General features: G+C 44.6%; 51 protein-coding genes (2 of these 51 cut by a window edge). 16 read left to right on the top strand and 35 right to left on the bottom strand.

Annotated elements, in window-relative coordinates; all coding sequences use genetic code 11:
- From D0C36_RS15605 to D0C36_RS15565, 9 genes are all read right to left on the bottom strand, one after another.
- Nucleotides 1-453, bottom strand: the 5' portion of a protein-coding gene (locus D0C36_RS15605; RefSeq protein ID WP_117392530.1) for an acyltransferase. The gene continues 294 nt to the left of window position 1, outside the view; 453 of the gene's 747 nt are visible here — the first part of the coding sequence; its start codon is at nt 451-453; its stop codon lies beyond the left edge, outside the window.
- On the bottom strand, nt 431-1567 hold the full coding sequence (locus D0C36_RS15600) for a glycosyltransferase family 4 protein (RefSeq protein WP_117392529.1): 1137 nt from the start codon (nt 1565-1567) through the stop codon (nt 431-433). Before D0C36_RS15600 ends, D0C36_RS15605 begins: the two co-directional genes overlap by 23 nt.
- Before the next feature lies 1 nt (nt 1568).
- Complete coding sequence (locus D0C36_RS15595) at nt 1569-2873, bottom strand: glycosyltransferase family 4 protein (RefSeq protein ID WP_117392528.1); 1305 nt, start codon at nt 2871-2873, stop codon at nt 1569-1571.
- Nucleotides 2870-3649, bottom strand: coding sequence for a glycosyltransferase family 2 protein (locus D0C36_RS15590; protein ID WP_117392527.1), 780 nt, complete (start codon nt 3647-3649; stop codon nt 2870-2872). Before D0C36_RS15590 ends, D0C36_RS15595 begins: the two co-directional genes overlap by 4 nt.
- Before the next feature lie 4 nt (nt 3650-3653).
- The gene (locus D0C36_RS15585; RefSeq protein ID WP_147322011.1) at nt 3654-4922 is read right to left on the bottom strand and encodes a hypothetical protein; all 1269 of its coding nucleotides are present in this window, start codon (nt 4920-4922) and stop codon (nt 3654-3656) included.
- A gap of 10 nt (nt 4923-4932) precedes the next feature.
- Nucleotides 4933-5568 (bottom strand): acyltransferase, encoded by a 636-nt coding sequence (locus tag D0C36_RS15580; RefSeq protein WP_117392525.1) that lies wholly within the window; start codon nt 5566-5568, stop codon nt 4933-4935.
- A 22-nt stretch (nt 5569-5590) separates the two neighbouring features.
- Nucleotides 5591-6952 carry a lipopolysaccharide biosynthesis protein gene (locus D0C36_RS15575; RefSeq protein WP_117392524.1) on the bottom strand — a complete coding sequence of 454 codons (1362 nt, stop codon included), beginning with the start codon at nt 6950-6952 and terminating at the stop codon, nt 5591-5593.
- A 9-nt stretch (nt 6953-6961) separates the two neighbouring features.
- Nucleotides 6962-9364, bottom strand: a complete 2403-nt coding sequence (locus D0C36_RS15570) for a GumC family protein (protein WP_158557123.1) — start codon at nt 9362-9364, stop codon at nt 6962-6964.
- A gap of 220 nt (nt 9365-9584) precedes the next feature.
- On the bottom strand, nt 9585-10145 hold the full coding sequence (locus tag D0C36_RS15565; protein WP_117392522.1) for a histidine phosphatase family protein: 561 nt from the start codon (nt 10143-10145) through the stop codon (nt 9585-9587).
- Between the two features lie 97 nt (nt 10146-10242).
- Between D0C36_RS15565 and D0C36_RS15560 the strand changes: the two genes are divergently transcribed.
- The gene (locus D0C36_RS15560) at nt 10243-11061 is read left to right on the top strand and encodes a hypothetical protein (protein ID WP_117392521.1); all 819 of its coding nucleotides are present in this window, start codon (nt 10243-10245) and stop codon (nt 11059-11061) included.
- Between the two features lie 29 nt (nt 11062-11090).
- Here the strand turns inward: D0C36_RS15560 and D0C36_RS15555 are convergent, their stop codons facing one another.
- The 3 genes from D0C36_RS15555 to D0C36_RS15545 form a co-directional block, all read right to left on the bottom strand.
- On the bottom strand, nt 11091-11366 hold the full coding sequence (locus D0C36_RS15555; RefSeq protein ID WP_147322009.1) for a hypothetical protein: 276 nt from the start codon (nt 11364-11366) through the stop codon (nt 11091-11093).
- 94 nt (nt 11367-11460) lie between these two features.
- Nucleotides 11461-12684, bottom strand: coding sequence for a PQQ-dependent sugar dehydrogenase (locus D0C36_RS15550; RefSeq protein WP_117392519.1), 1224 nt, complete (start codon nt 12682-12684; stop codon nt 11461-11463).
- Between the two features lie 123 nt (nt 12685-12807).
- Complete coding sequence (locus D0C36_RS15545; protein WP_117392518.1) at nt 12808-13653, bottom strand: menaquinone biosynthesis family protein; 846 nt, start codon at nt 13651-13653, stop codon at nt 12808-12810.
- Between the two features lie 110 nt (nt 13654-13763).
- Here D0C36_RS15545 and D0C36_RS15540 point away from each other — a divergent pair, with 110 nt between their 5' ends.
- Nucleotides 13764-14285 (top strand): hypothetical protein, encoded by a 522-nt coding sequence (locus D0C36_RS15540; RefSeq protein WP_147322008.1) that lies wholly within the window; start codon nt 13764-13766, stop codon nt 14283-14285.
- Between the two features lie 6 nt (nt 14286-14291).
- Here D0C36_RS15540 and D0C36_RS15535 read toward each other — a convergent pair whose 3' ends face one another.
- From D0C36_RS15535 to D0C36_RS15520, 4 genes are read right to left on the bottom strand one after another with little or no spacing between them, the layout of a single operon-like run.
- On the bottom strand, nt 14292-15059 hold the full coding sequence (locus tag D0C36_RS15535; protein ID WP_117392516.1) for an exodeoxyribonuclease III: 768 nt from the start codon (nt 15057-15059) through the stop codon (nt 14292-14294).
- Nucleotides 15060-15102: 43 nt separating this feature from the next.
- A complete protein-coding gene (locus tag D0C36_RS15530) occupies nt 15103-15558 on the bottom strand; it encodes a GNAT family N-acetyltransferase (protein WP_117392515.1) in 456 nt (151 codons plus the stop codon).
- Nucleotides 15555-16262, bottom strand: coding sequence for a peptidylprolyl isomerase (locus tag D0C36_RS15525; RefSeq protein WP_117392514.1), 708 nt, complete (start codon nt 16260-16262; stop codon nt 15555-15557). The genes D0C36_RS15530 and D0C36_RS15525 overlap by 4 nt, the downstream gene beginning before the upstream one ends.
- Before the next feature lie 14 nt (nt 16263-16276).
- Entirely contained in the window at nt 16277-16630 is a 354-nt protein-coding gene (locus D0C36_RS15520) for a hypothetical protein (protein WP_117392513.1), read from the bottom strand.
- A gap of 107 nt (nt 16631-16737) precedes the next feature.
- Here D0C36_RS15520 and D0C36_RS15515 point away from each other — a divergent pair, with 107 nt between their 5' ends.
- Both D0C36_RS15515 and D0C36_RS15510 read left to right on the top strand, forming a co-directional pair.
- A complete protein-coding gene (locus tag D0C36_RS15515) occupies nt 16738-17091 on the top strand; it encodes a hypothetical protein (protein ID WP_158557122.1) in 354 nt (117 codons plus the stop codon).
- A 74-nt stretch (nt 17092-17165) separates the two neighbouring features.
- On the top strand, nt 17166-19472 hold the full coding sequence (locus tag D0C36_RS15510) for a TonB-dependent receptor (protein WP_117392511.1): 2307 nt from the start codon (nt 17166-17168) through the stop codon (nt 19470-19472).
- A 66-nt stretch (nt 19473-19538) separates the two neighbouring features.
- Here the strand turns inward: D0C36_RS15510 and D0C36_RS15505 are convergent, their stop codons facing one another.
- From D0C36_RS15505 to thrA, 6 genes are all read right to left on the bottom strand, one after another.
- Complete coding sequence (locus tag D0C36_RS15505; RefSeq protein WP_199502036.1) at nt 19539-20144, bottom strand: HAD family hydrolase; 606 nt, start codon at nt 20142-20144, stop codon at nt 19539-19541.
- A complete protein-coding gene (locus tag D0C36_RS15500) occupies nt 20141-20491 on the bottom strand; it encodes a hypothetical protein (protein WP_147322006.1) in 351 nt (116 codons plus the stop codon). Before D0C36_RS15500 ends, D0C36_RS15505 begins: the two co-directional genes overlap by 4 nt.
- Before the next feature lie 120 nt (nt 20492-20611).
- A complete protein-coding gene (locus D0C36_RS15495) occupies nt 20612-21085 on the bottom strand; it encodes a GNAT family N-acetyltransferase (protein WP_117392508.1) in 474 nt (157 codons plus the stop codon).
- Nucleotides 21078-22388 carry a threonine synthase gene (gene thrC, locus D0C36_RS15490; RefSeq protein WP_117392507.1) on the bottom strand — a complete coding sequence of 437 codons (1311 nt, stop codon included), beginning with the start codon at nt 22386-22388 and terminating at the stop codon, nt 21078-21080. Before thrC ends, D0C36_RS15495 begins: the two co-directional genes overlap by 8 nt.
- Before the next feature lie 229 nt (nt 22389-22617).
- On the bottom strand, nt 22618-23604 hold the full coding sequence (locus tag D0C36_RS15485) for a homoserine kinase (RefSeq protein WP_117392506.1): 987 nt from the start codon (nt 23602-23604) through the stop codon (nt 22618-22620).
- Nucleotides 23605-23709: 105 nt separating this feature from the next.
- Complete coding sequence (gene thrA, locus D0C36_RS15480; RefSeq protein WP_117392505.1) at nt 23710-26160, bottom strand: bifunctional aspartate kinase/homoserine dehydrogenase I; 2451 nt, start codon at nt 26158-26160, stop codon at nt 23710-23712.
- Between the two features lie 248 nt (nt 26161-26408).
- Here thrA and rsgA point away from each other — a divergent pair, with 248 nt between their 5' ends.
- Entirely contained in the window at nt 26409-27326 is a 918-nt protein-coding gene (gene rsgA / locus D0C36_RS15475) for a ribosome small subunit-dependent GTPase A (RefSeq protein WP_117392504.1), read from the top strand.
- A gap of 69 nt (nt 27327-27395) precedes the next feature.
- On the opposite strand, the gene D0C36_RS15470 is transcribed toward rsgA, so the two are convergent.
- Nucleotides 27396-29801, bottom strand: a complete 2406-nt coding sequence (locus D0C36_RS15470) for a hypothetical protein (protein ID WP_117392503.1) — start codon at nt 29799-29801, stop codon at nt 27396-27398.
- Nucleotides 29764-30783 carry a hypothetical protein gene (locus D0C36_RS15465; RefSeq protein WP_199502035.1) on the bottom strand — a complete coding sequence of 340 codons (1020 nt, stop codon included), beginning with the start codon at nt 30781-30783 and terminating at the stop codon, nt 29764-29766. The genes D0C36_RS15470 and D0C36_RS15465 overlap by 38 nt, the downstream gene beginning before the upstream one ends.
- Nucleotides 30784-30813: 30 nt before the next feature.
- Between D0C36_RS15465 and dtd the strand changes: the two genes are divergently transcribed.
- Nucleotides 30814-31266 (top strand): D-aminoacyl-tRNA deacylase, encoded by a 453-nt coding sequence (gene dtd / locus D0C36_RS15460; protein WP_117392502.1) that lies wholly within the window; start codon nt 30814-30816, stop codon nt 31264-31266.
- Nucleotides 31267-31339: 73 nt separating this feature from the next.
- Here the strand turns inward: dtd and glmS are convergent, their stop codons facing one another.
- The 3 genes from glmS to D0C36_RS15445 all read right to left on the bottom strand — a co-directional run bounded on the left by glmS (nt 31340) and on the right by D0C36_RS15445 (nt 35554).
- Entirely contained in the window at nt 31340-33175 is a 1836-nt protein-coding gene (gene glmS, locus D0C36_RS15455; RefSeq protein ID WP_117392501.1) for a glutamine--fructose-6-phosphate transaminase (isomerizing), read from the bottom strand.
- Between the two features lie 141 nt (nt 33176-33316).
- Nucleotides 33317-34714 (bottom strand): DUF4270 domain-containing protein, encoded by a 1398-nt coding sequence (locus tag D0C36_RS15450; protein ID WP_117392500.1) that lies wholly within the window; start codon nt 34712-34714, stop codon nt 33317-33319.
- Nucleotides 34715-34729: 15 nt separating this feature from the next.
- Nucleotides 34730-35554 carry a glycogen/starch synthase gene (locus D0C36_RS15445; protein ID WP_117392499.1) on the bottom strand — a complete coding sequence of 275 codons (825 nt, stop codon included), beginning with the start codon at nt 35552-35554 and terminating at the stop codon, nt 34730-34732.
- 161 nt (nt 35555-35715) lie between these two features.
- Between D0C36_RS15445 and panC the strand changes: the two genes are divergently transcribed.
- The 6 genes from panC (at nt 35716) to D0C36_RS15415 (ending at nt 42591) form a co-directional block, all read left to right on the top strand.
- The gene (gene panC / locus D0C36_RS15440; RefSeq protein ID WP_117392498.1) at nt 35716-36546 is read left to right on the top strand and encodes a pantoate--beta-alanine ligase; all 831 of its coding nucleotides are present in this window, start codon (nt 35716-35718) and stop codon (nt 36544-36546) included.
- 175 nt (nt 36547-36721) lie between these two features.
- The gene (gene panD, locus D0C36_RS15435) at nt 36722-37072 is read left to right on the top strand and encodes an aspartate 1-decarboxylase (protein ID WP_117392497.1); all 351 of its coding nucleotides are present in this window, start codon (nt 36722-36724) and stop codon (nt 37070-37072) included.
- A gap of 26 nt (nt 37073-37098) precedes the next feature.
- Nucleotides 37099-38061: an energy transducer TonB gene (locus D0C36_RS15430; RefSeq protein ID WP_117392496.1), complete on the top strand. Its 963-nt coding sequence runs from the start codon at nt 37099-37101 to the stop codon at nt 38059-38061.
- Between the two features lie 67 nt (nt 38062-38128).
- Nucleotides 38129-38695: a hypothetical protein gene (locus D0C36_RS15425; protein ID WP_117392495.1), complete on the top strand. Its 567-nt coding sequence runs from the start codon at nt 38129-38131 to the stop codon at nt 38693-38695.
- 297 nt (nt 38696-38992) lie between these two features.
- A complete protein-coding gene (gene carB / locus D0C36_RS15420) occupies nt 38993-41809 on the top strand; it encodes a carbamoyl-phosphate synthase large subunit (RefSeq protein WP_117392494.1) in 2817 nt (938 codons plus the stop codon).
- A gap of 89 nt (nt 41810-41898) precedes the next feature.
- The gene (locus D0C36_RS15415; protein ID WP_147322004.1) at nt 41899-42591 is read left to right on the top strand and encodes a hypothetical protein; all 693 of its coding nucleotides are present in this window, start codon (nt 41899-41901) and stop codon (nt 42589-42591) included.
- Nucleotides 42592-42798: 207 nt separating this feature from the next.
- Here the strand turns inward: D0C36_RS15415 and D0C36_RS15410 are convergent, their stop codons facing one another.
- From D0C36_RS15410 to D0C36_RS15380, 7 genes are all read right to left on the bottom strand, one after another.
- Nucleotides 42799-44439: an ATP-dependent DNA ligase gene (locus tag D0C36_RS15410; RefSeq protein WP_117392492.1), complete on the bottom strand. Its 1641-nt coding sequence runs from the start codon at nt 44437-44439 to the stop codon at nt 42799-42801.
- Nucleotides 44436-45518 (bottom strand): ligase-associated DNA damage response exonuclease, encoded by a 1083-nt coding sequence (locus D0C36_RS15405; RefSeq protein WP_117392491.1) that lies wholly within the window; start codon nt 45516-45518, stop codon nt 44436-44438. Before D0C36_RS15405 ends, D0C36_RS15410 begins: the two co-directional genes overlap by 4 nt.
- A gap of 469 nt (nt 45519-45987) precedes the next feature.
- Entirely contained in the window at nt 45988-46362 is a 375-nt protein-coding gene (locus D0C36_RS15400) for a hypothetical protein (RefSeq protein ID WP_117392490.1), read from the bottom strand.
- Between the two features lie 201 nt (nt 46363-46563).
- A complete protein-coding gene (locus D0C36_RS15395) occupies nt 46564-48156 on the bottom strand; it encodes a M1 family metallopeptidase (RefSeq protein WP_117392489.1) in 1593 nt (530 codons plus the stop codon).
- On the bottom strand, nt 48156-48911 hold the full coding sequence (locus D0C36_RS15390) for an ABC transporter ATP-binding protein (protein ID WP_117392488.1): 756 nt from the start codon (nt 48909-48911) through the stop codon (nt 48156-48158). Before D0C36_RS15390 ends, D0C36_RS15395 begins: the two co-directional genes overlap by 1 nt.
- Nucleotides 48912-48913: 2 nt before the next feature.
- Nucleotides 48914-50389, bottom strand: coding sequence for a DUF5687 family protein (locus D0C36_RS15385; RefSeq protein WP_117392487.1), 1476 nt, complete (start codon nt 50387-50389; stop codon nt 48914-48916).
- 45 nt (nt 50390-50434) lie between these two features.
- Nucleotides 50435-51715 (bottom strand): replication-associated recombination protein A, encoded by a 1281-nt coding sequence (locus tag D0C36_RS15380; protein ID WP_117392486.1) that lies wholly within the window; start codon nt 51713-51715, stop codon nt 50435-50437.
- A gap of 383 nt (nt 51716-52098) precedes the next feature.
- Here D0C36_RS15380 and D0C36_RS15370 point away from each other — a divergent pair, with 383 nt between their 5' ends.
- The 3 genes from D0C36_RS15370 (at nt 52099) to D0C36_RS15360 (ending at nt 55907) form a co-directional block, all read left to right on the top strand.
- Nucleotides 52099-52737 carry a DNA-3-methyladenine glycosylase family protein gene (locus D0C36_RS15370; protein ID WP_117392484.1) on the top strand — a complete coding sequence of 213 codons (639 nt, stop codon included), beginning with the start codon at nt 52099-52101 and terminating at the stop codon, nt 52735-52737.
- A gap of 223 nt (nt 52738-52960) precedes the next feature.
- Nucleotides 52961-53587: a hypothetical protein gene (locus D0C36_RS15365; protein ID WP_147322003.1), complete on the top strand. Its 627-nt coding sequence runs from the start codon at nt 52961-52963 to the stop codon at nt 53585-53587.
- A gap of 190 nt (nt 53588-53777) precedes the next feature.
- On the top strand, nt 53778-55907 hold the full coding sequence (locus D0C36_RS15360) for a carboxy terminal-processing peptidase (protein WP_117392783.1): 2130 nt from the start codon (nt 53778-53780) through the stop codon (nt 55905-55907).
- 83 nt (nt 55908-55990) lie between these two features.
- On the opposite strand, the gene D0C36_RS15355 is transcribed toward D0C36_RS15360, so the two are convergent.
- Nucleotides 55991-56434, bottom strand: a complete 444-nt coding sequence (locus D0C36_RS15355; RefSeq protein WP_117392482.1) for a cupin domain-containing protein — start codon at nt 56432-56434, stop codon at nt 55991-55993.
- A gap of 179 nt (nt 56435-56613) precedes the next feature.
- On the opposite strand from D0C36_RS15355, the gene D0C36_RS15350 reads away from it, so the two are divergent.
- Nucleotides 56614-57671, top strand: partial view of a YifB family Mg chelatase-like AAA ATPase gene (locus D0C36_RS15350; RefSeq protein WP_117392481.1) — the 5' portion only. It continues 481 nt past the right edge of the window; only the first 1058 of its 1539 coding nucleotides appear in the window; the start codon lies at nt 56614-56616; its stop codon lies beyond the right edge, outside the window.

Here is a 57671-nt window from a genome sequence, read left to right as displayed (position 1 = left end):
GGGGCCAATAATTACATCGTTGCCGATTGTAACACCTCCCTGCCCGCCAATAAAAACGCCTGTATTAATGCCGCAGTTGTTGCCTATATTTACGCCGGTGCCTTTATGCGCTATAACACCTGTACAAAGTATAGTGCTATTGCGTGCAATGCTTACATTATCTTTTATCCTGATGCCGTTGGCTGATAAACCATTAAGATAAACGCCATCTTCAAGAATAAGATTTTTTCCTGCTGATATCAGATGCCCGTGTTTGATCTTTACACCGGTACCTACAAACATAAAACCATCTGAGCGTACAAAAAGCTTAACCAGCATACCACGCAGCATTTGCCTTGCCCTTCCCCATAGCACAATGGCCAGGTCGCGGGGGCTATGGTCGCTTTCCCATTTATAGTTGGGATTGCGCTTTATGGTTCGTATCAATTTTTCAACTAACACTGGTTTCTTCAATTATGGTTAAGATCTGCTGTGCCGATTTGGCCCATATAAAATTTGCGGCCCGTTCCAGCCCCCGCTTTACCTTGTCGTTATATAGTTCAGTATTATTCAATAACGCGTTTATTTTGCGGGCCATATCATGTGGGTTATCCGGGTCTATATACACGGCAGCATCGCCACAAACCTCGGGCATGGCAGTACGGTCTGATGTTACTACCGGCACACCACATTTCATGGCTTCAAGCGGCGGCAAACCAAAACCTTCGGCATAGGAAGGAAAACAGAAAATAGTAGCGCAGGCGTAGATCAACTGCAGGTCATTCTCGGGTACATGACCTATGATCAGGATCCTGTGCCCCAATTGCTCTTCGTTAATAAGTTTCTCCAGTTCGGCGTTCTGGTTATTCTTTTCGCCAACAATTAACAATGGGATGCTTTTATCATCAACGAAACTTATTGCTTTAACAAGGTTCAGCAAGTTCTTGCGGATATTAACCCGGCCAACAAATAGCAGGTATTTGGCAGGGAGTTGATACCTGTTTATAATAGCATAAACCTCATCCGCAGCATAGCTTCCAACCGGCTTAAAGCTGTCATTTATACCATGGTAAACCACGTTAATATCGGCGTTACCGGCAAAATCATTAGCTATTAAACGCTCTTTTTCTGAAGCTGATATAGCAATGATATTATTTGCTTTAGATGCCAGCCGTTTCATTTGCTTAAAGTAAAAACGCTCTGTTTTGGTATAGTACTCAGGGTAGTCCAGAAACAACACATCGTGGATGTAGGCTATTTTGTGAAGTTTGCCCGGCCAGGTGCTGGCGAAATTCTGGAACAGTACCGTTTTTAAATTATAACGCATAGCTGCCAATGGCACCAGCAACAAGTTGGATAGCATATTTGGAACAGCAGGCAGTTGGATCAGATTAACCCCTGCCGGAAAATACGCTGCTGCCTGCTTACTGTCTTTACTGTTAATGAGTAAATGCAGGTTAAAGCGATCTCGGTTATGCAGTATCATTTCATTAACCAGATTTTTCACCACCATGTTGCCGCTTGGTGGCCCGCTGAAAAACCACTTGGCATCAATCCCTACATTTATCTTTCCGGTTATGTTGCCCATATCAAACCATCGTTAAATGATTACCGCTCATGTACATGCTTCGCTGGTTGTGTGTAGCGATGGCCTCATCATAAATATTGTTCAACTTCTTAAGTCGCTTATCCCACTTATGCTCGTTAGCGCACAATAGGGTGCTTTGGTGCATATCAACCAATATTTTTGTATTGGTAAGCAGTATATTCAAAACTGAACTCATTCGTTGCAGCATATTCTCATAGCTATCAACCGGTACCTTAACGCCGCATTTACAGCATATCACATCGCCCATACCGCAATGATCTATAGTTAGCGTAGGTATACCATTACCCATGGCCTCAAAAATTACCGCAGGGTTATCTTCGCCTATACTGGTGATAATGTGCAGGTGTGCATCGGCCATAACTCGCAAAGCCTCTCTTCGTGGCAAATGGCCATGAAAGGTTACTTTATCTGCCAAACCTTTTTGGGCAGCGTAATGCTCCAATGTTTTTCGCAGCGGGCCATCACCCAATACATGCAGCTCCCAATTTTTCTTAGCCACTGCAGATAAGGCATCCAGGCACATTTTAAGATTTTTGCGTTCAATTAAGCTGCCGCTCCACACCAGGTGCACATCCTGCTGCTCTATATTGTTGTACCGGTTTACGCAGGGTAACACATTACCGCCTATTCCCTGCTCGGGCAGGTAAAAGCTATCGCGATCAAAATATTGTTTGATGGTTTGCTGGCCCAGGCGTGTGGCAGCTATCAGCACGTCAGCATTCTTAAACGCGGACTTTATACGGTGCGAGTGCCCCAACTGGTACCTGTTTATGAAATTCTTGATAGTAAATTTCATCCTCGCTTTAAAAGGCAGCAATGCAATAAACCGGCTGTCCATTATTTTCATTCCGCCTATCGGCCCCCATACTAATGGCTTGCCCAACCCTGCCAAAAAGCCCGGCTCGCGGAAGCCTATTGGGCCAAGTTGATGTACTACATCAATATCAACAGTTTTTACAATTTCCTGAGCTGCTCTTAACGCCCGCTTTTGCCACAAATAATATGCAAAATAGAAGAACCAGCCAAACCCCGCCTTATTTAGCAGGTTAATAGCTTTTGCCAGCCACCCTGCCCTTACTTCAACAAAATGCACATGACGCATGGGGTTATCTTCAATATAACCTTTCAAGGTTTGGGTATCGCCCATGTGGTTGTCAGACATACCGTAGAGTACCCATAGTTCATGCTCAGCAGCCAGGTGCGTAACCGTATTCCAGGCCGCAGCATATTCTGATCCTCTTGTTGGGGATATTGCATAGGCTGATATGAGGAGTTTTTTTTTCAAAATATGGCAGGCGTTTTTGCTATACGGAAAGGGTCTTTATACCACAAGCGCCAGCGTAATCGGTTTAACTGGTTAAACAGGCTGGCAAAAAAGAAACTGCTCCAGTGCAGGTTGCGTTTCATAACGGCAAGTTCCTCGGCATGCATTTTCTTAACATCGTTACTTACCCCAAAGGTGCGCATGCAGGCAATGTGCTCATCAATATGCTTTATGCGGTAATCGGCATGTTTTATCCGCAGGAACATATCAAAATCCATGGCTATTTTATAAGTAAGATCATAGCCCCCAACAGATTTATAAACAGTGGCTTTCACAAAACAGGTTGGATGCATAATATACATGCCGTAGTTAAGCCAGCCTATCTTACTTTTTTTGATACGCTTAAAACCGTTATCACCTATCAGCAGCAAATTGGCGCAGCATACATCATCATTAGCATAGGTGTTTATCATCATCAGCTCTACAGCATCTTGGGTGTACCAGTCGTCAGCATTTATCATTCCTATCCATTGGCCGGTAGCACGGGCAATGCCTTTGTTAAAACCATCGGCGATGCCTTTATCAGGTTCGCTCAATATAACCGCTATGTTATCGCGATACTTTTCAATAATCTCCAGCGTGCCATCGGTTGAGCCACCATCAATAATGATATACTCTATATTCCTGTACGTTTGATTAAGCACGCTAAGGATGGTTTGCTCTATGGTATCCACCGCGTTACGCACCGTTGTTATGATGCTTACTTTGGGGTTGGCTGTATAGTTTTGTGTATTCATAGGGCTAATAGGCAAATTGGTTTACAGATGGCTCAGCAGGCTCTCCGGCACTTTCATTAAGAGACAGCAGGTAGTTAAAGTTGAGATAGCTATATCCCAATGTTACCATCAGGATGCTCATCTCTACATTAAAAAAGGCTGTTATAATATAATTGGTAAGGAAAAGGCTAAAAATACAGCCAACGGTAAGCGCCGCAAACAACCGTATAGCCGGCGGATAATCTGCGCTGGCATACTTGCGCCAGTTGGTTACCGTAAGCCTTGCAAATACAAACAGATAGGCCACTATACCCATAACGCCTGTCTTTATCAGCAGATAGAGCCAGCCATTGTGCAGCACGGGGATAAATTCGTAGTCGGTATCCTCGCCCAGGCGCAGGAAGGTCTTCAGGTCAACCAACTTGCCCAGGCCACCGAAGATCCAGTCTTTGGTATCACCTTCCATATACTGGTTAAGTGCCATAAATGATTCGTAGCCCCGGTACTTGGTATTGATATCTTCTTCGGTACTGTAGTTACCAATACTGAGTTCGTTGAACGACCCCAATATTTTATCTATAAACGATGTTGATGATTGGTTGGGCCTAAAAATATCAAGCGGCAGTAACGAAATCAATACAATAACAATGAACGATACCGGCAACACCCATTGCCTTTTCAATTTATCGGCTACCAACAGCATCACAAAGCAAAGGGTGATAATGAGATAGGTACGAGATGCACACATATATATCCCGAAGGCATTTATGGCTACAAACAGGTTAAAATAGAACTTACTAAATAATTTGATATTGAATTTCCTGGTGAGCAGCAAAGCGGCCAACGCAATGGGTGGCCCCGGCGTACCAACAATACCAATGGCATAATGTGCAGAATACGGATCAGAGAGGGAACCCATGCCCATGTAATAAACGGAGATGGATGTAACCAACAATGAGGTAAGCACGCCGGCGTATATAAGCGTTTTCAGGAATACGCCTATCTCTAACCTGCAGGCAAGCAGAATGCCTGCCAGTATGAATATCACCGGCAGCAAAAAATAATAGAAATCTTTTAAAATAAGATAGTTGTTATTAGAGAAGCCGGCAAATAACCCCAACACCACCGGAATGATCAAGATGGCAAATAGCCTTATCAGCTTTAATGCTGCTACATGCCTTTTTAAAGGCATGGCAATAACAATGGCTGATACACCAATAACAATGGCCTGCATGTGGAAGAACGATGCAACAACCAGCACAAGTAGTAAAGTCGAAAAAAGCTTTTCTCTCATGGCTTTATTGTTAATTGTAGGTATTATCCTTTACATAGGCAGCGGGGTTGCCGGCCCAAACCTGCTCGTCGGGTATGTCTTTAAAAACTACCGAACCAGCCCCCACAATGGCATTTTTGCCAATGGTTACCCCCTTTAAAATAGTAGTGTGCCCACCAATGAAAGCGCCATCTTTGATGGTAACGGGTTTTGATCTTACCCCCTCAATACTCTCAGGTATCTGGTTACGGATGCGGGCATCAAGCGAGTGGAAATCGGTATCGTAAATAACTGTGTTAATGCCAATTTTTACGTTGTTGCCAATACTGATACGGTTATGGCAAATGATGGCTATAGATGTTACACCTACATTATCGCCTATGCATATTTCGGCACCCTTGGCTGCCACAAAATAGCATTGCTGCTGCCTGCCGCCCATAGCATGGTATTTACCGCTGTTGAACCAAAAGCGTTTGCCAATAGTAAACTTTCCCCCCATATTTATATCAAGGATAGGAATGCCAAACCCTACAAAATCACTACTGAACTGAACACCGTTAAGATGAAATTTGAAGGTGGTAACTGCATGCGAATAAACCCGCGCAGTTTGGTAGTAAACTACACGCATCCCTCTGTAAGCTTTCCGTATGTAGTGTATTATAGCCATTATTAACCCTTCTTTAGCGCCTTCACATATTGTATATCCCCGTAGCGGTGCCGTTTATAATTCTTTTTGTTTGTAATGAAAATGCTACCCCCATTATCAGAAAAATAATGGTGTTTGATGTAGTAACGCCAGCCAGCCCCCAATACCTACCCATCACAATTGACAATGGGATATTAATGAGCGCACAAAAAATGCTTAGGTACAATTGCAGGCGTATTTTGCTGATACCGTTAAGAAACTGCACATATATAGCCTGCCATATTAACGCAATAGTATACCCGCACATAGCCAATGACAGTGTGAACGGAACAACCATTTCCTCGCCCAGCCATAACCTGTAAATAATGGGCGAGCAAACCAACAGTAACACAGTACACATACTTAACCCCAGCCAAAGCTTATTCATTTTGTTGAGGGTTAGTTTTATCCAGTCGTAATCTCTTTTCACATAAGCCTCTGTAAATGCGCTCCAGAAGGGTGTAATGATCATCACAAAGAACATCAACACAACCGAGAACAGCTTGTACGCTATATTAAATGTGGTTACATCTTTAGGGCTAAATAGCTGCGTGATAACGATGTTATCGGTCTCGTAAAGTACCAGTGTGCCTATTTGGATAATAAAAAAAGCCCCGCCGGCAGAGATCAGCTGCCGGGCATATTTTGCGTTTACTGCTTTAAAGCCTGGCGCTATGGGCTTGTACACACCTTTATAAAACCAAATGCTGGCCACCAGCAAAACCATCAGCGGGATACCGGTAACCACATAAACCAAATAAGTTAAAGAGCTTGCCGTAAAGTTGATGAGGAACAGAACGCTTATAATGGTAAAGGCTTGCCCCAATACGCTTAGCAAGGCGGGCAAAGCCGGTTTTTGGTTAGCGGTAAGCACCGTATTTATCAGTTGGATAATGAATTGCAGGCAAAAGAAAATGAAGATGACCGCCACCAAATGGTTAAGGTTAGTCAGTTCATTTGCGGGCACGTTCAAAATGCTGTGCCAGTTAATGTAAGGGTTGATAAAACAAAACACCGTTAACAGGATAACTGAGATAAGCGTTAGGATAGCGTAGGTTGAACTGATGTGGGTTTTACCTTCATCAAGGTTATTGAGGGCAATATCTTCGGCCAGTTTATTTTTTAACCCGTTGCCCAACCCAAGATCAAACAAAGCGGCCCAACTAATGATAGAGCTAAGCGTAAGCCAAACACCATAATTGGTTGCCCCTACGTATTTAATAGTAAGCGGTATAAGCGCGAAAGAACAGAACACACCGCCGGTTTTTATCAGCAACGACTGAAAAATATTACGCTTGGCCCTAAGCGAGCGCTCGTGGCCTTTGGTAAAAAAGCTGCGGAAACCGGTTTGTATAGTCTGCAACATAGCTTATCTCTATTTTACACTTGGCCTGAATTTCCTCATCAAGGTAGATAGCTTGCTACCGTAAGTCTCCTCAATCTCCTGGTAATTATTATAGTTACCATAGCCGTAACCATAGCCTGTAATGCCATTGGTATTTAGCTCAATATCATTCACTACCAGGTACAGCTGTTTTACTTTACGATACTTCTGCAGGTCGTTCACAATGTTTAGTTGCGATTTGTAGGTATAATTTTGTCGCATTACATAGCAGGTAACATCGGCAAACTCTTCTATAACCAGCGCATCAGATACCTGGCCAACCGGGGCAGTATCAATAATCACGTAATCAAACTTCACCCTTAACTCTTCTATCAGCTCCTTTAAACGGGGGCTCATCAGCATCTCTGCAGGGTTAGGCGGTATGGTGCCCGATGAGATGAAATAAAAATTCTCGTTAAAATTTGAGGGGTGGATAAGGTCATCAATACAATCCCTATCCGGCGATATCACATAATCGGTAAAGCCGTAATTAGCCTGTGTACCCAGGTATTTCAACAATTTAGGTTTACGAAGATCCAACTCAAGCAACACCACTTTTTTGCCTGATAGCGCAATGGAGTTACCCAAATTAAGTGATATAAATGATTTGCCCTCGCCGCTCATGCTGGAAGTAAACATGATAACGTTTGATTTTCCGCCATCTGTTATATACTTAAGGTTGGTGCGCAGGGCGCGTATCTCTTCACTGATAACCGTTCTGGCTTCATTGTAGATCAGCATTTTTTGCTTGTGCGTATTCTTGCTTATCTGGCCCAAAACAGCAACGGTAGTATGTTTCTCAATATCATCTTTTTTGCTGATGCGGTTGTTCATTATCTGCTTTAGGCCAAGCCCTGCGGCTGGGGCAAACAAACCCAATAAAGACGCAATAGTGTAGATAAATGACTTTTTAGGCGCAAATGGGGCTTCATCACTTTCAGCATTATCCAGTATACGGCAGTTTGAGATGGTGGCTTTTTGCGAGATAGCAGTCTCTTCCCTTTTTTGAAGCAGGAACAGGTACAGATCTTGCTTAAGGCTCTGTTGCCTCGAGTAATCAAGATATACACGCTCTTTCACGGGGGCATCGGCAATTTTGCTGCCTATTGCAGCATTTTGCCTTACAATTGCCGATTGTGATATGTTTAAACTATGCCTGTAGCTCTTAAGGCTGGTTAATAACATTTTGCGGGCGGTCTCTATCTGTTGATCCAGGTTTTTGATCACCGAGCTCGATTCCTGTAAATTCAGTTGCAATTGCTCACGGCGCAGCAGCATTTCATTATAGGCATTAATGGCACTACCGAACGACATATCTTTGGTGATAAGCGAACTTGGTACCACCTGCGCGTTGCGCTCGTTGCTAACGTATTTATAAAGGTCGTTCACAACGGCCAACTGTACTTCGGTCTCGTTTAGTTTTTGCTGATAATCGCTGGCACCTTGTACAAGTGCTTTTGATTGGGCGTTAATGTCTGATATTTTATTGTTAACCTTATACGTTTCCAGGTTCTTTTCCACCTTTCCCAGCTCAGCACTTACCACGGTTAGGCGGCTATCTATAAACTTAATGGTACTATCAGCCATACGTACTTTGTTAGAGAGATTGTTTTTAAGGTACAACTCCATAAACTTTTGCAGTATCAACTCGCCGCGTTTCGAATTACCATAATTTAGCTGAACATCAATAACAGTTGATTGCTTATCGCTTAGCGATGCACCAAATTTTGCAGCAAGCTCGTTTTCAGCACGTTTTATTGACCTTACAGCGATCCTGTAATCGCCTTCGGGTTTAAACCCCGGTGTTTTAATAAGAGTAATAGAATAATCCGGAAGCTTAACCGGAACACCAAACGAGCCATTTAAATCTATATCATTGTCATCATCAACCAGGTGATAGGTTTGGTTATTAATAACCGTAACCTTGTAATTACTCGATCGGTTTAACTCCTCGTTGTGCGACAAAACGATCTTGAAGGGGGAATTATCATACAGTTCCTTTTTTAACAAACCATTCATATCGTAAACATGCACATTGATGTTCATCTCGGTGATCACCCGGCGCAAAAGGTTGCGTGATTCCAGCACGCGCACCTCGTTATACGAATTGCTCTTGATATCAAAAAGCGAAGAAAGATCGGAGCTTACGCCGTTGGTAAGTAGTTTCGATGGCGAATTTTTTTCATCCTCGATAATGATCTTACCCATTACATTCCATTGTTTAGGCGTGTATTGGATAACAAAAAAAGCAATGATGATACTCAGGATCAATCCCCCTACAAAAAGATACCAATAGTTTACAACTATGGCTATCAGTTGCCTTACTTCACCAACATCATCCTGCTTTTTATAAGTAAAATCGAGCTTTTGGGCAAGTATATCTCTGTCGTTCATAACCATCCAAATTTTAGGTAGCAAACAGTGGTTAATTAAATACGTGGGGTACCATATTGTTGTACTAATTTAACCTAAACATGCACGTTATGATACTGGCTGACCAACAATGGATAAAGTGAACACGCTGAACAGAATGAACAAAAGAGATGAACAAAATGAATACGAATAACCGTGAAGGCTTGTGCTTTTCTCGTTTATTTTATTGATAAAAGCGCGTTTAGAATGCGCAATTTGCCACCGGTTGGATGTTTTCCTTATCCACAGAAAGTGACGCACTCCCGTTATGGAAGGTGACTATCCATATACCATCGAAATCGTTACCTGCCCATTTCAACTTTTTTGTTTTGATGCCGAAAGCATCAATAATACCCCGGATATTATCATGTTCCCAAACCACCAGCACAGTGCCCTGGCGTTTCATAATGTTATTGGCAAGCTTGGCGGTTTGCGTAACATCGTAATTGGTATTTAGCGGCAGGTTGTACTTAACCGCCAAAGGCGATATGGTTTGCAGCATACGCAGTGCTTTGGTGGCCTTTCCGGTATTGGGAGCAGGCACATATAGGTAATTGGGCACACCAAATTTAGCCTTGATAACTGCCGGGAGCTTCATTGCACGATCAAACCCGGCGCAGGAAAGGTTATCGCCCACAACAGGTTTCTCCGCATGGCGAATGATGATTACTTTCAGGTCTTGCTGCGCCGAAGCCCGTTGCCCGTAAAAGCCGAAAGCCAAACATAATAGAAGGATGCGCAGAGAGAATTTAATGTTCACCATGTTTTTATAACTGTATGCGGGTGGGATTGTTGCAGATAAGATAAATCTAAACAGAAACTTTTGTTCGTCGTTCTTTAAATGTTAATCCTATCAACCCATGAGCAATTCTCCCGAACTGATAAACATCCTTGGTATTGACCAGCGGATACAAAAGCTAATGTACAAAGAGGTGTCCGTCCCATCTTATCTTCTTGACTATAATTCTGTCGATGAACATTGGTACCCGCACCCACCTTGTTTAGTGCCGTTGTTTCTTGGGCAAGGTGCATCATACAAAGGCGTGGTTAAACATTTCTTTTGCGATAGGGAAGTAACTTATGTGGAGTATTCTTTAGAGAATGGTTACATCTCCGAGATCGCCCGCAATGCCGACCAGTTCATTACCCTTATGGTGCTCAAAATGCTTATCACCAAAGATGAGCTTACTGACGAGATCATCAGCTTTTGCAAACAACTTGATTACACCGCTTATGAGGCCGCAGATCAGTTTGTGATAGATCATGGCGACGACCCGGCTGAGTTTAGACATTTGCCCTACTTCGGCAAAACGCTGCCGTTTAAATATGTTAAAGAGTTATCTGATTACGATGGCGATTTCCCATCATCCATCCACATTTTGAACACGCCGGCTATTGTTCAAAACTCATCTAAATACGAGATCGCCGCTGATGAAAAACTAAAACAGACTGATAACCTGCCCGCCTGGCTAACCGATGGCAACGATAAGAAAACCTTATTCTACGCCTACCTCGCAAACGATCAATTCAAAGAAGCCTGGTTCTCCCTCAACAGTAAAGGCTGGTCTGCAGAAGATACCGCTGAAGCATTAACCGCCCTGAAAAATAAAAGCGACGATGAGGGGTTGGCCTTGGTGGCGGATAATTGGATTGAAAGGTGGCGAAGAAAATTAAAGTAGATTTCAAGTACTGTGAATACGCTCAAAGCTTAATCATTAAAAAGCAAAACCTTATCCGTACCTTTCTTGATCAATTTGTATAAAACTACACCTTTCTCCTTAGAGATAGTATCGCCAACATCAATCATGTGCCTGAAATCTATACTGTTGTGCAAAGAATAATTAATATTATTTACTGTTATAGTTGGTGTGCCCTTATTTTCAGAATAGGTTACTTTTTGAACAACTCCTTTAAATCCAAGATTCAACTCCTGGTGAATACTGACTTTATGACGAATCAACATGCCAGCCATTACAATTGCCATAACACAAATGAAAAATTTCGCCACCTTCATAACTCCATAAATATACGTTGATTATAAAAAAGAAAGCCCCCGATCTTCATCGGGGGCTTTTCTTTTATTTCTTTGCTATCCTGTACAATTTACCATTATCGGTAAGGCCATACAGGGCACCGTCTTTGCCGGTCACCAGGGCACGCCAGCGTTCGTTCTTGTCGCGCAGCAGGCGCTCTTCGCCAACAACTTTGTTATTTTTGATCACCAGGCGGGCAATGTGTGCACCGCTTAGGCCGCCAACAAATAGGTTATTCTTCCACTCGGCAATATTGCCAGTGTAGAAGGTGATGCCACCCGGAGAGATGGTGGGATCCCAATAGTAAACCGGTTGGGTCATGCCTTCTTTTTGCTGAATGCCGTCGCCAACTTTTTCGCCGCTGTACTCAATGCCGTAAGTAATTACCGGCCAGCCGTAGTTGTTACCCGGTTTAATGATGTTGATCTCGTCGCCGCCGCGGGGGCCAAACTCGGCTTCCCAAAGGTCGCCGGTTGCAGGGTTGTAAGCCAGGCCATCGGGGTTGCGGTGCCCGTAGCTATAGATCTCGGGCAGGGCACCCGCCTTGCCCGCAAACGGGCCACCCGGTACAGCTTTGCCTGCTTTGGTGATATGGATTACTTTACCAATGCCGGCGCTCAAGTCCTGCGCCTTCATGCGGATATCTGCGCCACTGCGCTCGCCGGTGCTCACAAACAGGTTGCCTTGTTTATCAAACACAATGCGGCAGCCAAACTGCAGGTTACCACGGTAAGCCGGTTGGGCACGATAGATCACTTCTACGTTCTCCAGTTTGGTTTCATCGGCAGATAGTTTGCCTTTGGCTATGGCCAGCAGGGAGCCGCCCGGCGCTTCTTCGGCATAACCCCAATATACCATGCGGTTGGTTGCAAATGCAGGGTCGATGGTAATATCAAGCAAGCCACCCTGGCCTTTAAATACCACAGCAGGGAAACCGGTTACCTGTTTATCAAAAGCACCATTAGCTTTCAGGATGCGGATAGATCCTGCCTTTTCTGTGATGATAAATCTACCATCGGGCAGTACGTGGATTCCCCAGGGATTCTTCAGGTCACTGTTGATAACCGTTGCTGTGTAGGCAGTTTTGGTTTTGATACCGCCAATGCGCGTTTGCCCGCGAAAGGCCGGTTTATAATCGGTATTGGCTTTTTGTGTTTCCACAGGAGCCAGCACCGTATCTTTTTGGATGGCTTTTGCCTGTACAGTGCCGCCCGTTAGCGCAGCAAAGCCCAGCGCAACAAGCAGTTGTTTGTTTTTAGCAGATGTCATATTAGTTTTTGTTTGAGCGTTTTTAAAAGGCAATAGATCGCAACCCTGAGGGACAGGTTTACACTGCAATATACTCAGTTACAAACAGAACAGCCTTGTTAAAGTTTCCGGGTGAGCAGATTGTTACAAAGGGTTAAGAAAAAGCGGTTTATCTATCGGCGGGATAATAGCTTTCTCCAGGGCGGTATCAAACATTAATTTAACAGCCTTTTTACCTTCTTCGCCCAAATCGACAGAGAATTTGTTTACGTACAACTCAATGTGTTTGTACATTACTTCCTCGCTCATTTCCTGTGCGTGCTGGCGGATATAATCCAGTCCCGATTTAGGGTCGGCAAAGGCAAATTCAACCGACTGCCTGATGAGGCGGTTAACCTTCTGCTGCACATCCTCAGGCAGGTTGCGGTTAGCCACAATACCACCCAGTGGGATAGCACAGCCCGTACGTTTTTCCCAGTAGTCCCCAAGATCCATCACTTTGTGAAGGCCTTTATCCTGATAGGTAAAACGGTTCTCGTGGATGATGAGGCCCACATCGGCACGGCCATCTAAAACCGCATTCTCAATATCAGAAAAAACCAACTCCTGTTTGTTGGTGGCATCAGGAAAAGCCAAACTCAACAGGAAGTTAGCCGTAGTATATTTACCGGGGATAGCTATCTTTAGATGTGAGATTTGAGATATGAGATGTGAGATGTCTTCCTGCTTTGTGATCAGCATTGGCCCTACACCGAAACCCAGCGCACTGCCGGCATCAAGCAAAACATATTTATCTGCTGCGTAGGCAAAGGCATGATAGCTTAGCTTGGTAATATCCAGTTCGCCGCGGAAAGCCTTTTGATTAAGCGTTTCCACATCATCATAAAACACCTCAAACTCCAGTCCTTCGGTGTCAATTTTATGGTGAATAAGGGCATCAAAAATAAAGGTATCGTTTGGGCAAGGCGAAAAGCCGATAGTTAATTTCATAGCACAATGTTTAACAACCCAAATCAACGGTTTGTTAACGAGAGTAGCACAATGCTTTTCTATATTTTACATTTTTTAGATAGATTGGCTGCACCAAATCTTATCATCTGATGGGCTTTCTTTTTTGGTTAATTGTAATTCCGCTGGTCATTTTAGCTTTTGTAGGATGGCTCTTCAGGCGCATGTATAAATACTTTGCGAAACACAACAAAGGCTGGATAGCCCTGCTCATTATTGCAGGTATAACCGGCTTTTTAACCTGGAATATTTACAGGGCCTTTTACCCCGGGGATGCGTTTTATTATGAAGATTTTAAAAAGATAACTTTTAGAGAAATACCGCCATCTGCTGATATTTCTGATAAATCGGCATCGTATCCCGATTTTCATGGAGATTATTGTTCTGCATCAGTAATTAAACTCTCTCCGCATGATTACAATAAATTGTTAAACGATATAAAAACCGACAAGCGTTTTCAAAAAGGGGAATTTGGCTGGTCATCGGCATCACATGATGTTTTGAGCAGGTACAAAGAAACCGATATAGCACACGGGTATCAAAATGACGATGAGGGCTATATCGGTTTCTTTAAAGACGGACGAACGATCTTTGTTCAGTTTTGCAGTTTATGATACCCGCTAAAACTCAAGTTCCAACAGCACCGGGCAATGGTCGGAGTGTTTGGCTTCGGGCAGTATCATGCAGCGTTTGATGTTCTCTTCCATTTCTTTACTTGCCAGGGCGTAATCGATACGCCAGCCCAGATTTTTAGCGCGGGCATTGGCGCGGTAACTCCACCAGGTATAATTGTGTGGCTCCTTATTCACGTGTCGGAAGGTATCAATGAAGCCCGACTCAAGAAAATTCTCCATCCACTCGCGCTCCTCGGGCAAAAAGCCTGATGAGTTGGCGTTTGATTTCGGGTTATGGATATCAATAGGTTTGTGACAAATATTATAATCACCACAGATAACCAGGTTAGGAATGCTGGCTTTTAACAGCGTGAGGTATTTACCAAACTCATCCAGAAAGCGGAACTTGAAAGCCTGGCGCTCATCACCGCTTGAGCCCGATGGAAAGTAGGCACTCATCACCGATACCTCATCAAAATCCACACGGATACAACGGCCCTCGCGGTCAAAATCGGGGATACCGCAGCCATACTCTACGTGCTTAGGCAATATTTTGCTAAAAATAGCCGTGCCGCTATACCCCTTCTTCTCGGCCGGGAACCAGAAGTGCTGGTAGCCCAGGGCATCAACCAAACCCAAGTCAGTCAATACATCAGGTGTAGCTTTAATTTCCTGCAGGCAAACCACATCGGCATCGGTGGCCTGCAGCCATGCCAGCCAGTTTTTGCTTATTGCCGAGCGGATCCCGTTTACGTTATAAGTGACTATCTTCATGCCCCCATACCCCCTGAAGGGGGATTTTTGTTTTAATTTATATTTACAGCGATCTCGCCATTTTAAAGTTGTTCAATGCTACGCCGTCAACCATTACGGTTTGTTCGGTTATTACGCTAAAGCCGAAATGCTCAAAAACCGGGCGTGCTGTTTTGCTGGCATCGGTTGTTAAACGCGTTATGCCACGCCGCCCGGCTTCCTGTTCTATCTCACGTAATAATTTACCAGCAACGCCTTTCCCCTGGTGATCTTTATGCACAAATAACATATCCACATGCCCACCATCTGTTAAAGATGAAAAACCGGTGATAACGCCGCCTTCTTCTTCAAGTAAAAAATGCTGATCGCTTATCTTACCCGCCCAGGCATGTGTATTATCAGCACGGCTGGCCCACACAGCTGTTTGCTCTGCGGAATAATCTTTCAGGTTTACGGTAAGGATAGTATCCCGGTAAAGCTGCGTTATTTGTTCCAGATCATTTATCGTAGCAAGTCTCATTTTGATTTAGGCCACAACAATTCATCCATGCGCTCGCATTCCTTTTTGCTGAGCAGTTCAACCGTCATGGGGATATCCACTTCGGGGCGGTCGTTGCCATCGCGTTTTACGGCGGCTATTCGGTCAACCATATCAATGCCGGTCACTACCTCGCCATACACGGTATAATTTTGGTCGAGGTGTGGCGCACCGCCAACAGATGTGTAGATATCGCGCTGCCATGTCGGGATCTTGCGGCCTTTAAGGCGTTTTATTTCCAGTGTATCCAATTTGCCCGGGGTAAAGCGCTTACCCTCTACAATATAAAACTGGCATCCGCTTGAGGCTTTCTCGGGGTTATCATCGCGCGCAGCAGCCAGCACACCACGTTTGTGGAACAGGCTATCGCGAAACTCGGCCGGTACGGTATAGTTCACGTCGCCGTTGCCCAACTCGGCCCCTTTTTTATTTTTTGAGGTATCGCGCGAATCCGGGTCGCCGCCCTGGATCATAAAATCCTGTATCACGCGGTGAAACAATGTGCCATTATAAAACCCCTGTTTGGTGAGTTTGATAAAGTTATCACGATGCTTTGGCGTTTCGTTATACAAACGGATAATAACATCGCCATAGCCCGATCTGATGCGCACATATTGATTTTTTGGCGGCTTGGCAAAAGCCACGGCTGTGATGAACAGCAGGCAAAGGGTTAAAATTCTTTTCATATTAATTGTGCAGGTTAAAGTTCCCACTCTAATTCGGTTTCAAAATAGGTGATCACCAATGTTTTCAATATCATTTCCTGCTCAAGCAGGGTATAATTGGGGATGGTTTTAGCCAGTTTCCAATGCGGCCAGCCATCCTGATCGAGGCCTTCCAGTTCGTAAAAGCCCATTTGGCTAAACAGCTTGCAGGTAGCAATATGCATTAGCTCTTCTTTTTGCCTTTTGCTGAATTTACGTGGCCCCTGCCCCAGCTCCTGTACCCCTATCAGGAACAGGATCACTTTCATATCGGGCTTCTCGTTATCAAATTCCTCAGCTATCCTGTTTTGCAGCACAGCCCACTTTGCGTTGATCTCAGCAGGTTTCATACCGGCAAATATACTGAAGCTTGGCCTGCATCAAGTGCTTTTCTGATATACGATTAACAATATTGTTACGTTTATGCAACAGTATTGCATTATTATTATTTATTTTTGTGCCGAAATATAAAGGCGTTGCTGTGAAAAAAAGCACTTACCATATTATTTGCGCATGGGCGCTGCTGTTCTGCTTTGTTGCGGGCCAGTATATGGTATATGCCCACCAGCACAATGCCAACAGGCACCTACACCAGCTTTGCATTGATAGCAAGCACCACACAAAAGCCCAGATCCTGACAGAAAAATGTGAGGTATGTGATAGCATGCATCATGATTTTATGGAACTGGTTAAGCCGCAGTTTGCCGTATATTTCACCAAGGCTACACGTGTTTATACCTTTCAGCAATACAACTTTGCAAGTATAGGCCTTATCCTTGCCTCGGGCAGGGCCCCCCCGGCTATTTCATAATTACCCGTTATTTTTTCTTTTATAGCCGCATTGCCCCCAATGCCGCTAATTGTCTGATTCTTTAATTTTTAATTATGAAACTGAAGCTATTTTATTGCTTTATATTTTTATTCGTGTGTATTTCTGCTTCGGCAGCTGATGTTATTGACCTGAAAGGTAAAGTTATTGACGCCAAAACCAATGAGCCACTTGCCGGCGCCACTGTAAGCATCCCCGACTTACGCATAGCCGTTGCAACCAATTTAAATGGCGAGTTCACTATAAAATCCATCCCGCAACGCGGAAATTTTGTGGTACAGGTGCAGTACTTAAGCTACAAAACTCTTACCCAAACTATTAACCTATCGTCGCAAACGCCATTGGTATTTGCATTGCAGCCAAGCGTTATTGAAACGCACGAGGTAGTTATTACCGGTACGCCTATCACTGCAGGCAGCAGGTATAACAGCACATCGGCCAGCGTGGTTACTAAAGATCAGCTGCAAGGCTCATCAACAAACTTAATCGACGCATTGGCCAAACAGGTACCGGGTATGAGCCAGATCACTACCAGCCAGGCTATCTCTAAGCCGGTTATCCGTGGTTTAAGCTATAACCGTGTGGTTACTTTAAACGATGGCGTTAAACAACAAGGCCAGCAATGGGGCGATGAGCACGGTATTGAGATGGACCAGTTCTCTGCCGGCAGAGTTGAGGTTTTAAGAGGTGCTGCATCACTACAATACGGTTCTGATGCGTTAGGTGGTGTGATCAACGTTATTGACCCGGCTATCCCTGCAGAAGGCACCGTTGCAGGCGAGTTTTTAACCAACTACTCAAGCAACAACGGTTTAACCAATACATCTGCTATGGTAACCGGTAACCAGAATGGTTTTGTATGGAGAGGCCGTGGTACTTACCAAAATGCATACTCATACAACACCCCTGCAGGCCGTGTTATCAATAGCGGTTTTAACCAAACCAATGCCAGCGCTATGGTAGGGGTTAACAAGCCTTGGGGTTACTCGCACTTAAATTTCTCGTACTACAAAAACAACATCGGCTTTTTGGATGCTGAGCCGGGCGATGAGCTTTATAATACATCAACCAGCCGCACGCTTGATTTCCCTCGCCAGGATATCCGCCACTATAAAGTTGCCCTTAATAATAACTTCTTGTTTGATGGCGGCAGCTCGTTAAAATTAGACCTGGGTTACCAGAAAAACCAACGCCGCGAGTTGGAAGAAAGCACAACCCCGTCGTTGTTTTTTGACATGAATACTTATTCATTAGATGCAAAATACAGCCTGCCTGAGATGAACGGCTGGCACCCGGTAGTGGGTTTAAGCGGCGCGCTTAGCCACAGCATTAACCTTGGCGAAGAGTTATTGATCCCTGCTTACGATGAATACAGCACAGGTGCTTTTGTTTACCTGAAAAAAATGTGGGGACAAAACACCTTTAGTGCAGGTGCCCGTTACGATTTCATTAAAAACAAAGGTAAAGCACTTACTGAGGAAGATGGAAATGTGAAATTCCCTGGGTTTAACAACCAATTCTCAAATATGAGTGGTGCTTTAGGCTTTACCCACGTATTTAACGATGATCTGAGCTTTAAAGCTAATGCCGGTACCGCATTCCGTGCGCCAAACCCTGCCGAATTAGGCTCAAACGGCGTTCACGAGGGTACCACCCGTTATGAGATAGGTGATGCAAATCTTGCTCCTGAGCGCAGCTACCAGGCCGATGCAACTTTAGAGTATGGCTCTGGCTTTGTTACCGGTAGCGTGGGGATTTATGAGAACTACATCCATAACTACATCTACGCATCAAACACCAACAAAGAGCAAACTACTGTGGTTGATGAAATAACAGGTGAAAGCCGTGCTTATGACACCTACCGCTATGGACAAGTCAATGCCAACCTTTACGGTTTTGAGGGTAACTTAACCCTGCACCCTGTACCTTTCATCCACTTCGAGAATACTTTTAGCTATACCCACGCGCAAAACAACACTTTCAATCGCCCGCTGGCGCTGATCCCTGCAGGTACTTTACATAACACTCTGCGTTTTGAACCTAAGGTTAAAGGACTGAAAGATTTCTACTTCTACGCAGGTATTGATAATTACTTTAAACAAGGCCGCGTTGATGAAACTTTTGAGACAGCAGCAGGTGGTTATACTTTGTTAAATGCCGGTATCGGAGCAACCTTCAACATTGGCAAACAACCACTTAAGTTATACGTTTCTGGTACAAACCTTACCAACAAGGCTTACTACGATGCACTTAGCCGTTTAAGGCCGGGCCGCTTTAGCCAGGAAGACCCAACATTTGGTATATACAACATGGGTCGCAACGTTACATTCGGCGTTTATATCCCTTTCGGGACCAATAGATAAAAATAAAAGTTAGTTAGTTTAGTTAGAAAGAAGGCCTCGTTAGCAATAACGGGGCTTTCGATTTTTTTAGAAGATGTTTAAAGAAGATAACTCTTGCGCAAGTTGTTCCGCAGATTGATAATGTATCGACTTGATACCGACCTGCTCTGCCGCCAAAACGTTGCGTAGATTATCATCAATAAACAGGGCCTCATCAGCCTTAACATGGTAACGGGTAAGTAATAGATGATAAAACTCGGGCGCAGGTTTGCGCATTTTCTCGGTGCCCGATACTACGATACCATCAAACCACCTCAGAAACTCGAAGCGCTCCAGGGCCACAGGGAAAGTCTCTGCCGACCAGTTGGTGAGCGCATATATTTTGTATTTGCCGCTTTCTTTTAGCTTTTTTAAGATAGCGACCGTATCATCAAAAGCGTCGCCCAGCATCTCGTTCCAGCGGCCGTAGAAGGCACGGATGTTTGCTTCATGTTCAGGGAAGCGTTTCACCAGTAATTCGGTGCCTTCCTGCAGTGAGCGACCGGCATCCTGTTCTTCGTTCCAATCGGATGTGGTAATGTTGGCCAGGAAGTGCAGCATGTCCTCTTCTTTATCAAAAAGGGTACGGTACATGTAGTGCGGGTTCCAGTCTATCAACACTGCACCTAAATCGAATATGATGGTGTTGATCACTTCTTTTTGCGGTCTTTTTTTGGATATTCTTTCTCAGTCACCTTATAGTCGGTAATGGTAGAATCTTTTTTGTTCCACCAGAAAACGAGGTTCTTGGTACGGACGGTATCGATGCCATCCATCTTCCGGATGATCTCATAATGGAAATTCGTACTGTCGTTACTAAAACGATCCGGCTCATGCAGCAAGCCCCTTACGTTTCTGTATTTCCAGCCTTTAAAATTATATTTCTTCAGCAGATCGTCAACCATCAGGTTGCGGCGCGGAAAATCGATCCCGTCGCCATCATTCCAGCCCCGGCGGTCAAACTCCTGGTTTGCGGTACAACCCGTAATAATGGTTGCCATCAATAGCATAACGAAAAAAAAATTGGCGGTTGCGCTGCGGCCCATATAAGCAATGAGTATTGTTGAGGCAAATATCTCTTAAATAATTAAAACTATACAATTATTTTGAGGGGTGATGATTTAAGCATCCGCCTGCCAATGAATGTTTACTGCGGATAGGATATCCGTCTCTAATCTCAACTCATTATTGATGGTAAACCCATTCTTTCGGTAAAAATCAACAGGCGATGGGTATGGCGTGCCATCGGCTTTTACATCCCGGTTATGGTCAACCGCCCAACCGAAGAGAACGCTCTCCTTTGCTTTGAGAGCATTTAACAATAAGGTGCCACAGCCTTTGCCATGCATTTTACTCTTCAGCATGATAAAGAAACAGCGAACGGTCTCCACCGTAAACAAAGTAGCCCAGCCGATGATCTCGCCGTCATCAGCTCTCAGCAATAAATAAGTAGGATTAGTGAGCGAGTTTAGATAGGCATCAAATTCGTTGATACCCGGCATGCATAACTGTTTGGGATATTCGGTATTCCAGATATCCAGCAGCGTTTGCTTCTGTTGCTCAGTTAAGCGTGCCGGGTATTCAACTTCAGGCATTGGTTAGTAAATAGCTCTTAAAATCATCAAAGTTTGTACTTAGGCTTACAGCCTTGCTTTCTCTGGCTTCCAGGTCTTTCACCTGTGCAGGCACCTCTATTTTTTCAGCTATCTCCGGTTTAAACACATCCGGGAATTTACAAGGGTGCGCGGTTGACAGGAATATACCGGCAGTATCATCAGCAGGATGCTCCTGTTGGTAAGCTTTCAAGGCCTTCCAGGCAATGGCGGTATGCGGGCAGGCCACATAGTTATCATCTTTTGATAGTGCTTCGATGGCAGCAAGTGTTTCTTCATCGTTGTAGCTGTAGCCGGTTATGAGTTGTTTCAGCGTATCCATATCCTGATCAAACAGATCGGCAATACGTACCCAGTTGCTCGGGTTACCTACGTCCATAGCGTTTGACAGGGTAGCTACTGATGGTTTGGCTTCGTAAACGCCGGTCTTTAAAAAAGCAGGTACGGTATCATTTGCATTGGTTGCTGCTATGAAATGCTCCACAGGCAGGCCCATCTTCCAGGCCAACAAGCCTGCGCCTATGTTACCGAAGTTGCCGCTCGGCACGCAGAATACTGCTTTGCTGATACCCTGGCGAAGCAGTTGGGCATAGGCATTAAAGTAGTAGAAAGTCTGCGGGATCAGCCTCGCAATATTGATAGAGTTAGCCGATGTTAAACGGAACTTCTCATTCAGTTCTTTATCAGTAAACGCCTGTTTAACCAGCGCCTGGCAATCATCAAAAGTACCATCAATTTCAAGCGCACGGATGTTTTGTCCGTTGGTGGTGAGTTGCAGTTCTTGTATATGGCTTACCTTCCCTTTTGGATAAAGGATGGTTACCCTTGTGTTGGGCACGCCCAAAAAGCCCAGTGCAACGGCACCTCCGGTATCGCCGGATGTGGCTACCAGCACGTCCAGTTGTTTCTCGCCTTCCTCAAGGAAATAGCTCATTACGCGACTCATAAATCTCGCGCCAAAATCTTTAAACGCCAATGATGGGCCGTGGAAAAGCTCCAGCACAAAAACATTCTTTTCCAGTTCAACTATCGGTGCGTAAAAGTTAATGGCATCGTTAATGATGGCCTTCAGGTCATCGGCAGGGATATCATCACCCAGCAGGTTTTGCGCTACGTGGTAAGCGATCTCGGGCAGTGTGTACTGATCCAGATTATTCAGGAATTTATCATCCAGGTGCGGGATATGCTCCGGCATGTATAAACCCTTATCCTGCGGCATGCTGTTGAAAACCGCTTCTTTAAAACCAACCCTAAGGTCTTTGTTATTTGTGCTGTAGAATTTCATTGGAGCCCCCTCTAAATCTCCCCCTGAAGGGGGAGACTTTGTATATTTTTTAATTTGAATAACTGTTTATCCCAACACGTCATTGCGAACGTAGCGTGGCAATCCTCGATTAGCAGATCCGCTCTGTAAGTAGGGGATTGCCACGTCGTCCCGATATTCATCGGGACTCCTCGCAATGACGTGCCGGGTCTTTTGACTTTTTACTTTTTAATTTTGACTTCTCTCCCACTTACCCTATCACCCTCGGCCCGGCATCGTTAATGGTAGATACATAAGTATTAGCGCCTATTTTGATGCTATTGAGGTGTTGTTTCAGTTTACCGGTGATGAGCCTTGCAGTCTGTTCATCGCGGGTAAAGGCAAATACTGATGGCCCCGAGCCTGAGATGCCGAAACTTACCGCGCCAAGATCCATAGCCATTTTGCGCATCTCATAAAAATCGGGGATCAGCATGCTGCGCACCGGCTCAACCAGCACATCCTGCATGCTGCGGCCTATCAGGTCAATATCCTGCATAAACAAGCCGCTTACCAGGCCGGCAATGTTGCCCCACTGGGTTACGGCATCCTTCATGTTTATTTTGTTGCGGATGATCTGCCTGGCCTCGCGGGTAGGCACATCCACATCAGGGAACACAATGGCACACCACAGATCTTTAGGGTGAGGTAATCTAACTACATCCAAAGGCTCATAGCTACGGATCAAAACAAAGCCGCCAAATAAAGCCGGCGCCACGTTATCGGCATGACCATGACCACAAGCCAGCTCCTCGCCTTTCATGGCAAAGGGCAACAGTTTAGCTGGGTTAGAATCATCGCCCAATAAAGTTTTAATGGCATATAAACCCGCCACCGTGCTCGCTGAGCTTGAGCCCAGCCCGCTGCCTATCGGCATTTTCTTGTGCAGTTCAATATCCACACCTACATCCAAACGGCCAACACTTTTAAGGTAATGCTCTACGCTTACGCTCACGGTGTTCTTAGCCGGATCCATTGGCAAACGGCCGTTATCGCCGGTTATTTTGCTGATGCTGATGCCCGGCTTATTGGTGCGGCGCATTACCACCTCGTCGCCAGGCTCGTTAACTGCAAAGCCCAGCACATCAAACCCACAAACCACATTGGCCACGGTGGCCGGGGCAAAAACGTGAACGCTGTCTAAGCCCGCGTTGGCCTTCGCCAATGGTTGTTTTAAATCTTGTATATCGTTACTCATTTTATTTATCTTTTTAAGGACACACCTCTGCCCCTCTCAAGAGGGGGAACGCGGCGCTCTTTTCCTTTGTCTTGATTCTTGGATCTTGTTTCTTGACCCTCTCTCCTAATTAGCTCCCACATTTATCAGATCAGCAAATACGCCGGCGGCGGTTACTTCGGCACCTGCACCGGGGCCTTTTACAACCAGCGGGCGTTCACGGTACCTATCGGTAGTGAAGGAGATAATGTTATCGCTACCGCTGAGCATGTAGAACGGATGATTCTCATCAACCATTTGCAGGGTGATGGATGCTTTGCCATTCTCCAGTTTACCGATGTAACGCAGTACTTTTTTTTCACTTTCGGCACGGTTCTTCAGGTCGGCAAAGAAAGCATCTTCGGCTTTAAGGGCTGCGTAGAAATCATCAACGGTTTTTGCTTCCAGACAAGCTTTCGGCAACACGCTTTCTATCGATACATCGGCCTCTTCCATTTCATGACCGGCGTCACGGGCAAGGATCAATATCTTGCGCATAAAATCTTTACCGCTCAGGTCATCGCGCGGGTCGGGTTCGGTATAACCTTTTTCCTGGGCCTCTTTTACCACATCGTGGAAATTGGCATCACCTTTAAAGTGATTAAAGATGAATGAGATAGTACCCGATAATATTGCCTCAATTTTCTGGATCCTGTCACCGCTACCCATCAGGTCTTTTAGTGTGCGGATGATAGGCAGGCCTGCGCCTACGTTGGTCTCATAAAAGAAATCGACGCCATGCCTGCGTGCGGTATCCCTGAAGTTTTGGTACTGGGCTAACGAAGCCGAATTACCTATCTTATTACAGGTTACCACCGATACGTTTGCCTTAAACGCTTCCTCGTAAAACTCAACCGGTTTTGGGCTGGCGGTATTATCGATGAACACGCAGTTCGGCAAATTCATTTCTTTCATTTTGGCGATAAAGCCCGGCAGATCAGCCTCGTGGGTTGATGCCTGCAAATCATCCTGCCAGGTATCTAACGAAAGCCCGTCGCTGTTGAACACCATTTTACGGGTATTGCTGATGCCAACTACTTTAACCTGTATGCCGTTATTTTTTTGCAGGTAATCTTTATGGGCATTTAACTGCGCAAACAGGGTTTTGCCGATATTGCCGGTACCCAGGCAAAATGCATGCAGTGTTTTGGTGAGTTCGGTAAAGAAACTATCGTGCACGGCGTTCAGCGCTTTTGAAAGGTCATTAGCTGAGATGATCACCGAGATGTTATACTCTGATGAACCCTGCGCAATAGCACGCACGTTTACACCGTTACGGCCCAGTGCGTGGAACAATTTACCGCTCATGCCCGGGGTTTGTTTCATGTTCTCGCCCACTATGGCTAAAATGGCCTGGTTGCTTTCAATCACCAGTGGTTCCAGCTTGTTGGCTAATAGTTCCAGCTCAAATTCCTGCTCTATCAGTTGCCTGGCCTTATCTACATCCTGAGGCTGTACCGCAAAGGTGATACTATGCTCTGACGACGACTGGGTGATGAGAATGATATTGATCTGCTCCCTCGCCAGCAGCGAGAACAACCTGCCGCTAAAGCCCGATTTACCCACCATGCCGCTACCCTGCAGGTTTAATATGCTGATGTTATTGATTGATGAGATACCCTTGATAGGCAGGTTTGACGATTTACAATCATGACGGATAACCGTACCCGCAAACGCCGGCTCAAAAGTGTTTTTGATGACGATAGGGATCTTCTTCAAAAACGCCGGGATCATAGTTGGCGGGTAGATCACCTTGGCACCGAAGTAAGAAAGCTCCATAGCCTCGGTGTATGAAAGCTCCTCAAGCGGGAATGCCTTTTTTACCATACGTGGGTCGGCGGTCATCATGCCGTTCACGTCAGTCCATATCTGAATCTCTTCGGCATTAAGCGCCGCACCGAATATGGCTGCAGTATAATCGCTGCCACCGCGGCCAAGGGTGGTTATCTGGCCTGCATCGTTACCGGCAATAAAACCGGTTACTATTAGCAGCTCATTCTTGTGCTCGTGGTAAAAACTGTTGATCAACAGCTCGGTCAAATCGCTGTTCACTTTAGCATTGCCGAAAGCGCTATCAGTTTTAATTAATTCAGAGGCATCAACAAACAATACATCTTTAAAATGCTGGGCAGCAATTTTGCTCACCATCAGCGCAGAGCAGCGTTCGCCAAAGCTCACGATCTGGTCGCGGGTTTTGGGGGTAAGTTCGCGCAGGGTAAGCACGCCTTGCAGCAATTCTTCCAGCTGGTTAAAGTGGATCTTGAGGCGGGTAAAGGCAGGGTTCTGGTTCTGCACGTCAAGCAACGCTTTCACCACATCAAAGTGGCGTTTCTCCAACTCGGCTAATTGAGCGGTAAACTCTTTGCCTTCGGCAGCGCCTTCTGCCATCGCAATAAGCAGGTTGGTTACCCCGCCCATGGCTGATAACACTACCACCGGCCTGCTTTGTGGCTTGTCCTCGGCTTTTAAAATATCAAGCAGGGTTTTTATACTTCCTACCGACCCTACTGATGTACCTCCAAATTTTAATACTTTCATTTTAAGTTATAATAAAAAAGCCTTCCCCGTTTCGGAGGAAGGCTTTCTGTTTGGTTTCATTTTATGTTTTTTACACCATACGACTATCTTCCTCCGAGGTTTATACCGGTGGTAATAATAGTTGTAATTGTTGTGTTGTTAATTGTCATATATAATGTCGGTAAAGTAAGTAGATATTATTTAAATAAGCAAGTGCAATTTGTAATTATTTCTTTCAAAGGCTTTAATGTGTGTAAATTGCGCCTCTTATGCAGGGTTTAATTACAAAATCAACCGGAAGCTGGTACCAGGTAAAGGCGGGTAACGAAGTTATCGACTGCCGTATAAAAGGCAAGTTCCGGATCAAAGGCCTTACTACTACCAACCCAATTGCGGTAGGTGATGTGGTTGATTTTGATATGGAGCCAGATCAAAGTACCGGTGTGATCACCAACCTGCATCAGCGTAAAAACTATATTATTCGTAAATCGGTAAACCTGTCAAAACAGGCACATATCATCGCGGCTAATCTGGATCAGGCCTTTCTGATCGTTACACTGGCATCACCACGTACCTCGCTCGGCTTTATCGACCGCTTTTTGGTAACTGCCGAGGCTTACGATATTCCTGCAAGTTTGATATTTAACAAGCTCGATCTTTTTAGTGATGAGGGCTTAGCCATCCTTGGTGATTACAAAGACATCTACGAGCGCATAGGTTACCCCTGCTATGAGGTATCTGCCAAAGAGGGCACCAATATCCAGCAGGTTCAGGATCTGCTGAAAGATAAGGTTACCCTGTTAACAGGTCACTCGGGCGTGGGCAAATCCAGCCTCATCAACCGCCTGTTGCCTGATCTCGACCTGAAAACGCATATCATATCTGAGTGGAGCGACAAGGGTATGCACACCACCACCTTTGCCGAAATGTTTGAGTTGCCAGAAGGTGGCTTCATAGTAGATACCCCCGGCATCCGCGAGTTAGGTGTTATCGATATAGAAAAACAAGAGCTTGGCCATTTCTTCCCCGAGATGCGCGAACGAATGAATGAGTGCCGTTTTAACAACTGCCGTCATATCAATGAACCGGGCTGCGCGGTGTTAGAAGCACTTGATGAGGATGAGATAGCCATTACCCGATATGAAAGCTATCTGAGCATTTACAACGGGAACGACACAAGGGCATAGATAAGAGAAGCAGGAAGACAAGAGGCAAGAATCAAGAATTAAAACTGGCTGCATCTGAGTTTAAAAGATTTAACGCTTACTTCTTTTTATTCTTCCTTTTAAAAAATCCTGCAGATAGCTGCATTCGTTTACCGCGCGTTTAAAAAAAGCAGTTCCTTTATACCCGTCGCCAAGTTGTTTAAAATATGCGTTTTGTCTTACTAACCTGCTGTAATTTAAATCAGCGGTTTCGTAGTCGCTGTCACGATAGTTAGGGATACGGATTTGTTTCTGCCTGCATTTGGCCGCCATAAAGGTACACCGGGCTTTAAACTCCGGATCTTTACTCAAGGCACGTGCTTTTAAATAATAGACCTCGGCATTGGCAGATCTGATGTAATCAACATCATAATAATATTTATTGCGGCCAAAATCATTAGCCGTCCAGTTGTAGCTGATCAGGTCCCACGAATTACCGTGCATGGCAGTGTTATATAGTCCGGTTGCATATTTGAAGTAAACGGCTGCCGTAGGCTTTTGCGCAATTTGCCGCTGAAGCTTTGCCATCGCTTTTGCAAATTCGAGTTTATTATAGCTGCGCCTTGAACCATCCTGGTATATTTTAGGATAATCGGCCAACTGACTTATAAACGGGTTTGAGGCTTCATCTCCCTGGTTGATCGCCGCTTTGGTAGTATGGCTATATGCCGATATAGCCTTCTCATATTGGTGTTCGCGCAGGTATGCGGTACCTAATAATTCATATAACCATGCGGGTTTTGCTGCAGCAATTTTTTGGCTCATGAATTTCAGATAAGGCATGGTTGGGGCCTTAGTCCTCCATTGTATTAATTTTACAAATGCTTTTGAATGGATGAAGTTCTGCAAAAAATCAATCGTTTCGTAACTCAGATCAGGTTTGTTGCCGGGGATATCGCCGGTTACCATGGCTAATGCCGCCATGGCGGTATCTTTTTGTTTAAGGTACATTGGTGCCAAAACCGAATGATAAAAATTCCGGGCCGTTACAGCAAAGCGCCGCTCGTCTGTTTCGCCGTAATAATAATAATTGGCGCCGGAGTGCTTTTTATAAAAATCCCGGGTCTCTGCCTTTACCTTGCTATCCAGCCATTTTAACGATGGCAGCAGTACAGCCTCATCCATCTTATTTTTTGCCTGCATACCTTGTGATGCCAGCAGCAGTTTAATGATCTGTTTTTGGCCGTCCAGCTTTTCAGTAAGCTTTACGTTATTCAAAAGGCTTATTTCATCAAGGCCTTTTGAAGTATTTTTTTGCATCCATGCCAGATAAGCCGATGCAAGGTAGCCGATAGCGTGATCAGGATTTTTATGTTCGCTGGCTATGCGGTTACAAAGGTTATCTAACTGATTTACCTGGGCGGTTGCATTTTTTTCTGAACCGGCCCAATCAATCCCGTAAAACGAATTCATTATAGGCGTTTGAGGGTCATTGAGTACCCTTGAAAGGTAATACTCCTCCTGTTTGTTCATTTCGCGCGTTATCAGTGTAGTGATCAGTGGCGATGTTGGCTGTATATCATAAATATTTTTTATTGCCTCCACATCAGGCTTAGGGTTGCCAAAGCTTTCAATAGCATATATGGTTGCTTTTTCTTCATTGGTTTTAGCTATCGTTAGTATAGCGGCCTTTGGTACATCAATAGCCCTGTAATTACGATAGGCCTGTACGCGTCGCTCGGGGTAAAGAGCAAAAACTTTCGAAAACAGGTAAGCAGCCTTAACCGTATCACCTATACGGCGTTCCTCGCCGGCGCGTAATGCCAGGGCCCATGCTTTAATACGGCTGCCTGACACCTCGCCGGCAATATGTTTATCATATACTTTTGCCGCCTGTTTATATTGTGCCGAATAATGAAGCAGGCGCTGTGCCTGGTAATAGTACCTCAGTCTGGTAAATTTATCGCCGGTAGTTGCGGCCAGAGACAGCGCTTCTCCTGCCGATCGCTTTAACGCAGGGGTATCAATAGGTTTAGGATCCCAATAATCGGTAGCGTAGTTAACCAGCGGCTCTATTCTTTTTGTAAAGCCATAATATTTATAGGCACTTTTATTAGTCGGCAGATTTTTTAAAAAGCTATTCCCTCTTAAACTATCGGGCAGGCGCGAACCGCTTATTAGAAAACCGTTATTTAAAAGCGTATCGGTTTTGCCATTGAGTTTATACATAGCTTGCTTTACGTGGGCTGTGGTAGTATTATGACCAAGGTAAGCTGCCCATTCTGCCGCGTTAATATCCTGCTCATTTACCGGCTCCTCATCGCTGTATAAAAACGAATAGTTAGTGAATGTAAACGGGCGGAAGCCATTGCTTTGCGAAAGATCATTATGAAAAAACGATACGTAATAATCATAAGGATCAGGCTCGGGCCCGCAGGCCAGGTTAATAACCACCTCGCCAAAAAAGCAAACCGAAAAACTAATTAAATAAATGAGTGATCTTGTCCAGGTCTTCATGTTTAAAGGCTTTTATGGTTGCCTCATCAAGGTGAAAATAGGCAACATTTACGGTATCTGACCTTATCAGTCCGGATAAATATTTTGCAGCGTTTTGCAATGCCGGCAATGATGAATTTTCCCACCGCACCTCATCATTTAACCTCAACCCGTATTGCGGCAGTTCTGTTTTTGCACGATACATATTATCGCCCTGTTTAATGAACTGCTCTGTATCAGCAAGGTCACGGTAACTTACCTGCTTAGGAATGCCTATATATTTCTTATTCCTAAAAGCAACAGCCCAACTGAATAAAGGCAGCGCAATATCTACCGGTAAATGGTATTCGCTAATGTTGCTGTTGATATATTTTTTCATTTCAGCAATATCTAATATGGAATTCTGGCTACCATATTTACGCAGATTGCCCATGTTATAACACATCAGCATAACACGGTCTGCAGGCGGCACGCCGTTGCGTTTCTGATTTTTTAACTGATGCAGTCTTAGCGTAACCGAAAGCAACCTTTTTTGCCCGCAGAATTGGCTGCGTATTTTATTGAGCAGATAAAAATAATTATCGCGGGTAGTTAGTGTCCAGTCGCAGTCTATTTGCAGTTCCTGGTACCCGGGCTTACCTGCCTGCTCCGCTTTGCCGTTTACAAAAAATAATATCTTCTTGGCGAGGTTATCAAGCGCCGGTTTAGTGATGTTCTTTAATACATCATTCACAATAAATACAACCGGCACCATACTAACGGTATCAGGCAGTTTATTTTTAAATATTATGGGCGATACAGGTACCGGCACAGTGCCGGTCTCATCCATATCAACGTCCATTATACGCACGTAAAGTTTGCCTGAATGTAATTGCTGCCTGTAAATTACTTCGGCCGGATTGGCCTTATAAACCGTTTTCCAGTAATAAAAAGCAGTATCGGTTTTTCTTTCGTGCCTGCAGGCCGATAAGAGAAAAAGCAATAACAGCAGGCGGAGTTTCATTATTTCAAAAGTATTAATTTATAATTGCACATGCGTGCAGTTATACAAAGAGTATCCGAAGCGGCCTGCCGGGTTGATGGTAACATTACCGGCGAGATTGGAATTGGTTTTATGATCTTATTAGGCATTGAGGATGCCGATACAGACGAAGACATGCAATGGCTGGCACAAAAAATTGTGGGCCTGCGTGTTTTTGGCGACGAAGATGGTTTGATGAATAAAGCTTTGGCCGATATTGATGGCAATATCCTGCTCATCTCGCAATTCACTTTGTTTGCCGCTACTAAGAAGGGTAACCGCCCATCGTTCCTACGTGCGGCAAGGCCTGATAAGGCTATCCCGCTTTATGAAAAAATGATAGCCACACTCGAGGGACTCATTGGCAAAAAAGTAGCTACCGGCATTTTTGGTGCCGATATGAAGGTAAGCCTGGTGAACGATGGACCGGTGACTATCACCATCGATACCAAAGTGAAAGAATAACTTTACCTCGTTATAAACAAAAGCGCCCCGATGACAACCGGGGCGCTTTTTATTTTAAAGGATATATTATCAATTACTCAACCGTAACCGATTTTGCAAGGTTACGAGGCTGGTCGACATTACAGCCACGCATTACCGCAATATGGTACGATAATAACTGCAACGGAATAGTAGCTAACAGCGGCACAAAAGTTTCGCCGGTCAACGGTATCTCAATGGTGTAATCGGCCATTGCCTTAACATCAGTGTCACCTTCTGATACGATGGCAATTACGTGGCCGCCACGTGCTTTTACCTCCTGAATGTTACTGATCACTTTCTCATACTGTGAGTTTTTGGTAGCGATGAACACTACAGGCATATCGGCATCAATTAAGGCAATAGGGCCGTGTTTCATCTCTGCCGCCGGGTAACCTTCGGCATGTATGTACGAGATCTCCTTAAGCTTTAAAGCACCCTCTAATGCCACAGGGAACGAGCTGCCTCTACCCAGGAACAAACAGTTGGCAGAATCTTTAAAACGTTCGGCGATCTTAATTACTTCTTCGTTGCATAACAAAGCTTTTTCAACCAGTTGCGGTATCTCATCAAGCTCGGTTAAGTATTCAACAAATTTGCTTTGAGTAATGGTACCGCGTTGCTGGGCTATGTAGAAAGCCATCAACGTTAATACGCTAACCTGCGCAGTAAATGCTTTGGTAGATGCCACACCGATCTCGGGACCGGCGTGCGTGTAAACACCCGCGTGGGTAATACGAGGGATTGAAGCACCCACCACATTACAGATACCAAATATGGTAGCACCTTTCTCTTTAGCCAGCTCAATAGCCGCCATGGTATCGGCCGTTTCGCCAGATTGTGAAATGGCAATCACCAGATCTTTTGAGGTGATGATAGGGTTGCGGTACCTAAACTCTGAAGCATACTCCACCTCAACCGGTACACGGGCATACTCTTCAATCAAATACTCGCCTACCAAACCTGCATGCCACGAGGTGCCACAAGCTACAATGATGATACGGTCAACATTTTTGATCTTCTCTACGTACTCTTTTATGCCGCCTAACTGTACAACACCCTGCTCGGGGTAAATACGGCCACGCAGACAATCGCGGATAGAGCGAGGCTGCTCATAGATCTCTTTCAACATAAAGTGATCATAGCCGCCTTTTTCCAGCATTTCCAACTTAAGCTCCAACTCCTGTATGTATGGAGTTTGTACCGTATTGTCAATGTGTTTGATCAGCAGGTCATCGCGGCGTACATAGGCAATCTCGTTATCGTTTAAGTAGATAACGTTTTTAGTGTACTCTACTATCGGAGTAGCATCAGATGCGATAAAGTATTCGCCTTTTCCAACACCAATAACCATAGGGCTACCTTTACGGGCGGCTATCAGTTCATCAGGCTCTTCTTCGCTCATGATAACAATGGCGTAAGCACCAACCACACGGTTAAGTGCCAATCTAACTGCTTCGCGCAGGCCAAGGCCGGTAACGTCTTTTATTTCCTCAATAAGGTGTATAAGCACCTCGGTATCTGTATCACTTTTAAACTCGTGGCCTTTTGAGGTCAGGGCTTCTTTAAGCACTGCGTAGTTTTCGATGATACCGTTATGGATGATGGTCAGTTTGCCATCGCCTGAGGTATGCGGGTGCGAGTTCCTGTCGCTTGGGGCACCGTGAGTAGCCCAGCGGGTGTGGCCCATACCAACACTGCCGCTTGTATTTTCGCCTTCAACAAAGGCTTCCAGATCGCTTACTTTTCCGGCCTTTTTAAAAAGTTTAAGGTCGCCGTCGGCCAGTGCAATACCGGCACTGTCATAGCCTCTGTACTCCAGTCGGTGCAAGCCTTTTATAACTATTGGATAGGCATCTCTAAAGCCTATGTAACCTACAATTCCACACATAGATAGATGTAATTTTTAATGTTTTTCAAATCAGATGTAAGCGCAAAAGTACGGTAATAAACCGCATTACCGCAAAAAAGTTCACATACAAAAAAAGATACCCCAAATGAGGTATCTTTTTAATTTACTTTAAAAAGTTTTTTACGGATTTATCTTAGTGTAAATGATGTTAAGCTTAACCCTATCCGGCGAATTTTTGCCAATGATAACCGTACGCTGGGCATAGGTTGATGTAGGCGATATATCTACGGTTTGCTGTGTTGTTGTGCCCGTAGCTATAGTTGGGCCAACCGGCGCCAGATAAGTTCCGTAGTCAACAGCTTTGCCATCTATAAGATCTTGCAAATAAGCAGTCACCAGGAAGCGATAAGTACCATCGGCTGCATTATATCTTCCGCCAAACACCCCTGCATTACGTATATCTGTAGTTGATGCATCCTGCAATTGTGCTCGCTGCCTTGCAAGATCAAGCCTGTAAAGGGTTAGTTGCTGATTGGGAGCAAAAGGGGTTGTTGTTCCCGGAGCTACTTTTATCACAAGCTCGGCCCTGTTTATTACCGCATTTTTGCCAACAGTGCCCAGGATATCCTTTACATTAGGGAAGGTTATCTTAGACCTTAAACCAACTAAACCCTGCAGGTAAACCAATCCATCTGTTGATGTTTGTTTCAAAGCTGCATCTACACGGCTGCTGTAAGTATGCTTTATCTGGTTAACGTTTGTATTTATAGGTAACGAAACCGAAGTAGTATCAATTGTGCCAGATGATGTAAGTTTATAATAAACCTGTATCCTGGCATTACTATCAATACTTAAAGCAAGGTTACCACCTACGCCGGTTGAGCCATTTTTGTCGATAGTGAAATAAAGGCCTTTAACATAGTTCTGGTAAGCTGCATTTGTACGTAACATACCAGAGGGCGCGTTAAAGAAATTATTGTAAACAAAAGCATTGCTGATAGGGATACGTATCTGCGGTACCACTTTTATCAAAGTATCGGGGCCACCTTTTACAATATTGTAAATCTGTAAGCTATCATGTGCACGGGCCTTAAAGGTTTTAGAACCTATAGTTTGGTCGTTAAACTTAAACTGGGCGGTATTGTAATAGCTTTTTGATGTTACAATGTTTTCTGCCAATTGGTGCACATTTATTTTAAATGTTGACAGCAGGGAGTCACCGTAAAAACCATCTGTAGCATAAGGCAGTACCAATACTGCCGAGTCAATTGAGATAGTACCTGTTGGCAGGGTATAAGTGGTGCTTCCGGGCAGGTTAAGCAACGCAGCAATATTTGCCTCGGTGTTACCATAAATAGGGTCTTGAAAGTAGGCTAATGGCGCCCTCGAAGTAAGGTTATTGGTAACAACGGTATCTTCTGGCACTGTTGTTAAAACAGCGCTTGTATCAACAAGCAGGGTGCCATTTATCTGATTTGCAGGGTCTACATCCAAACCTATGCCATCCTGCCTTTTACAGCCACCGAAAATAAAAAGACTTATTAACAGGGTTAATAAGCCTAATTTGTAAAATTTCATATAATCTTTTATAGCTTATGCAACATCCACCAATTGCTCATCGGTGATTTCTTCGTAAAAATTGTAATAATTTTCGAAATCAGAAGTGGAAACGTAATCTAACACCGATTTATTGCTGTTTTTAACAATATTTAACACATCGGCATCAACATCTGCACTGCCTAAAACTATTGCATCACTGTATTGTACGGCACCCGCGTAAAGCGCGGTATTAGTACCTTCTTTGTAAGCTTCGGTATGCTCCTCTGTCATGTTGCCCATAACTGCTTTACGTGCAAACTCAGGGTCAAGCTTATCTTTAAAATCGTTACCGTAAATAGAGTAAACTACTTTTGAATTTTTGAAAGTAGGGTCGTCTTTATAAGTAGTTTTTAAGTAAGCAGGTACCAATGCACTCATCCAGCCGTGGCAGTGAACAACATCAGGCGCCCAGCCTAATTTTTTAACGGTTTCTAACGCACCTTTACAGAAGAAGATCATGCGCTCATCGTTATCGGCATAAAACTTACCGTCTTTGTCGTTAAATACGTGTTTGCGCTGAAAGTACTCTTCGTTGTCCAGGAAATAAACCTGCATGCGGGCTGCAGGGATAGAGGCTACCTTGATAATAAGCGGGTTATCATTATCATTGATAATAATGTTCATGCCCGATAAACGGATAACCTCATGTAAACGGTTCCTTCTCTCATTAATGTTACCAAAACGCGGCATCAGGATACGGATCTCGAAACCCTTATCTTGCATTGCCTGCGGCAATTGGCGTGTTATCTCAGCAATTTTAGAAATTTCGAGAAAAGGAGACATTTCATGAGTTATGAACAGTAGTTTTGATTTACCCATCACTAATCGATATTAATGTAAATGTAAGAAGTCAAAAAAATTTGAGTCTGCAAATATAAGCATTATTATAAACACTGGCAACCACTTGTGCAACTATGTTTTGGTAGTTTTTAAAGAATTATACACCTTTGCCAAATTTTTGCCACAAATTTTCTCTGGATTTGAAAACATTCAAAACACGGCAGGCTATCCGCGAATATCTGTCAGCACAAGCTAACGCAACCGTAGGTTTTGTACCCACCATGGGTGCTTTACATAACGGCCACATCGCTCTTATAAAACGCGCCAAAGCCGAAAACGACATTACCGTTTGCAGCATATTTGTTAACCCCACCCAGTTTAACGACCCCAAAGATCTGGAGAAATATCCGCGCCCCATTGAGGCCGATATGGCCAAACTGGAAGCAGCCGGTTGCGACATTTTGTTTAACCCCGAGGTAAACGAAATGTATGACGATAATGAGCAATGGCATTTAGATATTGGCCCGCTTGAGCAGTTGCTTGAAGGCGAATTTCGCCCGGGCCATTACCAGGGGGTTACCCAGGTGGTTTACAAACTGCTTGATATTGTTAAGCCTACCAACTTATACATGGGCCAGAAAGACTATCAGCAGTTCCTGATCGTGAGCCGCATGGTGGAATTGCTGAGCATCCCCGTAAATATGGTGATGTGCCCCATTGAACGCGAAACCGACGGATTGGCCATGAGTTCGCGCAATGTGCATTTATCTGCAGATGAGCGCAAGCATTCTCTCGTCCTTTCCAAAACCCTCAATTATATTAAAGAGCATTTCGATATCAGCCAGGAAGCCGAATTGGAAGAACAAGCCATGGAAATGCTTGCAGCGGAAGAAGGCGTAGAACCTGAATACTTTCGCATTGTAGATGGAAAAACGTTGCTGCCTGCTACCCCTGCATCCACATCAGTTGTGGCTCTTACTGCTGCCAAAGTGGGTAAAACAAGATTGATAGACAATGTGTTGATTTATTAGCTGTATTAAGTTCATGGATCATGGTTAATGGTTCATAGTATGTGTTTATTTTTAATAGATGATAGCTGGCTTCGGCCATGAACCATCATCTATCAACCATGAACCAAACAAATCTTTACTTACCATGGACTATTGCCTATGGACTATCGACTAAAATTATTCCTACCTTTGCGCCATGATAATTGAGGTATTAAAATCAAAGCTTCACAGGGTTAAAGTTACACAGGCCGAGTTGAACTACGTTGGCAGTATAACTATTGACGAAGACCTGATAGACGCTGCTAATATCATCCCGAACGAAAAAGTGCAAATTGTTAACAACAATAACGGCGCCCGCTTTGAAACCTATGTTATTAAAGGCGAGCGTGGTAGTGGCACTATCTGCCTTAACGGCGCAACTGCACGCCTGGCTCAGGTTGGCGATATTGTGATCATCATGTCATACGCCTACATGGAGATGGATGAAGCCCGCAAATACGAACCAATTCTGGTTTTCCCTGACGGTAATAACAAGTTAATTAAGTAATTTAGCAGTGCCTGAACGCACTGTTAATGAAACCTCTTTTCACTTTAGCTTTTTTACTTTTTCTTGCATTTGCCGGCTTTGCCCAGCAAAACGTTTACTACTTAAAAAAGAACGGCAGGTATGTGGATATTCCCGATAGCGCGGATTATACCCGTACCATAAACCCTATTGACGGCAACCCAAACCTCTATATTGTTACTGACGTTTACAAAAACGGCAAAACAAAAATGGAAGCCTTCTCTACCAAAAATTCGCCGGCCGTTTCATTAGAAGGCAAATGTACGGAGTACTTTCAATCGGGCATTATACAAAGCCGATCCATTTATACAGGCAACATCAAAGGCGGCGAAACCTCTGAATATTATCCAAACGGAAAACTCTACAGAACTATCATTTACCCCACAGATGGCGCACGCGATAACGAGATCATGGCGCGGTTCACCGTTGTAGCCAATTATGATTCGTTAGGCAAAGCTCTGGTGCAAAACGGCAAGGGCTTTTACAAGGGCTACGACTGGGATTTTAAGTACCTGAACGAATGGGGAAAGATAACTGACGGCAAAAGAGACAGCACCTGGCACGGCGAAGACAAAAAATACGGATTTACTTTTACTGAAGAATATAAAGATGGCAAACTCATCAAAGGCACATCGGTAAAAGATGGCGAGACGTTTACCTATGATGGTGTAAACCTAAGGGCTCCGGCTTTTGAAGGTGGCGTGCCGGCTTTCAGCCAATTTCTTTCGAGAAATCTCAAATACCCGAACGAGGCCCGTAAAAATGATATTTACGGCTATGTTATATTAACATTTATAGTAGAGAAAAATGGCGATGTATCAGACATCCGCGTAGCCCGGTCAGCACATCCGTTACTTGACCAGGAAGCGATGAGAATATTGAAAAAGTCTCCAAAATGGTTGCCGGGATTAAGGCATGGTATCCCGGTTCGTGTGCAGTACAGTGTTCCGATAAATTTTGCGTTGCAGTAATATTGGCGTATGCAAATACAATCCAATTGGGAATAATATAAGTTATTTGATCTTGACAAAAGCACTTATGAAGAGAATACTTTTCCTTATTGTCAGCATTTCTGCTTTTATAGTTAATGCAAAAGCACAAATGCTGACGAATGAGCAAATAGCTGATCGCGTCCGGCAATCGATCAGAAAAAATTACAAACCAGATACAGCTGAACTTCTGAAGGTTTGTAAACAGGCCTTAGTATTCGTAAAATTTGAGGTGAACAAACAGGGCATCATAAACAACATAACATTTAGTAACGATTCGACCAAATTTGTAGAAGACGCTTTACGGACAGCCGTGAAAGCTTTACAAAATGACAGACCTTTAATGAACACACTTAAAAAATTAAACAAAGCAGTCGTTCAACCATTTGTTTATAGCTATCTGCACAGTTGTTCTTTCCCTTCCTTAAAGCAAGATACGGTATCAAATGACGAAGCCCGCATGTTTGCGACAAAGATTAGTAGGGTTTTTATGCACAGGAATATTATTCAACAAACGTTACTTAATATGATCAATTTTAACGGGAAAGATCAAAAAGTCATCGACTGTTTATTGTTGAAACCTTATGACGACTATTTTATAGATATGTCCCATTAAGAATTAGTACTGTTTCTTTTAGCGCCTGCTACATCATCACCTGCGCCGCCCCCCTTTCTCTCCCCAATTTTACTTCTCCCCCATGTGGTTAAAACCCTAATAATATATCCTTAACTTTAATTAAATCCATTCTTTATTTGCCGCGTATTAAATTTGAAAATTTAACGCTGCAAATCCTTGTAAGTTACTATCTTTGCACCCCGATGCTGAGACGGGAAAATACTTCACAATCTCAGCGCATAGAACTTATTGTTAAATGGCTAAACGCCCGTTTTTAACTTTTTGATTTAAAGCCCTATGCCCAAGGATACATCCATCAAATCCGTACTAATTATTGGTTCTGGCCCTATCATTATCGGCCAGGCATGTGAGTTTGATTATGCGGGTTCGCAAGCTGCCCTTTCGCTTAAAGACGAAGGCATCTCCGTATCTATCATCAACAGCAACCCGGCAACCATCATGACCGATAAGGTTATAGCCGATCACGTTTACCTTTTACCGCTAACCTGCGAAAGCCTGGAGCAGATCCTTCAGGAACAACAGATAGACGCTGTACTGCCTACCATGGGCGGCCAAACTGCGCTTAACCTTTGTATTGAGGCATCAGAGCGCGGCATTTGGGAAAAATATGGTGTAAAGGTAGTAGGTGTTGACGTTGCTGCTATCGAGAAAACAGAAAACCGCGAAGCATTCCGCCAGCTGATGGTTGACATCGGCGTGGGTGTTGCCAAATCAAAAATTGCCAACTCTTTCCTTGAAGGTAAAGAGGGTGCGCAAGAAATTGGCTTCCCGCTGGTAATTCGCCCAAGCTATACGCTGGGTGGTAAAGGCGCAGGCTTTGTACACAAAAAAGAAGACTTTGATGCCGCGCTTAGTCGTGGTTTACAGGCTTCACCAACCCACGAGGTATTGGTTGAGCAGGCCGTTTTGGGCTGGAAAGAATATGAGCTGGAGCTATTACGTGATAACCGGGACAACGTAATTATCATCTGTTCTATCGAGAACTTCGACCCAATGGGTATCCACACCGGCGACTCTATAACCGTGGCACCAGCCATGACCCTGAGCGACCGCTGCTACCAGGAAATGCGTAACCAGGCCATCAAAATGATGCGTGCCATTGGTAACTTTGCCGGTGGCTGTAACGTACAGTTCTCGGTTAACCCTGCAAACGAGGAGATCATCGCTATCGAGATCAACCCTCGCGTATCGCGTTCATCGGCCCTGGCATCAAAAGCAACAGGTTACCCTATCGCCAAAATTGCTGCCAAGCTGGCCATAGGTTACAACCTTGATGAAATTGAGAACCAGATCACCAAAACTACTTCAGCTTACTTTGAGCCAACGTTAGACTACGTAATCGTGAAGATCCCTCGCTGGAACTTTGATAAATTTAAAGGCGCTAACCGCGAGCTTGGCTTGCAGATGAAATCTGTTGGTGAGGTTATGGGTATAGGTCGTAGCTTTATCGAGGCTTTACAGAAAGCTTGCCAAAGCTTAGAGATCGGTCGTGCCGGTTTAGGTGCCGATGGCCGCCAGAGCCGCAACCTTGAGGAAATTATGCACAGTCTTGAGCATCCAAGCTGGGACAGATTGTTCCACGTTTATGATGCCATGAGCCTTGGTGTACCAATGGAGTCTATCCGTAAGGTAACTAAGATAGACCGCTGGTTCCTGAACCAGATCCAGGATGTGGTTAACTTAGAGAATGAGCTTCGCAGATACTCGCTGAACAACATTCCTGACGATTTCTTCTACACCCTTAAACAAAAAGGTTTCTCTGATACGCAAATCGCTTACATCCTTGGTAACGTTACCGAAGAAGATGTTTACCAACGCCGCAAAGAGTTAGGCCTGAGAAGGGTTTACAAAATGGTAGATACCTGTGCTGCCGAGTTTGCTGCACAAACGCCATACTACTACTCAACTTACGAAGGCGAGAACGAGTCGAAAGTATCTGATAAGAAAAAGATTATCGTATTAGGATCGGGCCCTAACCGTATCGGTCAGGGTATTGAGTTCGACTACAGCTGTGTACACGGCTTATTAGCTGCTAAAGAGGCCGGTTACGAGGCTATCATGGTTAACTGTAACCCTGAGACCGTATCAACCGACTTTAACATGGCCGATAAACTTTACTTCGAGCCTGTTTTCTGGGAGCATGTACGCGAGATCATCGATCTTGAAAAACCTGAAGGCGTGATCGTTCAGTTGGGTGGCCAAACCGCTCTTAAAATGGCTGAGAAGTTACACGCACACGGCATCAAGATCATCGGTACATCATTCGACAATATGGATATTGCCGAAGACCGTGGCCGTTTCTCTGACCTGCTGAAAGACCTGGGTATCCCTTACCCTAAATACGGTGTTGCCGAAAGCGCTGAAGAGGCTCTTGAAGTTGCACACGAGGTAGGTTACCCTGTATTGGTTCGCCCGAGTTACGTACTTGGCGGCCAGGGTATGAGCATTGTGATAAACGATGAGGACCTGGAGAAAGCTGTGGTTAATTTGTTGAAAAATCTCCCCGGCAACCGTGTATTGATCGACCACTTCCTTGACCGTGCTGCCGAGGCCGAGTCAGATTCTATCCACGATGGCGAGGATGTACACATCATTGGTATGATGGAGCACATTGAGCCTGCCGGTATCCACTCTGGCGACTCTTATGCTGTATTGCCACCGTTTGACCTGAGCGAAAGCGTTATCAGCCAGATGGAAGAGTACACGGAGAAAGTAGCCCGCGCGCTTAACGTACGCGGTTTGCTTAACATCCAGTTTGCTATAAAAGATGATAAAGTATACGTAATTGAAGCTAACCCACGTGCATCACGTACGGTGCCGTTTATAGCTAAAGCTTACGATGTACCTTACATTAACATTGCTGCCAAAGTAATGCTTGGCGCTAATAAACTTAAAGATTTCACCATTGAGCGTAAGCTTAAAGGTTATGCTATAAAAGAGCCTGTATTCTCATTTGATAAGTTCCCTGAGGTTGAAAAACAACTGGGCCCTGAGATGAAATCGACAGGTGAGGCCATCAGATTTATCCCTGATCTGCAGGACCCTTACTTCAGGCATCTGTACAAAGAAAAATCAATGTATTTAAGTAAATAATTCAAGAGCTGGCATCAGTTTTGAATTAACGGATAAGCCACCGTATATTTGCGGCGGCTTATCCCATTGTTTAATTTAGTGCTATAGGATTGAAAGTTAGTTTGAAGAGTGCGCCGGTAGTAAATTTAAATACTATCGACCCGGAAGATATAGGTGATGTATTGGCGAAAATTGAGTGTTCGTTCAATATTAAATTCGAGAGTGAGGATCTTAACCACGTAAAAACCTTCGGCGCACTATGCGACCTGGTTATTGGTAAAGTAAAGCAAGTACAAGCCGATAGCTGCACCACGCAGCAGGCTTTCTACAAGTTGCGTAACGCTATCAACGCCAAAAAAGAAGTTGACCGTTGCGATCTTAAACCAACCACAAAACTTTGTGAGCTTTTCCCGCGCGATAACCGTATTGAAGTAATTGCCGATGTGGAAGAAGAGATGGGTTTACACATGAATCTGTTGCGCCCTAAGCAAGGTATTGTATGGGCATTTGCCCTTTCATTACTGGTGTTTATCACGGTTAGCTTTGTTTACAGCATTGTAGGTTACGTAGGCATGGTAGCTTCAATTACAGGCTTGATACTTGCCGGTAAATTTGGCAAAGAGCTTAAGGTTAAAACGCTTGGCGACCTGTCTGAAAAAATTGCCCGCGAGCATTACCTTAAATGCCGCCGCGATGCACAAACCGTAAACCGTACCGAGATCATCGACAAAGTACGCGACCTGTTTGCCGATAACTTCCAGCTGGAGCCGGCAACCTTAACCAAACAAGCAAGATTCGCATAAGCAGATATACGGACAAAATAGAAAAGCGACGGAGTGATACTTCGTCGCTTTTTTGTTGGATAATGGTTTTATTCATTGCCGTTGGCTTCAGCAACGGATAACAAAGTCGAGTTTCTTCGGGCTTCAGCCCAAACTCTCTTGGTGGGTTTCGGCTAAAGCCAGTTTACTTTAACAATTCTCCGTTGGCTGAAGCCAACGGCAATGAGATCAGTCTGGCGTTTCATCCTCATACCCTATTTCCAGCAAAGTCTTCAAACTTTCCAGTGTATCCGCCTCTTCCTTAGGTTTATCATGCCGCCAGCGCAATATCCTCGGGAAACGTAAAGCTATCCCCGATTTATGTCTTGATGATTTATTGATACCCTCGAAACCTATCTCAAAAACCAGTTCGGGTTTTACGGTACGTACGGGGCCGAATTTCTCCAGCGTGTTGCGTTTAACAAAATAATCCACCTTGTTTATCTCGGCATCCGTTAAGCCTGAATAAGCTTTGGCAAAAGGCACTAACTTGTCGCCATCCCAAACGGCGAAGGTATAGTCGGTGTACAGGTCGGCACGGCGGCCGTGGCCTTTTTGGGCGTATACCATCACAGCATCAACGGATAATGGGTCTATCTTCCATTTCCACCAATCACCGCGGCGGCGGCCAACCTGGTAAGTGGCGCTTTTGCGTTTCAGCATAATGCCTTCAGCAATCATGGCGCGCGATTGTTCACGCTGCGTTTCCAATTCCTGCCAGGTATCAAATTCAATCAATGATGAGATCCTGAAAGTTTCCGGGTCGCTGGTTTGGCTTTGTAGTGTTTCCAGTATCTCCCGCCTTTCTGATTGTGTTTTGTGGCGGATATCCTCACCCTCATATTCCAGGCAATCATAAACGATGGTGGCCACGGGGCTTTCCGCCAATATCTTTTTGCTTAAGTTCTTCCTGCCGATGCGGGTTTGCAGCACATTAAAAGGCAGCGGTTTGCCGTTGCTGAAGCTGAGTATCTCTCCGTCGAGAACGGTACCATTCGGCAGGTCATAAAGGAAAGGATGCAGCTCAGGGAATTTCTCTGTAGCAAGATCTTCTCCCCTGCTCCAGATAAAGATCTCGCCATCGCGCTTGATCATCTGGGCACGGATGCCATCCCACTTCCACTCGGCCTGCCATTCTGTTGCATCACCAAGCGCCAAATGCAGGTCTTCAGCCGACTTTTGTTTCTCTGAGGTCTCTTGTATAGGATAAGCCAGAAAAAACGGATATGGGCGCGATATATCATCTGATGCAGTTTGCTCCTGCACCAGTTGCTCATAGGTATAATCTTCCGGCATCCATTTACCCATAATGCGATGGGTGAGAGCCGGAGCTTCAATTCCAGTAACATCAGCAAGGGCTTTTACTACTAAGTTCTGCGACACCCCAATGCGGAAACTCCCTGTCAACAATTTATTGAACACAAAGCGCTCCTGGCTATCCAGCATCGCCCACGAAGACATGAGCCATAGCTTCTTCTCTTCCTCGTTCTTATCGGCAAGGTTGTTTATCTCGGCTATCCATTCGGTAAGCGATTTACTGCTGCTGCTCTCGCTGGCCGGCATCAATAGCGACATAGTTTCAGCCAGGTCGCCGACCACATGGTAACTTTCCTCAAAAAGCCATTGCGGTATGTTAGATGCCTCTATGGCCCATGTACGGATCAGCGTAGCGTTGATCTGTCGTTTAGGTTTACGCCCGGTGAATAAGGCGAGCATGTGCATCTTATCGGTATCGGGTACGCTGGTGAAATAGTCCTTCAGCACCTTTACCTTCTCATTAGTTTTGTTGGTCTCGTCTAAAGCGAGGAATAAATTGGCGAAGGCTTTCATTTAGCGGCCTCCTTCAATTCGGGCGAGCGCTCATCTTTGGGCAGTTCGCTTATCTCCTCTTTCTCGTCTTTTTCGGTGACGGCATCATCCTCTTCCTCACCGCCATATAATGTATGCACCTCGCGGGCATTAAAACCTATCTCATTGAGGTATCGGGTAAATGTTGCGGTATAACCGTGGGTAAGATAAACACACTCACAATCAGTAGCGTCAATGGCGCTCACCAGTCCGTCCCAATCTGCATGGTCTGACATGACGAAACCGCGGTCGGCCGCCCTTCGGCGCTTAGCTCCGCGGATAGCCATCCAGCCGCTGCAATAACCAAAACTGTACGGGCCAAACTTGCGCATCCATGGGGTACCTACTGATGACGGCGGCGCAATGATGATGCCTTTTCGCACCGCTTCCTTTGATGATTCTGATGTGATGCGTTCGGTAGGGTTCAGTATTACCCCGTTACGGCGCAAGGCTTCGTTGGTATTCTCGATAACACCGTGGGTATAAACCTTGCCCAAGTTCAGGTCAAGGTTTTGCAGGATGCGTTGCGCCTTGCCTAATGAGTAACCCACTATTACAGTTGCTAACCCGTGTTCCAGGTTGCTTTTCCACCAGCCGTTCACATCTTCAAATATCTGCGACTGCGGTTTCCAGGTGTACACCGGCATCCCGAAGGTGCATTCTGATATAAAGTGATGGCATTTAACCGGCTCAAAGGGTGTGGAGATACCATCATCCTCAGTTTTGTAATCGCCGGATACCACCCAGACCACACCTTTATACTCCACCCGTATCTGAGCCGAGCCAATAACGTGGCCGGCAGGATACATAGAGATCTTTACACCGTTCTTCACGATGCTTTCGCCATACTCAATGGTTTGCAGGTTGATCTCGCCGAGGCGATACAGCAGCACCTCGCGCGACAGGTGGTGCGCCAGGTAGCGTTTGTGGCCCCAATAAGCATGATCGGCGTGGGCGTGGGTAATTACGGCATCGTCCACAGGTTTCCAGGGGTCAATGTAAAATTTGCCCTGTTGGCAGTAAATGCCGCGGTCTGTAAACTCAAGCAATGGTTTAGCCATAGTTTACAAATAACCTGCAGATGCTGAATAAGTTTTGATTGCTATGGGCAAGGCGATTTGATGATTGCAAATTCTTCGGAACGCACCATCGGTGCGTAAGGTCGGTAGAAAGACCAACATTTAAAAAAGTGCGTGCCGTAGGTACGCCACTTGCCTTGGGTTTCGCACCTGACGGAGCGATTGTTTGATAATGCGATATGCTACCGACCTTAAACTCCTACGGAGTTTGAACGAACCCAGACATTGCCCCATCGGGGCAAAAGGTCGGTAGAAAAATAAAATAGAAATTCCTGCGTGCCGTAGGTACGTAACCTCTCTTTGTTTCGCACCTGACGGAGCGATTGTTAGATAATACAATATGCTACCGGCCTTTAACTCCTACGAAGTTCGTGACAGGCTTCCTCTTAAAACAAAAAGGCTCAGCTAAGAGATAGCTGAGCCTTTTATCGGTTTATAATTGGTTGGTATCTTACAAGAAGCACAGGCTGCAGGCAAACATCACGTTTACCAGTAGTACTACGCTAAAAAAGTTCTTGTTATGGCGGCTTATAGTAGCCAGCTTCATGTTAAGCGATTTTAACATCCTGTTGTTAAGCAACACAAAATGGCTTAACAGCAAAAAGAACATTGCACCACCGGTAATTAATACCACTGTACCCATGTTTAAGGTAAGCAGCTGGCTTTTAAGCATTAATTTGGTTACCAGCATTACATTGGTTAGCACTACCACCAGCAAAAAGCTCACATTAAATAATGATTTAAACTGAGGTAAGCTGCCCTGACCAAAATTTTTGAAGCTCCATCTGTAAAACGCTACATAAATGGATTGATAGGCTTTTGTCATGATAGTAATGTTTAGAAAGTGAAACAATCTGTTAGTACTCAAAATACTGGTCGCCGTTGTCCCGCCAGCAACCAGTATTCAATTATACGGAAAAACATTTTATAATGATATAAAGTTTTGAATTTTTACATATTTCAAAATATTATATCCCACCAACGAGATTATCCGAACTAAATCGCCAAAACTATTGAAACTTTTGTGTTACTTTTTTACCGGTGGTTTCTCATCGGTTACGTAAGTTGCCAGCAAGTTAACTTCGGGATCTACATTAACATCAGCCGTTGCAGAGCTTGCCGGGAACGAGAAATTGACGCTTTTACTCTTTATCTCCGTTTTGTATAGTTTACCATCAACACTGCATTCAAACGTAAACGCATAGGGTTTTTCTTGTGCCTGGGTTAAATGTACCATAACCTGTTTGGTTTGTGGTTTATACTCCCAGTTAACCCTTAATATAGGGTGGCCATCTGTGCGCAGCCATTGGGTAAAAAAGGTTTTCAGGTCTTTGCCGCTCGCCGTTTCCATCACTACACGAAGGTTATCGGTTGTGGCATTGCCGCCGCTGTATTGTTTGTAGTAAGCTGCTATACCTTTCCAAAATGCATCATCGCCAATTTTGCGGCGAAGCATGTGCAGCACCCAACCGCCTTTTTTGTACGCATTAGGGCTAAGCAATTGCATCAACGGGCCTTTATATGCTGAATCAACCACAGGTGCGCGGTATTTCTTCTCAAAATCAAAGATCTGGTTACGCTCGGCGGCTAAACTTTTCTTCAGGGTATCCACACCGTATTTGCCTTCAAGATAAAGGTTGGTCATATAGGTGGCAAAGCCTTCGCTCAGCCAAACGTGCTGCCAGTTTTTCTCGCTTACGGCATCACCGAACCATTGGTGGGCAATCTCGTGCGCCATCAGCGCCTCAATCCCTTTTGATTTAACCGACTCTTCAAAATAGAAGATAGCACCGGCATTCTCCATACCGCCAAAAATGGTTTTAGATTGCACGTTGGCCAGCTTCTTATAAGGGAACGCCCCTATCCGTTTGCTGAACCAGGGCAATATCTCCGCAGCTACAGCATACGATTTAAAGCCTACCTCTTTATCTTCGGGGAATACATAAGTACTTATCGGCACATTATCAGGTGCCCCAACTTTATCAACCGCAAACTCCGCAACGCCTATCACCATCACTTTGGTAGGCAACTTAGCTGTCTCTTTCCATTGGGTTATTTTTTTGGCGCCGGGTAGTGGTTTCTCTAACACTTTTAAGCCGTTGGCTACAACGGTGTATTTTGATGGCGCTGTCACTACAAATTCAACCGATGCTTTGTCTGACGGATCATCAACGCAAGGCAGCCAGTTTTTGGCGCGGTTTGGCCAGTTATCGCCAAAGAAGGTACGGTGACCATAACGGTTGGCAGAGATGATCAACCCGTCAGACGGTATGCCTTTGTAAGTAATATTATAGGTATGCATTGTGCCTGTTGCTGCAACAGCATTAATGTAAAGTTTGCTGCTATCCTGGGTAAACTTCAGGGGCTTGCCGGCTTCGGTCACTTTAGAAACGGTCATACCTTTGCCGGCAGCATTTTTGCGCGCCAGGTCAAAAGTTACCTGTTTGGTAGTTTTGATAGCTTTTGCGGTTATGGATGCCCTTACCGATATCAGGTTACTGGCATCGGTAAGGGTTAGGGCGAAACGATAGTTCTGTACATCTACCGATTGACCCGGCTGCTGCGCAAAAGCCGGTGCGGCCAAAGCCAATGTTACTAAAAGTGATAGGGGTTTAAGCATTAGTGGTTCTCCTCTTTATCAAAAAATTCAACAGAAGTATTTGTTATGGGGGATGACTGGCCTACGCCAAAGTATTCTTCCAGTTCGGCCAAAGTTGATGAGTTGGTGGCGATATCTTTTATCACCACACCTTTTTCCATCAGCAGGATGCGCTCACAAACATCGGTAACGTGGTTAAGGTCATGACTGGATACTATGGTGGTTACACCTTTATTCTTGTTCTGGTCTTTCAGGATGTTCTTCAACCTAAACTGCGTGCTCGGGTCGATATTAGCAAAAGGCTCATCCAACATCAGTAGCTCAGGATTTTGCAGCAGGCAGCTGGCCACGCCAACCTTACACTGGTTACCTTTCGACAGGTCGCGGATGTACTTGCCTTTTTTGATGATCTCGCCGTTAAAAAACTCCGCAAGTGCGGTAATTTCCTCATCAACCTGCGCTTTGCTTTGCTGATGCAGGCCGCCTATGAAATACAGGTATTCTTCGGGTGTAAGATAATCTATCAGGAAACCTTCGTCGAGGTAAGCAGCGGTGTATTTTTTCCAGCTTTCGCCGCCTGCAACCACTTCTCCGTTTGATCTTACCTCGCCCGCTTCGGCACGGATCAGATCCAATATCATACGGAACAGTGTGGTTTTACCTGCGCCATTGTTACCCACCAAACCAATGCTTTCGCCTTTGTTTATTTGTAGTGCCGGTACATTTACAACGGTTATACCATTATAAACCTTTTTTAAATTCTTTATCTCGATCATGGCTATTTATTTCTGAAGCCTTCGGCTATTTTATATCGTTTATTAGTAAAATCTTTCTCCAATTGTGCGATCCAGAACTCGCGGGTAAAAATAAATATCAGCGACAGGATAGCCATCACGGCAAGGCCCATATCAGTATGGTGCAACAAATGGAAGGGCAAGTAAATAATGTACGGACAGATAAGCAGCGGAAACGATAGCAGCAACTGACTTGCCCCCACGCCTTCCCAGTTAAAAGAAGCTCCTTTGCTCAGATCGATACGTTTTTGATTAAAGTTGGCAAACCAAAGTACAATTGTAGTATTGATCCCTATATTCCACAAGTACATTACAAAGTGTATAATTACCACCCGCCAACCGAAATAAACATAGGGCAGCGTAAGGATAAACGCCACGGTTGATACGCCGGTAAACAGCAGGTATTTTGCCTTCAAAAAATCGCGGAATTTGATCTTGCTTACCAGTATGCCATCGAAATGCGCCGCCTGCCAGCTAAACATAAACTGCCCGTAGCTGATGATGAAAATACCGGTCATAAACATACCCACAAAAACCTTCATGCTTTCGCCGTAAGCTTTTTGTGTGTAGAAGATGAGCCCGTAAAACATAAAGAACAAACCCATAATGAGGGCACTGCGCGGGCGTTTATTGCGTAGGATGAGTTTGATCTCATTAGCTACCAAGTCGCCGATATGGCCAAACCGGCCAAGGAAAGGGATCTCGGTAGTGCTTTTGCGGTCTTCGGCTTTTTTGGAGCTAAGCTCTTCAAGGTAAAGGTTAGCCTTCAGATAATAAAAGTTCACAAAGAACATTATCACGGCCAATAAAACCGGTAATAAAACCAGTACAGGCGTTTTTATCAGGTTACCGAAAAACAGGTTTGATACCTTTTGAATAGAGTACAAATGCCATAAATAATCGCCGCAAACCAGTAGCGCTAAGGCCGCACCAACCACTAAAAAGATCCACCCGTTAATGTTTGAGCGGCGTTTGATGTATAAAGCAAGGTAATTGCTGAATATAGATATAGCTACAATAGATACCCAAACGGCGGCTGCCACCAATGCGCCATTCTCCGGCAGGATGATCTTGACGATGAACGGAGTAAATAATATAATAGGCGAAAGGTTAAAGAAAGAGAAGATAGCCGATAAAGCCAGATAACCTATAATAGTGTTGCGTTTTACAGGCAAATGCAAATAAGGCTGCACTTTTAAAGTGGGCAACTCCTGTAACTGCAAACGCGTTACCATATCAAATACAAAGTAAACCAGCAGGATGCCGCAAAAGGCAACCACCAGGTCATCGTTAGGGAAAACCCCTTCGAGCATTTTATCCAATAGCAGGCCTGCCCCAACAAATATGGCGGCCAGGTATAGCAGCATTAAGCCCAGGAAAATTTTAACGGCAATGCTTTTACCGGTATTTTTTGACCGCCAGAAAGATTTAAGCTCGTGACTAAAAAAGGTAGAGATCATGAGAGAGCGTGAAAAGGTAAGCGTACTATTACGGAGCTCAAGATACTAATAATTGTATCTGCTGCCCCATAATTTCTTTAAACGCTCTTTTGACTCGGCCTCGCGCGGATTGTTACCCGGTTCATAAATTTTAGTCCCGCGGATCTGTTCGGGCAGAAAATCAAGGTCGGCAAAGTTGCCTTCGTAGCTGTGGGCATACTTGTAGTTTTTGCCATAGCCAATGTTCTTCATCAGCTTGGTTGGGGCATTGCGCAGGTGCAGCGGCACGGGCAGGTCGCCGGTTTCGCGCACCAAACTCAAGGCTGCGCCGATAGCCGTAGTGGCCGAATTACTTTTGGCCGATGTTGCCAGGTAGATACAGGTTTGCGACAGGATCAGTTGCGACTCGGGCATACCGATAACCTGCACCGAATTAAAACAGCTTTGCGCCAGCAGCAGTGCGTTGGGGTTGGCATTACCTATATCCTCAGATGCCAGTATCAGCATACGGCGGGCAATAAACAGCGGGTCTTCGCCACCGGCAATCATCCGCGCCAGCCAGTAAACGGCACCGTTAGGGTCGCTGCCCCGCATGGATTTGATGAAGGCCGAGATAATGTCATAATGCTGCTCGCCGGCTTTATCGTAAAGCGCCATGTTCTGCTGCACATGCTCAAGCACTACATCATTGGTGAGTACTATCTTTTTGCTGTCGATAGCATTTACCAGCAGTTCAAATATATTGAGCAGTTTACGTGCGTCGCCGCCGCTTAAGCGTAACAGGGCTTCGTGTTCTTTTATGGTGATGTTGCGCTTGCTGAGCACCACATCTTCTTTCATGGCTTTGGTAAGCAGATCCAAAAGATCCTGCTCTTCCAAAGCTTTCAAAATGTACACCTGGCATCGCGATAGCAAAGCCGAGATCACTTCGAAAGAAGGATTTTCAGTTGTGGCACCAATCAGCGTAACAATACCCCGCTCCACTGCACCCAAAAGCGAATCCTGCTGCGATTTGGAGAAACGGTGGATCTCATCAATAAACAGCACCGGCAAAACCTCGCCCTGTTCTTTAAGGACTGATGCTTTTTCTATCACCTCGCGTACGTCTTTCACGCCCGAGTTGATAGCGCTCAGCGAAAAGAACGGCCGGTAAAGCGATTGCGAAATAATATAAGCCAGCGTGGTTTTACCCACACCCGGCGGCCCCCAGAAAATCATGGACGGCAACGAACCACTCTCAATAGCTTTGCGCAAAACTGCGCCTTTACCCACAAGGTGTTTCTGGCCCACATAATCATCAAGAGATGCGGGCCGCATGCGTTCGGCTAAAGGCGGCAGATTATTCATAATGGTAAAAATCAGAATAAGAAAATCGAAATCCTAAAAAAATTAGTAATTTAGTTCGGCCTAATCATTATGTATACAAATTATTTGAAAAAAACATACACAGTAACCCTGGTAGTGGCAGTATTATTAGTTATAACAATTTTAGGATCAATTGTGATAAGCCCTAAAATTTTGCATGTGCTTAATTTAATTAGCATGCTTTTGACTTTTATAGCTGCATGGTATTGGATAAGATCGCTCAAATATGGCCTCAACTTTAAAATTGGACTATGCCTGTTTATCATAGTGTGTGAATTTAATGTAGAAGTTATGCTGATGTTAGAAAAGTATAACCCGAGCTGGATGTATTAATTCGTGACAGAAATTTAACTTTTAACAACCCAATGCCCCAACAGTTTACTAAAGCCAATTACCATACCCTTTGCGATGAATTAGCCGCCTTGGATGCCGATTTTGCCTGGGTTATTGAGCAATACAGTTACCCACCGTTCTGGAGCAGGCCGAACACATTTGAGAGTTTGGTACACATCATTTTAGAGCAGCAGGTATCATTGGCTTCGGCTTTATCAGCCCTGAATAAATTGCGTGAGCGTGTTGGCGAGATCACTCCGGCCAAGGTGTTGCCGCTTACAGATGCGGAAATGCGCGAGTGTTATTGCAGCCGGCAAAAAACCGCCTACATAAAATACCTGGCAGAGGCTATTATTGCTGGTCAGATAAACCTTGCTGCTTTTGAACAGATGGAAGATGCCGATATCCGCAGCCAGCTAACAGCCCTCAAAGGCATTGGCAACTGGACGGTGGATGTATATGTGATGTTTGCCCTGCAGCACACAGATGTACTGCCTATTGGCGACCTTGCCATTGTTAATGCCATCAAACTGCTGAAAAGCCTGCCGAAGGACACTCCTCGTGAGGAACTGATAGCCATCGGCGAAACATGGAAACCCTATAGAACCATTGCCAGTATGCTGCTATGGCATTTTTATTTGCAAAGCCGTAAGCCAAAAAGCAAAGGGTGATTATTTTTGTGTCAGTATACTATCACAAGGCCATTTTCGTTTAAGGTTGATTGAAACTTTTTGCTGCCGGAGCCGGTATAAGGTAATATAGTTTCTTAAGTCTTAAAAAAGATTAAGTGTTGAGTTGAGTACTGCGTTGTGTTTAAGCTATTGTAAATCAGAAAACTAATTTTTAAGTTTGTTTACGGTTAATTATTTACCATCCCCCCTTTAAAAAATTTAAATGAGATATTTTTTACTATTAGTTATGCTTGCGGCTTTTAACCTTACTGCATCTGCGCAGTGGTATAAGCTCGATTTTAAAAAGCATGTAAGATATCCACAGGTTGCTGCGGCAAAATACAATGCTTTGAAAAGGGAGATGGCTACCTATCCGTTGCCAACAACAAAAAAAATTGCCCCTGTACCACCTATGATCAGCCAGCTTGAACTGGAAGCAGGCGAGCGTATCATTATGCGTGCAGCACAACACTTTATGCGCTTTCGCCAGTATGGCGAGGCCAGCTACCGTTTTAGCGAGTTGGCGCAGCTGTATGCAAAAGCCAACCGCCTGTCTGAAGCTAAATGGTATTACCTGCAAAGCAACAATATATCGCGCCAGCAAAACGATTACCCACATACCATCAGTAACCTTATTTGCCTTGCGCTGATAAAAGCCGATCTTGGCGATCTGTCTCAAGCCCATCAGGATCTTACCGAGGCCCGGGATATGGCCCGCAGTACAGGCCGTGCCCAGGATCTGAAATTGTGCGAGGAAAAGTTAAAATTTATCCAAACCAACAAAACCTGGTTGCCAAAATCAGAGCTTAGGTATGCTGATGCCGCCGAGGTTACCGCAAAATCTAAATAACTTATTGGCATTGTAACATTTCGGTAAAATGCAAGTCGTATAAAAAAACAAAGCAAACATTATTGTACTATTGTTTATTCAATATATTCGGGACGGCTATTATAGCTGTCTCTTTTTTTATAACGGTATTTAAAAACAGGCACAAGTATTGATGTTTAACCAAGGTCCCGATCTTAATAGTGTAAAAGATATGTTCAAGAAATTATATTTAATGCTGGTTTTAGCGGCCGCTCTTGCCTGCAACGCGTCTCCATCAAAACCTGTGTACAAGCCATTAGGCCCCAATGATCTTAAACCAGATGAGCAGCAAAGTGTGGTTTTAAGCTACGTAGCTAAGCTTATTACCGATTATAACTACAAAAAAGTACCGCTTAATGATTCGGTATCAAGCGTAATTTTTGACCGTTATGTAAAAAAACTTGATGAGAATCACAATTACCTTACCCAAGGCGACATCAAAAATTTTGAGCAGTTCCGTAATATTCTTGATGACGACATTAAAGCCGGAAACCTGAACAGTGTGTTCTACATATTCAACATTTTCCAGAAACGTTACAACGAGTATGTAAACTTCTCTGTTGCTGAACTAAACAAAAATTTCGATTTCACAAAGAACGAAAGTTATACCTATGACCGCGACAGCCTGCCATGGGCAAAATCTGATGCTGAACTGCATGAGCTTTGGGCAAAACGGGTAAAATACGATCTGCTCAACCTTAAGCTTACCGGCAAAGAACTGGCTGCAAACAAAGAAACTTTAAAGAAACGCTATACCAATATTCTGTCGCAATCAAATAAGCTTTCAAACCAGGACGTTTTCCAGGCGTTTATGGATGCTTTTACTGAAGCTATAGACCCGCACACCAATTACTTTAATCCGTCAAACGCGGCCAATTTCAATATCGATATGTCGCGTTCACTGGAAGGCATCGGCGCATCACTTTTGAGCGAGAACGAGTACGTTACCATCAAAAACGTAACACCCGGTGGCCCTGCAGATAAAAGCAAACTGGTAAATGCCGATGACCGCATTGTTGCCGTTGCACAAGGTAAAACCGGTGAATGGCAGGACATTGTGGGCTGGAGAATTGATAATGCTATTGCGCTTATCCGCGGCCCCAAAGGCACTACAGTAAGGCTGCAATTATTAGCAAAAAGCGCCCCGGCTACTGCTAAACCAAGAGTTATTGAACTGGTACGCGAAAAGATCATCCTTAAAGATATTTCGGCTAAGAAAGATATCCGCACGTATGATAGCAATGGTAAAAAAGTAAGGATCGGTGTGATATCTATCCCTGCCTTCTATCTTGATTTTGCCGATTACAAAGCTGGTAACCCTAACTATAAAAGCACCACACGCGATGTAAAGCTGATATTAGACAGCCTTAAAAAAGAGAATGTTGAAGGTGTGGTTATTGACCTTCGCCAAAACGGTGGCGGCTCATTAATGGAAGCTATTGAATTAACAGGTTTATTTATTAAAACCGGCCCTGTAGTACAGGTACGCGATGCCCGTAACCAGATAGAGGTTGATAAAGATGAGGACGAAGATATTACCTACAGCGGCCCTTTAGCTGTGGTAGTAGATAGGTTTAGCGCATCGGCATCAGAAATTTTCTCAGGTGCTATACAGGATTACGGTCGTGGATTAATTGTGGGCACACAAACCTATGGTAAGGGTTCGGTTCAAAACGCTATCGATCTGGATAAAGTGATCACTCCAAGCCTTAAAGATAAATTGATGGCATTGGCTAAACCAAAAACTGTTGCTACCGGCAGCCAGAACAAATTTGGCCAGCTGAACCTTACTATTGCTAAGTTCTACCGCATCAGCGGCAACTCAACCCAACACAAAGGTGTGATACCTGACGTTCAGTTCCCGTCAATTATTCCGTTGGATAAATATGGAGAGGATACCGAGCCATCGGCAATGCCGTTTGATGTGATCGCGAAAACACCGTTTACATCAGTTGGTAATTTTGCTACGGTAATACCACAACTACGCAAACTGCATGATGAGCGCATGAACGCCAGCCAAAGCTATAAGTATTTGCTTGAGGATATCCAGGAATCTAAAAAGCAAGAAGCCGAAAAAAGCATCACCCTTAATGAAGCTGAATTGAAAAAACAACGCGATACCGATGAGCAAAAAGCATTTGACCGTAACAACCTGCGCCGCGTAGCATTAGGCTTACGCCCGCTTAAAAAGGGTGAGGCCAAACCTAAAAACGAAGACCTCGACTTCCTGCAAAAAGAAGCAGGCCAGATCTTGACAGATTACATTACGCTTGGCAATAAAACAGCAGCGGTTAATCCATAATGTTTTAATAAAACTTATTGCATAAAAAAGGGCGCTACATGTAGCGCCCTTTTTGTTTATATAATTGAAGGCAAGTAGCCTGTTTAAGCCATCACCACATCATACTTGCGGGCAACGTTATTCATTACCTCGTAGTTTTGCCCAAATACTTTTACAGACTGGCTTAAGTCTTTCAAAAAATGCTCGTGCCCTCCCGGGGTAAGTGTTATCAGCAATTTGCCGGTAACCGTACCTACATTCTTAAAGTTGTGCATAGTTCCCTTCGGGATAAAGATGTTACAGCCCTTTTCGGCAAGGTATTGCTCGCCATTGGCACTGATCATAAACTTGCCCTCGTTGACCAGTATCACCTTATCCTCGCGGTTACAGGTGTATGTGGGTGAGCCTGCGCCAACGTTCACTTCATCTTCAATTATGGTAAGCTTGCCGCCGCTACACTCCGTACTTAATATCACCGTCATGCGTATCCCCGGCATCTCTATATTTTCAGCCGCATCGGGCTGTTTAAAATTCACAGTAGTTTTCATCGCAATAAATGTTAGATGTATATATGACGGGAGCCTTATCAAAAGTGTTACATGTACACTAATAAATTTATACGTGTTTAAACGGGTAAAAGCAACACTAACAGTGCCTAACCAGAAAAAAGGAATTTGAAAGATATCTTGAAAAAACACTATCTTCCGTTCTACAAATAACCTGTCACGTGTTAGTTAAGACCTTTGGAAGCGCAGTTTATGGGATACAGGCTATCACCATTACCGTTGAAGTGAATATTGCCGCCGGCACCAAATATTTTATTGTTGGCCTGCCCGATGTTGCTGTTAAAGAAAGTTATTTCAGGATAGATTCAGCGCTAAAAAATTGCGGCTACCGTATGCCGCGGCAACAGGTGGTGGTGAATATGGCACCGGCCGATATCAAAAAAGAAGGTTCGTCTTATGATCTTACTATCGCAACGGGTGTTTTAGCAGCATCAGGCCAGATAGAATCCGAACACCTGGACAAGTACCTCATCATGGGCGAACTATCCTTAGACGGCGGTTTACAACCCATAAAAGGTGCATTACCTATCGCCATACAAGCACGCAAAGAGGGATTTAAAGGATTTATCCTGCCCAAACAAAACGCCCGCGAAGCGGCAATCGTAAACGATCTGGAAGTTTACGGCGTAGAAAACATTAAACAGGTGGCAGATTTCTTTAACGGCACCCAAACTATCCAACCCGAGGTAGTGAACACCCGCGAGGAATTTTACGACAGCCTTGCCAATTACGACAGCGACTTTAGCGATGTTCGCGGACAGGAAAACATTAAACGCGCTTTGGAGATAGCCGCCGCAGGTGGCCACAATGTAATACTGATAGGCCCGCCAGGCGCCGGTAAAACCATGCTGGCAAGAAGGCTGCCATCCATCTTGCCGCCACTTACATTACACGAATCATTAGAGACTACCAAGATACACTCGGTAGCCGGTAAGCTTTCAACAGCCGATGCACTGGTAACTACAAGGCCGTTCCGTTCGCCGCACCATACCATTAGTGATGTTGCCCTGGTTGGCGGCGGCAGCAACCCGCAGCCAGGCGAGATCTCGCTGGCGCACAACGGTGTTTTGTTTCTGGATGAGTTGCCCGAGTTTAAACGCACCGCCCTCGAGGTGATGCGCCAGCCGCTTGAGGAGCGCCGAGTTACCATATCGCGCGCTAAATTTACGGTTGATTACCCCAGCAGCTTTATGCTGGTGGCCAGCATGAACCCTTGCCC

The sequence above is a fragment of the Mucilaginibacter conchicola genome, from assembly GCF_003432115.1.
In the GTDB taxonomy this organism is placed as follows: Bacteria; Bacteroidota; Bacteroidia; order Sphingobacteriales; family Sphingobacteriaceae; genus Mucilaginibacter; species Mucilaginibacter conchicola.
Note: the sequence above shows the minus strand (reverse complement) of the source record. Positions and strands in the feature narration are given on the sequence as shown.

Excerpts from the sequence above, each read along its gene's own strand:
- D0C36_RS15600 (WP_117392529.1), bottom strand. The coding sequence starts at position 1,567 with ATGGGCAACATAACCGGAAAGATAAATGTAGGGATTGATGCCAAGTGG.
- D0C36_RS15590 (WP_117392527.1), bottom strand. The coding sequence starts at position 3,649 with ATGAATACACAAAACTATACAGCCAACCCCAAAGTAAGCATCATAACA.
- D0C36_RS15585 (WP_147322011.1), bottom strand. The coding sequence starts at position 4,922 with ATGAGAGAAAAGCTTTTTTCGACTTTACTACTTGTGCTGGTTGTTGCA.
- D0C36_RS15580 (WP_117392525.1), bottom strand. The coding sequence starts at position 5,568 with ATGGCTATAATACACTACATACGGAAAGCTTACAGAGGGATGCGTGTA.
- D0C36_RS15575 (WP_117392524.1), bottom strand. The coding sequence starts at position 6,952 with ATGTTGCAGACTATACAAACCGGTTTCCGCAGCTTTTTTACCAAAGGC.
- D0C36_RS15570 (WP_158557123.1), bottom strand. The coding sequence starts at position 9,364 with ATGAACGACAGAGATATACTTGCCCAAAAGCTCGATTTTACTTATAAA.
- D0C36_RS15565 (WP_117392522.1), bottom strand. The coding sequence starts at position 10,145 with ATGGTGAACATTAAATTCTCTCTGCGCATCCTTCTATTATGTTTGGCT.
- D0C36_RS15560 (WP_117392521.1), top strand. The coding sequence starts at position 10,243 with ATGAGCAATTCTCCCGAACTGATAAACATCCTTGGTATTGACCAGCGG.
- D0C36_RS15555 (WP_147322009.1), bottom strand. The coding sequence starts at position 11,366 with ATGGCAATTGTAATGGCTGGCATGTTGATTCGTCATAAAGTCAGTATT.
- D0C36_RS15550 (WP_117392519.1), bottom strand. The coding sequence starts at position 12,684 with ATGACATCTGCTAAAAACAAACAACTGCTTGTTGCGCTGGGCTTTGCT.
- D0C36_RS15545 (WP_117392518.1), bottom strand. The coding sequence starts at position 13,653 with ATGAAATTAACTATCGGCTTTTCGCCTTGCCCAAACGATACCTTTATT.
- D0C36_RS15540 (WP_147322008.1), top strand. The coding sequence starts at position 13,764 with ATGGGCTTTCTTTTTTGGTTAATTGTAATTCCGCTGGTCATTTTAGCT.
- D0C36_RS15535 (WP_117392516.1), bottom strand. The coding sequence starts at position 15,059 with ATGAAGATAGTCACTTATAACGTAAACGGGATCCGCTCGGCAATAAGC.
- D0C36_RS15530 (WP_117392515.1), bottom strand. The coding sequence starts at position 15,558 with ATGAGACTTGCTACGATAAATGATCTGGAACAAATAACGCAGCTTTAC.
- D0C36_RS15525 (WP_117392514.1), bottom strand. The coding sequence starts at position 16,262 with ATGAAAAGAATTTTAACCCTTTGCCTGCTGTTCATCACAGCCGTGGCT.
- D0C36_RS15520 (WP_117392513.1), bottom strand. The coding sequence starts at position 16,630 with ATGAAACCTGCTGAGATCAACGCAAAGTGGGCTGTGCTGCAAAACAGG.
- D0C36_RS15510 (WP_117392511.1), top strand. The coding sequence starts at position 17,166 with ATGAAACTGAAGCTATTTTATTGCTTTATATTTTTATTCGTGTGTATT.
- D0C36_RS15500 (WP_147322006.1), bottom strand. The coding sequence starts at position 20,491 with ATGGCAACCATTATTACGGGTTGTACCGCAAACCAGGAGTTTGACCGC.
- D0C36_RS15495 (WP_117392508.1), bottom strand. The coding sequence starts at position 21,085 with ATGCCTGAAGTTGAATACCCGGCACGCTTAACTGAGCAACAGAAGCAA.
- thrC (WP_117392507.1), bottom strand. The coding sequence starts at position 22,388 with ATGAAATTCTACAGCACAAATAACAAAGACCTTAGGGTTGGTTTTAAA.
- D0C36_RS15485 (WP_117392506.1), bottom strand. The coding sequence starts at position 23,604 with ATGAGTAACGATATACAAGATTTAAAACAACCATTGGCGAAGGCCAAC.
- thrA (WP_117392505.1), bottom strand. The coding sequence starts at position 26,160 with ATGAAAGTATTAAAATTTGGAGGTACATCAGTAGGGTCGGTAGGAAGT.
- rsgA (WP_117392504.1), top strand. The coding sequence starts at position 26,409 with ATGCAGGGTTTAATTACAAAATCAACCGGAAGCTGGTACCAGGTAAAG.
- D0C36_RS15470 (WP_117392503.1), bottom strand. The coding sequence starts at position 29,801 with ATGAAGACCTGGACAAGATCACTCATTTATTTAATTAGTTTTTCGGTT.
- D0C36_RS15465 (WP_199502035.1), bottom strand. The coding sequence starts at position 30,783 with ATGAAACTCCGCCTGCTGTTATTGCTTTTTCTCTTATCGGCCTGCAGG.
- dtd (WP_117392502.1), top strand. The coding sequence starts at position 30,814 with ATGCGTGCAGTTATACAAAGAGTATCCGAAGCGGCCTGCCGGGTTGAT.
- glmS (WP_117392501.1), bottom strand. The coding sequence starts at position 33,175 with ATGTGTGGAATTGTAGGTTACATAGGCTTTAGAGATGCCTATCCAATA.
- D0C36_RS15450 (WP_117392500.1), bottom strand. The coding sequence starts at position 34,714 with ATGAAATTTTACAAATTAGGCTTATTAACCCTGTTAATAAGTCTTTTT.
- D0C36_RS15445 (WP_117392499.1), bottom strand. The coding sequence starts at position 35,554 with ATGGGTAAATCAAAACTACTGTTCATAACTCATGAAATGTCTCCTTTT.
- panD (WP_117392497.1), top strand. The coding sequence starts at position 36,722 with ATGATAATTGAGGTATTAAAATCAAAGCTTCACAGGGTTAAAGTTACA.
- D0C36_RS15430 (WP_117392496.1), top strand. The coding sequence starts at position 37,099 with ATGAAACCTCTTTTCACTTTAGCTTTTTTACTTTTTCTTGCATTTGCC.
- D0C36_RS15425 (WP_117392495.1), top strand. The coding sequence starts at position 38,129 with ATGAAGAGAATACTTTTCCTTATTGTCAGCATTTCTGCTTTTATAGTT.
- carB (WP_117392494.1), top strand. The coding sequence starts at position 38,993 with ATGCCCAAGGATACATCCATCAAATCCGTACTAATTATTGGTTCTGGC.
- D0C36_RS15410 (WP_117392492.1), bottom strand. The coding sequence starts at position 44,439 with ATGAAAGCCTTCGCCAATTTATTCCTCGCTTTAGACGAGACCAACAAA.
- D0C36_RS15405 (WP_117392491.1), bottom strand. The coding sequence starts at position 45,518 with ATGGCTAAACCATTGCTTGAGTTTACAGACCGCGGCATTTACTGCCAA.
- D0C36_RS15400 (WP_117392490.1), bottom strand. The coding sequence starts at position 46,362 with ATGACAAAAGCCTATCAATCCATTTATGTAGCGTTTTACAGATGGAGC.
- D0C36_RS15395 (WP_117392489.1), bottom strand. The coding sequence starts at position 48,156 with ATGCTTAAACCCCTATCACTTTTAGTAACATTGGCTTTGGCCGCACCG.
- D0C36_RS15390 (WP_117392488.1), bottom strand. The coding sequence starts at position 48,911 with ATGATCGAGATAAAGAATTTAAAAAAGGTTTATAATGGTATAACCGTT.
- D0C36_RS15385 (WP_117392487.1), bottom strand. The coding sequence starts at position 50,389 with ATGATCTCTACCTTTTTTAGTCACGAGCTTAAATCTTTCTGGCGGTCA.
- D0C36_RS15380 (WP_117392486.1), bottom strand. The coding sequence starts at position 51,715 with ATGAATAATCTGCCGCCTTTAGCCGAACGCATGCGGCCCGCATCTCTT.
- D0C36_RS15370 (WP_117392484.1), top strand. The coding sequence starts at position 52,099 with ATGCCCCAACAGTTTACTAAAGCCAATTACCATACCCTTTGCGATGAA.
- D0C36_RS15365 (WP_147322003.1), top strand. The coding sequence starts at position 52,961 with ATGAGATATTTTTTACTATTAGTTATGCTTGCGGCTTTTAACCTTACT.
- D0C36_RS15360 (WP_117392783.1), top strand. The coding sequence starts at position 53,778 with ATGTTCAAGAAATTATATTTAATGCTGGTTTTAGCGGCCGCTCTTGCC.
- D0C36_RS15355 (WP_117392482.1), bottom strand. The coding sequence starts at position 56,434 with ATGAAAACTACTGTGAATTTTAAACAGCCCGATGCGGCTGAAAATATA.